The sequence below is a fragment of the Solibacillus sp. FSL R7-0682 genome (assembly GCF_038005985.1).
Classification (GTDB): Bacteria; Bacillota; Bacilli; order Bacillales_A; family Planococcaceae; genus Solibacillus.
This window is the reverse complement of the sequence record NZ_JBBOUI010000001.1, coordinates 3,812,501-3,868,990: the sequence shown is the minus strand read 5'-3', so window position 1 is coordinate 3,868,990 and position 56,490 is coordinate 3,812,501. Positions and strand designations below refer to the sequence as shown.

At 37.9% G+C, this 56,490-nt stretch carries 71 protein-coding genes and 1 rRNA gene (2 of these 72 only partly in view); 60 read left to right on the top strand and 12 right to left on the bottom strand.

Annotation, left to right across the window (positions count from 1 at the left end):
• From rpoC to tuf, 6 genes are all read left to right on the top strand, one after another.
• On the top strand, positions 1 to 3,672 hold the 3' portion of the coding sequence (gene rpoC / locus MKZ17_RS19485; protein WP_340725348.1) for a DNA-directed RNA polymerase subunit beta'. It extends 9 nt beyond the left edge of the window; 3,672 of the gene's 3,681 nt are visible here — the last part of the coding sequence; its start codon lies off the left edge, out of view; the stop codon is at positions 3,670 to 3,672.
• Between the two features lie 193 nt (positions 3,673 to 3,865).
• On the top strand, positions 3,866 to 4,117 hold the full coding sequence (locus MKZ17_RS19480; protein WP_340725347.1) for a ribosomal L7Ae/L30e/S12e/Gadd45 family protein: 252 nt from the start codon (positions 3,866 to 3,868) through the stop codon (positions 4,115 to 4,117).
• Between the two features lie 101 nt (positions 4,118 to 4,218).
• The gene (gene rpsL / locus MKZ17_RS19475) at positions 4,219 to 4,638 is read left to right on the top strand and encodes a 30S ribosomal protein S12 (protein WP_340725346.1); all 420 of its coding nucleotides are present in this window, start codon (positions 4,219 to 4,221) and stop codon (positions 4,636 to 4,638) included.
• Between the two features lie 41 nt (positions 4,639 to 4,679).
• A complete protein-coding gene (gene rpsG / locus MKZ17_RS19470) occupies positions 4,680 to 5,150 on the top strand; it encodes a 30S ribosomal protein S7 (protein ID WP_340725345.1) in 471 nt (156 codons plus the stop codon).
• Between the two features lie 81 nt (positions 5,151 to 5,231).
• Complete coding sequence (fusA, locus tag MKZ17_RS19465; protein WP_340725344.1) at positions 5,232 to 7,310, top strand: elongation factor G; 2,079 nt, start codon at positions 5,232 to 5,234, stop codon at positions 7,308 to 7,310.
• A gap of 133 nt (positions 7,311 to 7,443) precedes the next feature.
• Positions 7,444 to 8,631 carry an elongation factor Tu gene (tuf, locus tag MKZ17_RS19460; protein ID WP_340725343.1) on the top strand — a complete coding sequence of 396 codons (1,188 nt, stop codon included), beginning with the start codon at positions 7,444 to 7,446 and terminating at the stop codon, positions 8,629 to 8,631.
• A 110-nt stretch (positions 8,632 to 8,741) separates the two neighbouring features.
• Here the strand turns inward: tuf and MKZ17_RS19455 are convergent, their stop codons facing one another.
• Positions 8,742 to 9,047: a hypothetical protein gene (locus MKZ17_RS19455; protein ID WP_340725342.1), complete on the bottom strand. Its 306-nt coding sequence runs from the start codon at positions 9,045 to 9,047 to the stop codon at positions 8,742 to 8,744.
• 215 nt (positions 9,048 to 9,262) lie between these two features.
• Between MKZ17_RS19455 and MKZ17_RS19450 the strand changes: the two genes are divergently transcribed.
• Positions 9,263 to 11,440, top strand: coding sequence for a malate synthase G (locus MKZ17_RS19450; RefSeq protein ID WP_340725341.1), 2,178 nt, complete (start codon positions 9,263 to 9,265; stop codon positions 11,438 to 11,440).
• Positions 11,441 to 11,490: 50 nt separating this feature from the next.
• Here the strand turns inward: MKZ17_RS19450 and MKZ17_RS19445 are convergent, their stop codons facing one another.
• Positions 11,491 to 12,375, bottom strand: coding sequence for a LysR family transcriptional regulator (locus tag MKZ17_RS19445; protein ID WP_340725340.1), 885 nt, complete (start codon positions 12,373 to 12,375; stop codon positions 11,491 to 11,493).
• A gap of 178 nt (positions 12,376 to 12,553) precedes the next feature.
• Between MKZ17_RS19445 and MKZ17_RS19440 the strand changes: the two genes are divergently transcribed.
• From MKZ17_RS19440 to rpsI, 40 genes are all read left to right on the top strand, one after another.
• Entirely contained in the window at positions 12,554 to 13,231 is a 678-nt protein-coding gene (locus MKZ17_RS19440) for a response regulator transcription factor (protein ID WP_340725339.1), read from the top strand.
• A complete protein-coding gene (locus MKZ17_RS19435) occupies positions 13,228 to 14,205 on the top strand; it encodes a sensor histidine kinase (protein WP_340725338.1) in 978 nt (325 codons plus the stop codon). The genes MKZ17_RS19440 and MKZ17_RS19435 overlap by 4 nt, the downstream gene beginning before the upstream one ends.
• A 93-nt stretch (positions 14,206 to 14,298) precedes the next feature.
• Positions 14,299 to 15,060 (top strand): ABC transporter ATP-binding protein, encoded by a 762-nt coding sequence (locus MKZ17_RS19430; protein ID WP_340725337.1) that lies wholly within the window; start codon positions 14,299 to 14,301, stop codon positions 15,058 to 15,060.
• Complete coding sequence (locus MKZ17_RS19425; protein ID WP_340725336.1) at positions 15,050 to 17,032, top strand: ABC transporter permease; 1,983 nt, start codon at positions 15,050 to 15,052, stop codon at positions 17,030 to 17,032. The genes MKZ17_RS19430 and MKZ17_RS19425 overlap by 11 nt, the downstream gene beginning before the upstream one ends.
• Before the next feature lie 126 nt (positions 17,033 to 17,158).
• Complete coding sequence (locus tag MKZ17_RS19420; RefSeq protein WP_340725335.1) at positions 17,159 to 18,478, top strand: Na+/H+ antiporter family protein; 1,320 nt, start codon at positions 17,159 to 17,161, stop codon at positions 18,476 to 18,478.
• Positions 18,479 to 18,848: 370 nt separating this feature from the next.
• Entirely contained in the window at positions 18,849 to 19,157 is a 309-nt protein-coding gene (gene rpsJ, locus MKZ17_RS19415) for a 30S ribosomal protein S10 (protein WP_008406970.1), read from the top strand.
• 50 nt (positions 19,158 to 19,207) lie between these two features.
• The gene (gene rplC / locus MKZ17_RS19410) at positions 19,208 to 19,837 is read left to right on the top strand and encodes a 50S ribosomal protein L3 (protein WP_340725334.1); all 630 of its coding nucleotides are present in this window, start codon (positions 19,208 to 19,210) and stop codon (positions 19,835 to 19,837) included.
• A gap of 27 nt (positions 19,838 to 19,864) precedes the next feature.
• Positions 19,865 to 20,488, top strand: coding sequence for a 50S ribosomal protein L4 (gene rplD, locus MKZ17_RS19405; RefSeq protein WP_340725333.1), 624 nt, complete (start codon positions 19,865 to 19,867; stop codon positions 20,486 to 20,488).
• Complete coding sequence (gene rplW / locus MKZ17_RS19400; RefSeq protein ID WP_340725332.1) at positions 20,488 to 20,772, top strand: 50S ribosomal protein L23; 285 nt, start codon at positions 20,488 to 20,490, stop codon at positions 20,770 to 20,772. Before rplD ends, rplW begins: the two co-directional genes overlap by 1 nt.
• 40 nt (positions 20,773 to 20,812) lie before the next feature.
• Positions 20,813 to 21,643 (top strand): 50S ribosomal protein L2, encoded by an 831-nt coding sequence (rplB, locus tag MKZ17_RS19395; protein ID WP_274308572.1) that lies wholly within the window; start codon positions 20,813 to 20,815, stop codon positions 21,641 to 21,643.
• 60 nt (positions 21,644 to 21,703) lie between these two features.
• Entirely contained in the window at positions 21,704 to 21,982 is a 279-nt protein-coding gene (rpsS, locus tag MKZ17_RS19390) for a 30S ribosomal protein S19 (protein WP_004233637.1), read from the top strand.
• A 22-nt stretch (positions 21,983 to 22,004) separates the two neighbouring features.
• Positions 22,005 to 22,349: a 50S ribosomal protein L22 gene (gene rplV, locus MKZ17_RS19385; protein ID WP_008406963.1), complete on the top strand. Its 345-nt coding sequence runs from the start codon at positions 22,005 to 22,007 to the stop codon at positions 22,347 to 22,349.
• Between the two features lie 3 nt (positions 22,350 to 22,352).
• Entirely contained in the window at positions 22,353 to 23,009 is a 657-nt protein-coding gene (gene rpsC / locus MKZ17_RS19380) for a 30S ribosomal protein S3 (RefSeq protein ID WP_340725331.1), read from the top strand.
• A 1-nt stretch (position 23,010) separates the two neighbouring features.
• A complete protein-coding gene (gene rplP / locus MKZ17_RS19375) occupies positions 23,011 to 23,445 on the top strand; it encodes a 50S ribosomal protein L16 (RefSeq protein WP_066542810.1) in 435 nt (144 codons plus the stop codon).
• Positions 23,435 to 23,635, top strand: a complete 201-nt coding sequence (rpmC, locus tag MKZ17_RS19370) for a 50S ribosomal protein L29 (protein WP_004233646.1) — start codon at positions 23,435 to 23,437, stop codon at positions 23,633 to 23,635. The genes rplP and rpmC overlap by 11 nt, the downstream gene beginning before the upstream one ends.
• Before the next feature lie 18 nt (positions 23,636 to 23,653).
• Complete coding sequence (gene rpsQ, locus MKZ17_RS19365; protein ID WP_340725330.1) at positions 23,654 to 23,917, top strand: 30S ribosomal protein S17; 264 nt, start codon at positions 23,654 to 23,656, stop codon at positions 23,915 to 23,917.
• Positions 23,918 to 23,964: 47 nt separating this feature from the next.
• Entirely contained in the window at positions 23,965 to 24,333 is a 369-nt protein-coding gene (rplN, locus tag MKZ17_RS19360) for a 50S ribosomal protein L14 (RefSeq protein WP_340725329.1), read from the top strand.
• Positions 24,334 to 24,370: 37 nt separating this feature from the next.
• On the top strand, positions 24,371 to 24,679 hold the full coding sequence (gene rplX, locus MKZ17_RS19355) for a 50S ribosomal protein L24 (RefSeq protein WP_340725328.1): 309 nt from the start codon (positions 24,371 to 24,373) through the stop codon (positions 24,677 to 24,679).
• Between the two features lie 28 nt (positions 24,680 to 24,707).
• Positions 24,708 to 25,247, top strand: a complete 540-nt coding sequence (gene rplE / locus MKZ17_RS19350) for a 50S ribosomal protein L5 (protein ID WP_340725327.1) — start codon at positions 24,708 to 24,710, stop codon at positions 25,245 to 25,247.
• A gap of 22 nt (positions 25,248 to 25,269) precedes the next feature.
• The gene (locus tag MKZ17_RS19345; protein WP_108714275.1) at positions 25,270 to 25,455 is read left to right on the top strand and encodes a type Z 30S ribosomal protein S14; all 186 of its coding nucleotides are present in this window, start codon (positions 25,270 to 25,272) and stop codon (positions 25,453 to 25,455) included.
• 29 nt (positions 25,456 to 25,484) lie between these two features.
• Positions 25,485 to 25,883, top strand: a complete 399-nt coding sequence (gene rpsH / locus MKZ17_RS19340) for a 30S ribosomal protein S8 (protein WP_079523480.1) — start codon at positions 25,485 to 25,487, stop codon at positions 25,881 to 25,883.
• A 31-nt stretch (positions 25,884 to 25,914) separates the two neighbouring features.
• Positions 25,915 to 26,454 (top strand): 50S ribosomal protein L6, encoded by a 540-nt coding sequence (rplF, locus tag MKZ17_RS19335; RefSeq protein ID WP_340725326.1) that lies wholly within the window; start codon positions 25,915 to 25,917, stop codon positions 26,452 to 26,454.
• 41 nt (positions 26,455 to 26,495) lie between these two features.
• Positions 26,496 to 26,855, top strand: a complete 360-nt coding sequence (rplR, locus tag MKZ17_RS19330; protein WP_340725325.1) for a 50S ribosomal protein L18 — start codon at positions 26,496 to 26,498, stop codon at positions 26,853 to 26,855.
• A gap of 21 nt (positions 26,856 to 26,876) precedes the next feature.
• Positions 26,877 to 27,377 (top strand): 30S ribosomal protein S5, encoded by a 501-nt coding sequence (rpsE, locus tag MKZ17_RS19325; RefSeq protein ID WP_099425582.1) that lies wholly within the window; start codon positions 26,877 to 26,879, stop codon positions 27,375 to 27,377.
• Positions 27,378 to 27,387: 10 nt separating this feature from the next.
• A complete protein-coding gene (gene rpmD, locus MKZ17_RS19320; RefSeq protein WP_241370785.1) occupies positions 27,388 to 27,570 on the top strand; it encodes a 50S ribosomal protein L30 in 183 nt (60 codons plus the stop codon).
• Between the two features lie 34 nt (positions 27,571 to 27,604).
• Complete coding sequence (gene rplO, locus MKZ17_RS19315) at positions 27,605 to 28,045, top strand: 50S ribosomal protein L15 (protein WP_340725324.1); 441 nt, start codon at positions 27,605 to 27,607, stop codon at positions 28,043 to 28,045.
• Positions 28,045 to 29,340 (top strand): preprotein translocase subunit SecY, encoded by a 1,296-nt coding sequence (gene secY / locus MKZ17_RS19310; RefSeq protein WP_340725323.1) that lies wholly within the window; start codon positions 28,045 to 28,047, stop codon positions 29,338 to 29,340. Before rplO ends, secY begins: the two co-directional genes overlap by 1 nt.
• A gap of 61 nt (positions 29,341 to 29,401) precedes the next feature.
• Complete coding sequence (locus tag MKZ17_RS19305; protein WP_340725322.1) at positions 29,402 to 30,055, top strand: adenylate kinase; 654 nt, start codon at positions 29,402 to 29,404, stop codon at positions 30,053 to 30,055.
• Positions 30,056 to 30,475: 420 nt separating this feature from the next.
• Positions 30,476 to 30,694: a translation initiation factor IF-1 gene (gene infA, locus MKZ17_RS19300; RefSeq protein ID WP_016839390.1), complete on the top strand. Its 219-nt coding sequence runs from the start codon at positions 30,476 to 30,478 to the stop codon at positions 30,692 to 30,694.
• 37 nt (positions 30,695 to 30,731) lie between these two features.
• Positions 30,732 to 30,845: a 50S ribosomal protein L36 gene (rpmJ, locus tag MKZ17_RS19295; protein WP_000868344.1), complete on the top strand. Its 114-nt coding sequence runs from the start codon at positions 30,732 to 30,734 to the stop codon at positions 30,843 to 30,845.
• Positions 30,846 to 30,870: 25 nt separating this feature from the next.
• A complete protein-coding gene (gene rpsM, locus MKZ17_RS19290; RefSeq protein WP_340725321.1) occupies positions 30,871 to 31,236 on the top strand; it encodes a 30S ribosomal protein S13 in 366 nt (121 codons plus the stop codon).
• Positions 31,237 to 31,262: 26 nt separating this feature from the next.
• Positions 31,263 to 31,652, top strand: coding sequence for a 30S ribosomal protein S11 (gene rpsK / locus MKZ17_RS19285; RefSeq protein ID WP_340725320.1), 390 nt, complete (start codon positions 31,263 to 31,265; stop codon positions 31,650 to 31,652).
• 144 nt (positions 31,653 to 31,796) lie between these two features.
• Positions 31,797 to 32,741, top strand: coding sequence for a DNA-directed RNA polymerase subunit alpha (locus tag MKZ17_RS19280; RefSeq protein WP_008406717.1), 945 nt, complete (start codon positions 31,797 to 31,799; stop codon positions 32,739 to 32,741).
• Between the two features lie 55 nt (positions 32,742 to 32,796).
• Positions 32,797 to 33,174, top strand: a complete 378-nt coding sequence (gene rplQ / locus MKZ17_RS19275; protein WP_008406715.1) for a 50S ribosomal protein L17 — start codon at positions 32,797 to 32,799, stop codon at positions 33,172 to 33,174.
• Positions 33,175 to 33,652: 478 nt separating this feature from the next.
• A complete protein-coding gene (locus MKZ17_RS19270; protein ID WP_340725319.1) occupies positions 33,653 to 34,498 on the top strand; it encodes an energy-coupling factor ABC transporter ATP-binding protein in 846 nt (281 codons plus the stop codon).
• On the top strand, positions 34,474 to 35,346 hold the full coding sequence (locus MKZ17_RS19265; RefSeq protein WP_340725318.1) for an energy-coupling factor ABC transporter ATP-binding protein: 873 nt from the start codon (positions 34,474 to 34,476) through the stop codon (positions 35,344 to 35,346). The genes MKZ17_RS19270 and MKZ17_RS19265 overlap by 25 nt, the downstream gene beginning before the upstream one ends.
• Entirely contained in the window at positions 35,343 to 36,140 is a 798-nt protein-coding gene (locus MKZ17_RS19260) for an energy-coupling factor transporter transmembrane component T family protein (RefSeq protein WP_340725317.1), read from the top strand. Before MKZ17_RS19265 ends, MKZ17_RS19260 begins: the two co-directional genes overlap by 4 nt.
• A gap of 12 nt (positions 36,141 to 36,152) precedes the next feature.
• On the top strand, positions 36,153 to 36,902 hold the full coding sequence (gene truA, locus MKZ17_RS19255) for a tRNA pseudouridine(38-40) synthase TruA (protein ID WP_340725316.1): 750 nt from the start codon (positions 36,153 to 36,155) through the stop codon (positions 36,900 to 36,902).
• Positions 36,903 to 37,178: 276 nt separating this feature from the next.
• Complete coding sequence (rplM, locus tag MKZ17_RS19250; RefSeq protein ID WP_340725315.1) at positions 37,179 to 37,616, top strand: 50S ribosomal protein L13; 438 nt, start codon at positions 37,179 to 37,181, stop codon at positions 37,614 to 37,616.
• A gap of 29 nt (positions 37,617 to 37,645) precedes the next feature.
• Positions 37,646 to 38,038, top strand: coding sequence for a 30S ribosomal protein S9 (gene rpsI, locus MKZ17_RS19245; protein WP_340725314.1), 393 nt, complete (start codon positions 37,646 to 37,648; stop codon positions 38,036 to 38,038).
• Between the two features lie 165 nt (positions 38,039 to 38,203).
• Here rpsI and MKZ17_RS19240 read toward each other — a convergent pair whose 3' ends face one another.
• From MKZ17_RS19240 to MKZ17_RS19225, 4 genes are all read right to left on the bottom strand, one after another.
• A complete protein-coding gene (locus tag MKZ17_RS19240; RefSeq protein ID WP_340725313.1) occupies positions 38,204 to 39,235 on the bottom strand; it encodes a tyrosine-type recombinase/integrase in 1,032 nt (343 codons plus the stop codon).
• Between the two features lie 38 nt (positions 39,236 to 39,273).
• Entirely contained in the window at positions 39,274 to 39,768 is a 495-nt protein-coding gene (locus MKZ17_RS19235) for an ImmA/IrrE family metallo-endopeptidase (protein WP_340725312.1), read from the bottom strand.
• 79 nt (positions 39,769 to 39,847) lie between these two features.
• Positions 39,848 to 40,477, bottom strand: coding sequence for a hypothetical protein (locus MKZ17_RS19230; RefSeq protein WP_340725311.1), 630 nt, complete (start codon positions 40,475 to 40,477; stop codon positions 39,848 to 39,850).
• Positions 40,478 to 40,524: 47 nt separating this feature from the next.
• The gene (locus MKZ17_RS19225; protein ID WP_340725310.1) at positions 40,525 to 41,268 is read right to left on the bottom strand and encodes a Kiwa anti-phage protein KwaB-like domain-containing protein; all 744 of its coding nucleotides are present in this window, start codon (positions 41,266 to 41,268) and stop codon (positions 40,525 to 40,527) included.
• On the opposite strand from MKZ17_RS19225, the gene MKZ17_RS19220 reads away from it, so the two are divergent.
• From MKZ17_RS19220 to MKZ17_RS19200, 5 genes are all read left to right on the top strand, one after another.
• Entirely contained in the window at positions 41,231 to 42,049 is an 819-nt protein-coding gene (locus MKZ17_RS19220; protein WP_340725309.1) for a hypothetical protein, read from the top strand. The two genes, MKZ17_RS19225 and MKZ17_RS19220, sit on opposite strands and share 38 nt — an antisense overlap.
• Positions 42,050 to 42,065: 16 nt before the next feature.
• Complete coding sequence (locus tag MKZ17_RS19215) at positions 42,066 to 42,248, top strand: hypothetical protein (RefSeq protein ID WP_340725308.1); 183 nt, start codon at positions 42,066 to 42,068, stop codon at positions 42,246 to 42,248.
• Positions 42,249 to 42,326: 78 nt separating this feature from the next.
• Positions 42,327 to 42,653 carry a hypothetical protein gene (locus MKZ17_RS19210; protein ID WP_340725307.1) on the top strand — a complete coding sequence of 109 codons (327 nt, stop codon included), beginning with the start codon at positions 42,327 to 42,329 and terminating at the stop codon, positions 42,651 to 42,653.
• Positions 42,643 to 42,900, top strand: coding sequence for a phage holin (locus MKZ17_RS19205; protein WP_340725306.1), 258 nt, complete (start codon positions 42,643 to 42,645; stop codon positions 42,898 to 42,900). Before MKZ17_RS19210 ends, MKZ17_RS19205 begins: the two co-directional genes overlap by 11 nt.
• Positions 42,900 to 43,610, top strand: coding sequence for an N-acetylmuramoyl-L-alanine amidase (locus MKZ17_RS19200; protein ID WP_340725305.1), 711 nt, complete (start codon positions 42,900 to 42,902; stop codon positions 43,608 to 43,610). Before MKZ17_RS19205 ends, MKZ17_RS19200 begins: the two co-directional genes overlap by 1 nt.
• A 75-nt stretch (positions 43,611 to 43,685) precedes the next feature.
• On the opposite strand, the gene MKZ17_RS19195 is transcribed toward MKZ17_RS19200, so the two are convergent.
• Positions 43,686 to 44,198 (bottom strand): lipoprotein, encoded by a 513-nt coding sequence (locus MKZ17_RS19195; RefSeq protein ID WP_340725304.1) that lies wholly within the window; start codon positions 44,196 to 44,198, stop codon positions 43,686 to 43,688.
• A 127-nt stretch (positions 44,199 to 44,325) separates the two neighbouring features.
• On the opposite strand from MKZ17_RS19195, the gene MKZ17_RS19190 reads away from it, so the two are divergent.
• Positions 44,326 to 45,000: a hypothetical protein gene (locus MKZ17_RS19190; RefSeq protein WP_340725303.1), complete on the top strand. Its 675-nt coding sequence runs from the start codon at positions 44,326 to 44,328 to the stop codon at positions 44,998 to 45,000.
• Between the two features lie 45 nt (positions 45,001 to 45,045).
• Here MKZ17_RS19190 and MKZ17_RS19185 read toward each other — a convergent pair whose 3' ends face one another.
• The 3 genes from MKZ17_RS19185 to MKZ17_RS19175 form a co-directional block, all read right to left on the bottom strand.
• Positions 45,046 to 45,753 carry a hypothetical protein gene (locus MKZ17_RS19185; RefSeq protein WP_340725302.1) on the bottom strand — a complete coding sequence of 236 codons (708 nt, stop codon included), beginning with the start codon at positions 45,751 to 45,753 and terminating at the stop codon, positions 45,046 to 45,048.
• A 449-nt stretch (positions 45,754 to 46,202) separates the two neighbouring features.
• A complete protein-coding gene (locus MKZ17_RS19180; protein ID WP_340725301.1) occupies positions 46,203 to 46,754 on the bottom strand; it encodes a GNAT family N-acetyltransferase in 552 nt (183 codons plus the stop codon).
• A 105-nt stretch (positions 46,755 to 46,859) separates the two neighbouring features.
• Entirely contained in the window at positions 46,860 to 47,909 is a 1,050-nt protein-coding gene (locus MKZ17_RS19175) for a C45 family peptidase (protein WP_340725300.1), read from the bottom strand.
• A gap of 177 nt (positions 47,910 to 48,086) precedes the next feature.
• Here MKZ17_RS19175 and MKZ17_RS19170 point away from each other — a divergent pair, with 177 nt between their 5' ends.
• From MKZ17_RS19170 to MKZ17_RS19150, 5 genes are all read left to right on the top strand, one after another.
• On the top strand, positions 48,087 to 48,368 hold the full coding sequence (locus MKZ17_RS19170) for a 2-keto-3-deoxygluconate kinase (RefSeq protein WP_340725299.1): 282 nt from the start codon (positions 48,087 to 48,089) through the stop codon (positions 48,366 to 48,368).
• Between the two features lie 35 nt (positions 48,369 to 48,403).
• Positions 48,404 to 50,143 (top strand): ABC transporter ATP-binding protein, encoded by a 1,740-nt coding sequence (locus MKZ17_RS19165; protein ID WP_340725298.1) that lies wholly within the window; start codon positions 48,404 to 48,406, stop codon positions 50,141 to 50,143.
• Complete coding sequence (locus MKZ17_RS19160) at positions 50,136 to 51,941, top strand: ABC transporter ATP-binding protein (RefSeq protein WP_445326932.1); 1,806 nt, start codon at positions 50,136 to 50,138, stop codon at positions 51,939 to 51,941. Before MKZ17_RS19165 ends, MKZ17_RS19160 begins: the two co-directional genes overlap by 8 nt.
• A gap of 57 nt (positions 51,942 to 51,998) precedes the next feature.
• Complete coding sequence (locus MKZ17_RS19155) at positions 51,999 to 52,712, top strand: N-acetylmuramoyl-L-alanine amidase (RefSeq protein WP_340725297.1); 714 nt, start codon at positions 51,999 to 52,001, stop codon at positions 52,710 to 52,712.
• A gap of 72 nt (positions 52,713 to 52,784) precedes the next feature.
• Positions 52,785 to 53,840, top strand: coding sequence for a P-loop NTPase (locus MKZ17_RS19150; RefSeq protein ID WP_340725296.1), 1,056 nt, complete (start codon positions 52,785 to 52,787; stop codon positions 53,838 to 53,840).
• A 44-nt stretch (positions 53,841 to 53,884) separates the two neighbouring features.
• Here MKZ17_RS19150 and gerD read toward each other — a convergent pair whose 3' ends face one another.
• Positions 53,885 to 54,490 (bottom strand): spore germination lipoprotein GerD, encoded by a 606-nt coding sequence (gene gerD / locus MKZ17_RS19145; RefSeq protein WP_340725295.1) that lies wholly within the window; start codon positions 54,488 to 54,490, stop codon positions 53,885 to 53,887.
• 145 nt (positions 54,491 to 54,635) lie between these two features.
• On the opposite strand from gerD, the gene MKZ17_RS19140 reads away from it, so the two are divergent.
• On the top strand, positions 54,636 to 55,316 hold the full coding sequence (locus tag MKZ17_RS19140; protein ID WP_340725294.1) for a KinB-signaling pathway activation protein: 681 nt from the start codon (positions 54,636 to 54,638) through the stop codon (positions 55,314 to 55,316).
• A gap of 188 nt (positions 55,317 to 55,504) precedes the next feature.
• On the opposite strand, the gene MKZ17_RS19135 is transcribed toward MKZ17_RS19140, so the two are convergent.
• Positions 55,505 to 56,149: a hypothetical protein gene (locus tag MKZ17_RS19135; protein WP_340725293.1), complete on the bottom strand. Its 645-nt coding sequence runs from the start codon at positions 56,147 to 56,149 to the stop codon at positions 55,505 to 55,507.
• Between the two features lie 258 nt (positions 56,150 to 56,407).
• On the opposite strand from MKZ17_RS19135, the gene MKZ17_RS19130 reads away from it, so the two are divergent.
• Positions 56,408 to 56,490 (top strand): 16S ribosomal RNA (locus MKZ17_RS19130); it runs 1,469 nt beyond the window's last position.

Sequence of the window (56,490 nt, the reverse complement as noted above, 5' to 3'; positions counted from 1 at the left end):
GTTAATGAATTTGAATATATGAAAATTGGTTTAGCTTCTCCTGACAAGATCCGTTCTTGGTCTTATGGCGAAGTAAAGAAGCCAGAAACAATTAACTACCGTACATTAAAACCAGAAAAAGATGGTCTTTTCTGCGAACGAATCTTCGGACCAACTAAAGACTGGGAATGTCACTGTGGTAAATATAAGCGTGTACGTTACAAAGGTGTCGTTTGTGATCGCTGTGGCGTAGAAGTAACACGTGCAAAAGTACGTCGTGAGCGTCAAGGTCACATCGAGCTTGCAGCACCTGTATCACATATTTGGTACTTCAAAGGTATTCCAAGCCGTATGGGTCTTATTTTAGACATGTCTCCACGTGCATTAGAAGAAGTAATTTACTTCGCTTCTTATGTTGTGATTGAGCCAGGTCAAACTTCTTTAGGTTTCAAAGACCTTCTTTCTGAAAAAGAATATCGTGCATACCGTGAAAAATATGGCAACGAATTCGAAGCAGCAATGGGTGCAGAAGCAATCAAACGCCTGCTTGAAAAAATTGATTTAGAAGAAGAGACTTTAGTTTTAAAAGAAGAATTAAAATCTGCACAAGGTCAACGCCGTACACGTGCAATTAAACGTTTAGAAGTTGTAGAGTCTTTCCGTAACTCAGGCAACAAGCCAGAGTGGATGATTTTAGATGTACTTCCTGTAATTCCACCAGAGCTTCGTCCAATGGTGCAATTAGATGGTGGCCGTTTTGCTACTTCTGACTTAAATGACCTTTACCGTCGTGTGATTAACCGTAACAACCGTTTAAAACGATTACTTGACCTTGGTGCACCAAGCATCATCGTACAAAACGAAAAACGTATGTTACAAGAAGCAGTAGATGCTTTAATCGATAACGGTCGTCGTGGTCGTCCTGTAACAGGTCCTGGTAACCGTCCTTTAAAATCACTTTCACACATGCTGAAAGGTAAACAAGGTCGTTTCCGTCAAAACTTACTTGGTAAACGTGTAGACTACTCTGGTCGTTCGGTTATCGTAGTAGGTCCAAACTTAAAAATGTACCAATGTGGTCTTCCAAAAGAAATGGCAATCGAGCTATTCAAGCCTTTCGTAATGAAAGAATTAGTAGAACGTGGCCTAGCGCATAACATTAAGAGTGCAAAACGTAAAATTGAGCGATTACACAATGAAGTTTGGGACGTTTTAGAAGATGTAATTCGTGAGCATCCGGTCTTACTTAACCGTGCACCGACGCTTCACCGTCTTGGTATCCAAGCATTCGAACCAACATTAGTAGAAGGTCGTGCAATTCGTCTTCACCCATTAGTATGTACAGCGTATAACGCTGACTTCGACGGTGACCAAATGGCCGTGCACGTACCGTTATCAGCTGAAGCACAAGCGGAAGCTCGTTTACTTATGTTAGCAGCTCAAAACATCCTGAACCCGAAAGATGGTAAACCAGTAGTAACACCATCTCAAGATATGGTATTAGGTAACTACTACTTAACGCTTGAGCGCGCAGGTGCTCGTGGTGAAGGTTCGATCTTCCATGATTCAAACGAAGTGTTAATCGCATACCAAAATGGTCATGTTCATTTACACACTCGTATTGCGATCAAGGCAAGTTCATTAAAAAATCCAACGTTTACAGAACAACAAAACAAAATGTTCTTGTTAACGACTGTTGGTAAGGTAATTTTCAATGAAATTTTACCAAGCTCATTCCCTTATATTAATGAGCCAACATCAACAAACTTAGAGCAAAAAACACCTGAGAAATACTTCGTTGATTTAACGATTAGCGAGGAATTATTAAAAGAGATCGAAGCAACAGAAGGCTACGCTGAATTATCAGAAGCTGAGAAAATTGAAGCACAACGTCGTGCAATGTTAGAGAAGCACTTCACGAATGTTGAAGTAGTAGATCCTTTCCGTAAGAAGTTCTTAGGAAACGTTATTGCTGAAGTATTTAAAGAGTTCCACATTACAGAAACGTCTAAAATGCTTGACCGCATGAAGGACTTAGGTTTCAAATATTCTACTCGTGCAGGTATTACTGTAGGTGTATCTGATATCGTGGTATTACCAGATAAAGGTGTCATCTTAGAAGAAGCACAAGAAAAAGTAGATAAAGTAATGATGCAATTCCGCCGTGGTTTAATTACAGAAGAAGAGCGTTATGACCGCGTAATTTCTAGCTGGTCAAATGCCAAAGATATTATCCAAGGTAAACTAATGAACTCGTTACAAAAAACTAACCCAATCTTCATGATGTCTGACTCTGGTGCCCGTGGTAACGCATCTAACTTTACGCAGCTTGCAGGTATGCGTGGTCTGATGGCCAACCCAGCTGGTCGTATCATCGAGTTACCAATCAAGTCTTCATTCCGTGAAGGTTTAACAGTATTAGAGTACTTCATCTCTACACATGGTGCCCGTAAAGGTCTAGCCGATACAGCACTTAAAACTGCCGATTCTGGTTACTTAACTCGTCGTTTAGTAGACGTAGCACAAGATGTTATCGTACGTGAAGACGACTGTGGTACAGATCGTGGTTTAACAATCGGTGCCTTAATGGAAGGTAACGAATTAATTGAAGCATTAGACGAACGTATTGTTGGTCGATATGTGAAGAAAACAGTTCGTCATCCAGAAACTGGTGCAGTAATCGTTGAGCGTGATGGTTTAGTAACTCAAGATGTTGCTCGTGCAATTGACGAAGCAAATATTGAACAAATTACTATCCGTTCTGCGTTTACATGTAATACAAAACACGGCGTATGTAAAAAATGTTACGGTATGAACTTAGCCACTGGTGAAGAGGTAGAAGTAGGGGAAGCGGTAGGTATTATCGCAGCTCAATCTATCGGTGAGCCAGGTACACAGTTAACGATGCGTACATTCCACACAGGTGGGGTAGCCGGAAACGATATTACACAAGGTCTTCCACGTATCCAAGAGATTTTTGAAGCGCGTAACCCGAAAGGTCAAGCGGTGATTTCAGAAATTACAGGTACTGTTATTGAAATCGAGGAAATTCGTGAAGGTCTTAAAGAAATTACGATCCAAGGTGACGTGGAAACACGTAAATACCAAGCACCATATAATGCACGCTTAAAAGTACATGAAGGCGATGCAATTGTTGCGGGTCAAACATTATCTGAAGGTTCGATCGATCCGAAACAATTATTAAAAGTTAAAGACGTATCGACAGTACAAGAGTATCTGTTAAAAGAAGTACAAAAAGTATACCGTATGCAAGGGGTAGAAATCGGTGACAAACACATCGAGGTAATGGTTCGCCAAATGCTTCGTAAAGTGCGTGTAATCGAAGCGGGTGATACAGAGTTATTACCAGGTTCATTACTAGACATTCACCAATTCGCTGAGGCAAACGCAGATGCTGTCCTTAACGGTAAAAACCCAGCAACTTGTCGCCCGGTAATCCTAGGTATTACGAAAGCTTCTCTTGAAACAGAATCATTCTTATCTGCTGCATCATTCCAAGAAACAACTCGTGTGTTAACGGATGCTGCAATTAAAGGTAAGCGTGATGAGCTTCTAGGTCTGAAGGAAAACGTAATTATCGGTAAACTTGTTCCTGCAGGTACTGGTATGCAACGTTACCGTCAAATCCGTATGGAGCAAGAATTAACAGAAGAAGTAACTACAGCTGAATAACAGTCTTACAATATAAGAATTCCGGTAGAGTAGAATAACTCTGCCGGGGTTTTTCTAATAAAGCTATAAACAAAATAATAGTGTTTTTCAATTAACCGACATTCTTCATAAGATATTGGTTGACAGTGTAAGTTTGGAATGATAATATATTGAAGGTTGATAGTTAACTGTCTGTGCTTAGGAGGATATGCAAATGTCTTACGATCAAGTAAAACAGGCCAGTCAAACAATCATAGGTATAAAGCAAGCAGTGAAAGCAATGCGTGCTGGACAAGTAACAGCTCTTTTTGTCGCAATTGATGCTGACAATTGGGTAACCGATCCGGCCATTCTTCTCGCGAAAGAAATCGGTGTACCAGTTTATCACGTCGATTCAAAGAAAGAACTTGGTAAAGCTTGCGGCATTCATGTTGGAGCTGCGGTTGTTGCGATTACTGCGATGTAGTTTTTGTGTAAAAATACACAAAGACTTTGTTTTTACCCAAAAAATGAACCACCTGGATGTGTGGTATTGAAACAAGGAAAAAATGAAGGGAGGACAAATCGATGCCTACAATTAACCAATTAGTACGTAAGCCTCGTCAATCTAAAATCACGAAATCAAAATCTCCAGCGTTAAACAAAGGTTATAACTCATTTAAAAAATCTTTAACTGACGTTAAATCACCACAAAAACGCGGAGTTTGTACTCGTGTTGGTACAATGACACCACGTAAACCGAACTCGGCTTTACGTAAATATGCGCGTGTACGCTTAACTAACCAACTTGAGGTTACTGCGTACATCCCAGGTGAAGGTCACAACTTACAAGAGCACAGTGTAGTTCTTATCCGTGGCGGACGCGTAAAAGACTTAGCTGGAGTTCGTTACCACATCGTACGTGGTGCGTTAGATACAGCTGGTGTTAACGGTCGTTTACAATCTCGTTCTAAATACGGTACTAAACGTCCTAAAGAAAAAAAATAATTTAAATTTAAATAGACCACTATTTGAAAGGAGGAAAACACATGCCTCGTAAAGGTCCTGTTTCCAAACGTGACGTGTTACCAGATCCACTTTATAATTCAAAACTAGTAACTCGTTTAATCAACAAAATGATGATTGATGGTAAAAGAGGTACTTCTCAAAAGATTTTATACGGAGCTTTCGAATTAGTTCAAGAGCGTTCAGGTCAAAATCCTTTAGAAGTATTTGAAGCTGCGTTAAATAACGTAATGCCAGTATTAGAAGTACGCGCTCGTCGTGTTGGTGGTTCTAACTACCAAGTACCAGTTGAAGTTCGTCCAGAACGTCGTACTACTTTAGGTCTTCGTTACTTAGTTAACTACGCTCGTCTTCGTGGTGAAAAAACTATGGAAGAGCGTTTAGCTAACGAAATCTTAGATGCATCTAACAATACAGGTGCTTCAGTTAAGAAACGTGAAGATATGCACAAAATGGCAGAAGCGAACAAAGCATTCGCTCACTACCGTTGGTAATTTGATCTTTGCTCTAGCTTGCTAGAGCTTAGATTTTTACTCAATTATACAGCTAACCCAATATGGAAGGAGAAATTTCCTATGAAACGCGAATTCTCTCTAGAGAATACACGTAATATTGGGATCATGGCTCACATTGATGCTGGTAAAACAACAACAACTGAGCGTATCCTTTATTACACTGGTAAGATTCACAAAATCGGTGAAACTCACGATGGCGGTTCTCAAATGGACTGGATGGAGCAAGAGCAAGAGCGTGGTATTACAATCACGTCTGCTGCAACAACAGCTCAATGGAATGGTCACCGTATTAACATCATCGATACTCCTGGACACGTAGACTTCACTGTAGAAGTAGAACGTTCATTACGTGTACTAGATGGTGCAGTTACAGTATTAGATGCTCAATCAGGTGTTGAGCCTCAAACTGAAACAGTATGGCGTCAAGCTACTACGTACGGGGTTCCTCGTATCGTATTCATCAATAAAATGGATAAAATGGGTGCAGACTTCCTATATTCTGTAGGAACTTTACACGAGCGCTTACAAGCAAATGCTCACCCAATCCAATTACCAATCGGTGCTGAAGACGAGTTCTCAGCTATCATCGACTTAGTAGAAATGAACGCTACTTTCTACGGTAACGAAGATGGTACTGCAGTAACTGTTGGTGAGATTCCAGAATCTCATAAAGCACAAGCTGAAGAGTACCGTGAGAAATTAATCGACGCTGTTGCAAGTGTTGATGAAGAACTTATGGAGAAATACTTAGAAGGCGAAGAAATTACTAAAGAAGAATTAAAAGCAGCAATCCGTAAAGCTACTATCGCGGTAGAATTCTACCCAGTACTTTGTGGTACAGCATTCAAACACAAAGGTGTTCGTAAAATGCTAGATGCAGCTGTTGATTACTTACCAGCTCCAACTGATGTTCCTGACATTAAAGGTACTGACATTGATGGCGACGGTGAAATCATCCGTAAATCTTCTGATGACGAGCCATTCTCAGCGCTTGCATTCAAAGTAATGACTGACCCATTCGTAGGTAAGTTAACATTCTTCCGTGTATACTCTGGAACATTAGATTCAGGTTCATACGTACAAAACTCTACAAAAGGTAAACGTGAACGTGTAGGTCGTATCCTTCAAATGCACGCGAACAGCCGTGAAGAAATTTCTAAAGTATTCGCTGGTGACATCGCTGCAGCTGTAGGTCTTAAAGATACTACTACTGGTGATACTCTATGTGACGAGAAAAACCTTGTTATCTTAGAATCAATGGAATTCCCAGAGCCAGTAATCTCTTTATCTGTAGAACCAAAATCTAAAGCTGACCAAGATAAAATGGGTCAAGCTTTACAAAAATTACAAGAAGAAGATCCAACTTTCCGTGCTCACACTGACACAGAAACTGGTCAAACAATCATCTCAGGTATGGGTGAGTTACACTTAGACATCCTAGTTGACCGTATGAAACGCGAATTTAAAGTTGAAGCTAACGTTGGTGCTCCAATGGTATCTTACCGTGAGACATTCCGTTCTGAAGCTAAAGTTCAAGGTAAATTCACACGTCAATCAGGTGGTCGCGGTCAATACGGTGACGTAACGATCGAGTTCTCTCCAAACGAAGAAGGTAAAGGCTTCGAATTCGAAAACGCTATCGTTGGTGGTGTTGTACCTCGTGAATACATTCCTGCTGTAGAGCAAGGTTTACGTGATTCTTTAGATCGCGGTGTAGTTGCTGGTTACCCATTAATCGACATTAAAGCGAAATTAGTATTCGGTTCTTACCACGACGTTGACTCGAATGAGATGGCGTTCAAAATTGCTGCATCTATGGCACTTAAAGAAGCTGCTAAAAAATGTAACCCAGTAATTTTAGAACCAATGATGAAAGTTGAAGTTGTAATTCCAGAAGAGTACCTTGGTGATATCATGGGTAACATTACTGCTCGTCGCGGTCGCGTAGAGGGTATGGAAGCTCGCGGTAATTCTCAAGTAGTACGTGCTATGGTTCCACTATCTGAAATGTTCGGATATGCTACAACTTTACGTTCTGCAACACAAGGTCGCGGTGTATTCTCAATGACATTTGATCACTATGAAGAAGTACCAAAATCAATTGCAGAAGACATTATCAAAAAAAATAAAGGTGAATAATTGAAATTTCACCTTGCATCAAGTATAAATAATTTGTAAGCTATGATTGCAGGACTACAGATGGGCCCATTTGTAGTCAGCAATTTTAGTATAAATTTAAAAATAAAACATAACTCTGAGGAGGCATTTTCTAATGGCTAAAGAAAAATTTGACCGTTCTAAAACGCATGCTAACATTGGTACAATCGGACACGTTGACCATGGTAAAACAACTTTAACTGCTGCTATCGCAACAGTATTATCAAAAGCAATGGGTGGAGAAGCTAAATCATACGCTGACATCGACAACGCTCCAGAAGAAAAAGAGCGTGGTATCACAATCAACACTTCTCACGTTGAATATGAAACTGCAACTCGTCACTACGCACACGTAGACTGCCCAGGACACGCTGACTATGTTAAAAACATGATCACTGGTGCTGCACAAATGGACGGCGGTATCTTAGTAGTATCTGCTGCTGATGGTCCAATGCCACAAACTCGTGAGCACATCTTATTATCACGTCAAGTAGGTGTACCTTACTTAGTAGTATTCATGAACAAATGTGATATGGTTGACGATGAAGAATTATTAGAGTTAGTAGAAATGGAAATCCGTGACTTACTATCTGAATATGACTTCCCAGGTGATGATCTTCCAGTAATCAAAGGTTCTGCTCTTAAAGCATTAGAAGGCGAGCCTGAGTGGGAAGAAAAAATCATTGAATTAATGAACGCTGTTGACGAGTACATCCCAACTCCAGAGCGTCAAACTGACAAACCATTCATGATGCCAGTAGAGGACGTATTCTCTATCACTGGTCGTGGTACAGTAGCAACTGGCCGTGTTGAACGTGGTCAAGTTAAAGTTGGTGACGTAGTAGAAATCATCGGTATCGATGAAGAAGCTAAATCAACTACTGTAACTGGTGTTGAAATGTTCCGTAAATTATTAGATTACGCTGAAGCTGGCGATAACATCGGTGCTTTATTACGTGGTGTTGCTCGTGAAGATATCCAACGTGGTCAAGTATTAGCTAAACCAGGTTCAATCACTCCACACACAAACTTCAAAGCTGAAGTTTACGTTTTATCTAAAGAAGAGGGTGGCCGTCATACTCCATTCTTCTCTAACTACCGTCCTCAGTTCTACTTCCGTACAACTGACGTAACAGGTATCTGTAACTTACCAGAAGGCGTAGAAATGGTTATGCCTGGCGACAACATCGAAATGACTGTTGAATTAATCGCTCCAATCGCTTTAGAAGAAGGTACTAAATTCTCTATCCGTGAGGGTGGCCGTACTGTAGGCGCTGGTGTAGTAGCATCTATCCAAAAATAATTTTAGCTTCTAGCTAATTTTTTAAACACCCTGCAGGGACGCTTGCAGGGTGTTTTTTATATGAAACTAAAATAAACGGCACTTTGAATTAATTCAAAGTGCCGTTTATTTTATTTAAATACATCTTTTAAATGAGCAGGAATAATTTTATTTAATATTTGTCCAATAACGATGATTGTAAAAATTAATAATAAAATAGAAAGGGTATACTTAAACGCCACATTCAAATCTAGTGAGACAACCCAGTCGAACATTTGCGCGATTAAGCCTAAACCGACCGCGTAGACGCCTACATACGAAATAATACTAAAAATGACCTCATTTTTAGTAGCTGCTTTAACTATTTCACGTTTACTAATTACTTTAATAACAGCTAAAATCGAAAAGATAACGACTAATAATATAGGTAATTGCAAGATGTTACACCTCATGTAAGTTATTCTTGCTTCATTATAAAAGAAATCGATATTTAGTTCATCTATTAGGACTTGTGATGTAATTATAGTTAAAATGCATAATGATTATTCAAAATATGTATTTTATTTATATAACGCTAGCAACTTATAATAAGAAAGAAGAGGGGATGTAATTTTCTTTTTTAAAGTAGTACTCATTGAAAGGGGATTATTTGATGACAACGTATATTCAAATTGGAAATTTACAAGTAGCGTCAATTTTATATGATTTTATTAATGAGCAAGTGCTTCCTGGTAGTGAAGTGGAGAAAGATTCATTTTGGGGGGGCCTTGATCAATTAATTCATAACTTGGCTCCAAAAAATAAAGCATTATTGGCACGTCGTGATGAGTTACAAAATGCCATTCATCATTGGCATAAAGAACATAAAAATAATTTTGATTTTACTACGTATAAAGCTTTTTTAGAGGAAATTGGCTATTTGGAGCCAAAGGTAGAGGACTTTAAAATAGAGACAGAAAATGTAGATGAAGAAATTGCATTCCAAGCTGGGCCACAATTAGTAGTGCCAGTCAGTAATGCTCGTTATGCCATTAATGCAGCTAATGCCCGTTGGGGTAGTCTTTACGATGCATTATATGGTACAGATGTAATTAGTGATGATGATGGTGCTAGTGCTGGCAAGGGCTATAACCCTGTACGAGGGGAAAAAGTAATCCATTATTCAAAAGTTTTCTTAGATCAGGCAGTTGCATTACTAGGTGCATCACATAAAGAAGTAACTAGTTACTCAGTTATCGAAGGGGATTTACGTGTTAAGCTTGCGAATGGTAATGTGACAAAGCTTGAGGATACGTCTAAGTTTGTTGGTTATCAAGGAGAGGCAGAAAATCCAACTGCTGTACTATTAAAAAATAATGATTTACACATTGAAATTCAAATTGATCGCAATCATCCAATTGGAAAAGACGATGCTGCTGGTGTAAAGGATGTTTATTTAGAATCAGCCATCACAACAATTATGGATTGTGAGGATTCTGTTGCAGCTGTTGATGCAGAGGATAAGGTAGAAGTGTATTCAAATTGGCTAGGTCTTATGAAGGGAGACTTAACTGCAACATTTGAAAAGGGATCAAAGACGATGACGCGTACATTAAACCCAGATCGTGTTTATACAGGGGCTAATGGAGAATCAATTACGCTAAATGGTCGTTCATTAATGTTTATACGTAATGTTGGTCACTTAATGACGAATCCTGCAATTTTAGATAAGGACGGACAAGAAGTTCCTGAAGGCATTATGGATGGTGTTATTACAAGCTTAATCGCAAAGCATGAAATTTTAGGAAATGGACAATATAAAAACTCCCAAAAAGGCTCTGTCTATATCGTAAAGCCAAAAATGCACGGCTCTGAAGAAGTAGCATTTGCTAATACGTTATTCGAGCATGTGGAAGATTTAGTTGGCTTAGAACGATATACATTAAAAATTGGTGTAATGGATGAAGAGCGCCGTACATCATTAAACTTAAAGGCATGTATTCAAGAAGTAAAAAATCGTGTTGTCTTCATTAATACAGGCTTCTTAGATCGTACGGGTGATGAAATTCATACGTCGATGGAAGCTGGTCCAATGATTCGAAAAGGTGAAATGAAAACTTCAACTTGGTTAACCGCTTATGAAAAATCAAATGTTGTCGTTGGCCTAGAAGCAGGGTTACAAGGTCGTGCCCAAATCGGAAAAGGCATGTGGGCAATGCCTGATTTAATGGCTGAGATGATTAAGCAAAAAATTGCGCATCCAAAGGCAGGAGCAAACACGGCGTGGGTACCTTCTCCAACAGCTGCGACGCTACATGCTATGCATTACCATGAAGTAAATGTAAAAGATATTCAAAAAGGTATTACGAACTCAGAAAATTTAATTGATGCAATTTTACAAGTACCGGTCGATCCAGTAGCAAATTGGTCCACTGAAGAGGTTCAACAAGAGCTTGATAATAATGCACAAGGGATTTTAGGATATGTAGTACGCTGGGTAGAGCATGGTGTAGGCTGTTCGAAAGTACCGGATATTAACAATATTGGTTTAATGGAAGACCGTGCGACATTACGTATTTCAAGTCAACATGTTGCGAACTGGTTACACCATGGTATTTGCACAAAAGAGCAAGTTCAAGAAACTCTAGAGCGTATGGCAAAAGTGGTTGATGCACAAAATGCAGACGATCTAACGTACGCCCCAATGGCAGCAAATTATGAGGAGTCTGTAGCATTCCAAGCAGCATGCGATTTAGTATTTAAAGGTTATGAGCAACCAAGTGGTTATACAGAGCCGATTTTACACAAAAAGCGCTTAGAGGCAAAAGCAAAACAAAAGGTAAAGGCGTAGTTTAATGAGAACCTGTCACAAGAAAGCTGATGTGACAGGTTTTTTATCGTTTATGGTACAAAGCTATGGGCTAGTTGAATAAACTCTCGCACAGCGAATGGTAAGTATTTATTTTTTTTCCATGTAATCCCGAGCTCTAAATGGATTGTTTCCTCTTTGAAAGAAATCCGTTTAATGGAATCATAGGGAACTTTTGCGGCAATTTTCTTTGGAAGCAATGCAATTCCGAGCTTCGCCTGGACCATTTCGATAAATAAATCCTTTTGGGTTGTCTCACAAGCGATAGTAGGAAAAAATCCGTTTTTTGAACATTCTTCTATGATCCGGTCATATAAAATAAAGTCTTTTCGGTAAATAATGAACGCTTCCCCTATTAAATCAGCCATTTCAATGGTTTCGTAAGCTGCTAATGGATGATCTTGATGAACGATGAGCTGAAGTGGGTCTACTAAAAAACCAATCGTCTCTAAATTTTCATTCGTTGAGCAAACACTACAAACTAGTCCTATATCAAGTTCTCCTGCCTCAATATCTTGACGAATCCGTTTTGTTCCTGCTTCTGTTAAGGCAATTTCAATATAAGGATGCTGTTCCTTATAATGGCTTATTAATTTGGAAAAAAACTCGGCACCAACAATTGGAGGAATCCCAATTCGAATTTGTCCTTTTTTTAGTTCCATTAAATCTGTTAGCTCCGAGCGTAAATTTTGAAAAGACTCAATTACTTGAAGGGCATTTACTAACACGGCTTGACCTGCATCGGTTAATTCTAATTGTTTAGAAGAACGATAAAATAACGGAACACCTAGTTCTGCTTCAAAATTTTGAATTGATTTACTGATGGAAGGCTGAGATACATGCAACGTTGAGGCCGCCTTCGTAAAGCTTAAATGCTTTGCAACCTCTACAAAATATTCAAGTTGGCGAATATCCATTGGCGCTCGCTCCTTCTATGTATTGTTTTGATTATATCAGAGAATCAAAATACGGACTTCACAATATTTCCCGTATAACGATCTGTAATTTATCTATACTGAATACGACTGCTTAAACAATCCCTTCACAAAATGAGTTTCAATTTATCGTATAATGGAAGTAAAGGAGTGATTCGTTGTGAAGGTGATGCTTATTGAAGATGATCAATCGATATACAAATTAATAACAGAGCGCTTTGGGCAATGGATGATTGAAGTCATTGGTCCAAATGATTTTCGAACAGTGATGGAAACATTTACAAGCGAGCAACCACAGCTTGTACTCATCGATATTCAATTACCTGTTTATGACGGGTTCCATTGGTGCCGAGAAATACGAATGGTCTCGAATGTACCGATTTTGTTTTTATCCTCCCGTGATCACCCAATGGATATGGTGATGGCGATGCAAATGGGGGCGGATGACTTTGTACAAAAGCCGTTTCATATGGAAGTACTTGTCGCAAAAGTACAGGCATTGTTACGAAGAGCATATGATTATAAGGAAAGTGAAGTAAATATTGAAGCGTGGTGTGGCGCACAAATCCACTATGATCGAGCAGTTGTAAATTATGAAGGAAGCCAAATTGAATTAACTAAAAATGAACTGTTTATTTTAAAAGTTTTAGTAAAATCCAAAGGACAAATTGTTTCGCGGGATGAGTTAATGCGCAAACTTTGGGATGATGAGCGCTTTGTAAATGATAATACGCTGACGGTGAATGTAAATCGATTGCGTCAGCGCTTAGAGGAGATTGGACTAGCAGATGTAATTGTAACGAAAAAAGGTCTTGGTTATATGGCGGTGAGTCAATGATTCGTATTTTTTTTCGTCAATATGCCTCGTGGATCGTTTTTTTGTTCTTGTTGCAACTCCTAATTAACGCATTATTATTTATTGATAATGGTATTCCGAATGTCTCATTTTTTTATTTCAACGTGATTTGGTTAATGCTAGAGATTTCCTTTTTACTTTTTCGGTACATACGTGATTGTCAGGTGATGAAGCGTTACCCACGCAGTGAGTATAATTATAACTATTTAACGATAATACATGCGTATTTTGAAGAACAGCTGCAGCAAATACAAATGGAGTTACAAGAAAAAAACGCCATCGTTTTGGAACAGCAAGATGAGTTACTTGCATGGGTACATGAAATGAAATCCCCTTTAACAGCGATGCAGCTCCTTATTGATCAAGTAGAAGCGACACAATTAAAGGACAATCTAGAGAATGAATGGCTAAGGCTATTCTTATTATTAGACCAGCAGTTACATGCAACTCGCCTTATGACGATTGAACAGGACAACCGTTTAGAAAAGGTAAATGTAAAGTCAGTTGTAGTAGAAGAAATTAAAGCGCTACGTAGTTGGTGCTTTGAGAAGAAAATAAGTGTTGAGTTAGGTGATCTAGATGTAGAAGTCATAACGGATAAAAAGTGGCTAGGCTTTATCGTGCGGCAAATTTTATCGAATGCAGTGAAGTATAGTCATGTTGGCGGACAAATTCAGCTGTTTACAAAGATGCATGAGGGAAATACGATCCTTTCTATTCAAGATGGAGGAATTGGAATCGAACCGGAAGATTTACCTCGTGTGTTTCGTAAATCCTATACAGGGACAGTCGGACGAGAGACGAGTGCAGCTACTGGAATGGGGCTTTATTTAGCAAAGCAAGCAGCAGAATCTTTGAACATTCGATTGAAAATAGATTCTACTGTCAACAAAGGGACGACGGTTTCACTTGTCTTCTCGCAGCTAAATGATTATGTAAGGACGCTTGGAATGTGACGAACTTGTCACTTACCAAGCGTTTTTGTCATATGAAACGAACGATTAGCTTTTCTATAGGAGGTAAAATATAGACAAGGGAGGATGAAGAAAATGAGTATATTAATCGCAAGAAAAGTGCGAAAAACATATGGTAAGCGCTCTTTAGCACAAGAAGTGTTAAAAGGTATTGACTTAGAGGTAGAAAAAGGTGAGTTTGTTGGGATTATGGGACCTTCAGGCTCAGGGAAAACAACATTATTAAATGTACTATGTTCAATTGACCATGTAACAGACGGTTTAGTACAAATTAACGGTCAAAAGCTACAAGGTATGAAAGAAAGTGCCTTGGCAAAGTTTCGCCGTGAAGAACTAGGCTTCGTGTTCCAAGACTATAACTTATTAGATACATTAACGGTAAAAGAAAATATTTTATTACCATTATCATTAAGTTCTATTCCAAAGGCAGCAGCAGAAAAACGTTTGCAAGAGCTTGTAACCATTTTAGGAATTGGGGACATTTTATCGAAATACCCTAATGAAATTTCGGGTGGACAAAAGCAACGTACTTCTGCAGCAAGGGCGTTAATTTCGAATCCATCATTAGTTTTTGCGGATGAGCCAACGGGAGCACTTGATTCAAAATCTGCGTCAGCATTACTTGATAACTTAGCACAAATTAATGAAGTAAAAGAAACAACAATTATGATGGTAACCCACGATGCGGTCGCTGCAAGCTTCTGTTCTCGTGTATTATTTTTAAAGGATGGACAAATTTATACGGAGCTTTATAAAGGCAATAAGTCTCGAACGGACTTCTTCCAGCAAATATTAAATACGCAAAGTGTTTTAGGCGGTGAGCAGCGTGAAGCTTAGTCAGCTTGTTTTTAAAAGTATGCTAAAAAACATGAAGCACTATTATTTATACTTTTTTGCACTGATATTTAGCGTAACGTTATTTTTCTCATTTGTCACACTACAATATAATGAATCAATCATTGAGGCAACAAAAGCAAGCGGTACAGCCTCCGCGGGCTTCGAAGCAGCTTCTTATATGTTGTATTTTATTGTGCTGTTCTTCGTCTTGTATGCGAACCATTTATTTATTAAAAGACGTAGCAAAGAAATCGGACTGTATCAACTGATTGGGATGACGAAGGGGCTTGTCTTTCGTCTAATTGCGTTTGAGAATATTGTATTATTCGTAGGGGCAGTTAGTATTGGTATGGTGATGGGGTTATTAAGCTCTCGTTTGTTTGCGATGATTTTACTAAAAATATTGCAATTTGAAGCTATTGTCACAATGACCTTTAGTAAAGTGGCCCTTGTAAATACATTACTAGTGTTTGGCATTCTATTAGTCATTATTTTAGTGCAAATGGCATTTATGGTGCGCAAATCGTCATTATTATCACTATTTAATGCATCGAAACAAGCGGATGAGCGTGTAAAGCGTTTCAGTGCATTTCCAATGATTATGGGAGCAATTGGCTTAGCCTTAATCATCTATGGTTATTATAAGAGCTCTGTCCTGTTTTCAGGCGAAACAACGAATTTATTTTTAAGTATGGTCATTATTTTGGTGACGACGATTGGTGGTACGTTTTTTGTATTCCGCTACTCGGTAGCTTTCGTGATGAATTTATACCGTTTAAGTAAAAAAGGACATTTAAGTCTAGGGGATGTACTTGCATTAACACCAATTATGCATCGAATGAAAAGCAACTCAAAATCATTAACATTAATTACTGTACTTACAGCCGTGTCACTCGCAATCACAACGTTATCGTATATTAGCTATTATTCTGCATCGGACTCAGCTGAAAGTCAGGTGCCAGCGGATTTTATAGTAGTAGATGGGCGTGAAGAGGTCTTTGTAACTGCATTAAAACAGCAAGGTATTGCCTATACAGAAAAGCGTTTTGACTTAACGAGCGCACAAATTGATCTAACTGAACTTTTTAGTGACGATGCGTTAAAAATGATGCAAGGCAATACAATTAGCGATGTCATTGCAATTCCCTTATCACAATATCAGCAAATTGATCCTGATTTACAGCTAACAGCAGGGGAAGCAGTTATTACTTCATACAATGGGTTTATGTCCAATCTATTGCCAATACAAGCGCCATTTGACATGACACTAATGCATGAGGATAATCAAATCCCAGTGCATATTAAACACGTAGATGAGACATCAGTATTATTATGGCGTATTACATCTGGTGGTGTTGTAGTGGTGGTAGAGGACGTATTATTTAAGGATTTACAACGTTTAAATGATATAACGCCAATCGGCTATTCGACGAAATCACAAACATCGATTGATTTAGTGGACGCATCTGAAGAAGCGTATGCGCATGCGGAACAACTTTATAAGGAAACGGGTGCAAACATATTTTTTGAATCTGAAATGGACGACACTGTGAATTTAATAAGCTCACAACAATCAACAATAACGTATAATTTAAACTCATTTGGTGTGACGATTTTTACAACTGCCTTTTTAGGAATTGCTTTTTTACTTGCAACAGGTAGCATTTTGTACTTTAAGCAAATGTCTGAAGCGGATGAAGAGGTAGAATCGTATAAAACTTTACGGAAAATTGGCTTTACACAAAAGGAACTACTGCGTGGCATTATTTTAAAACAATTATTTAACTACGGTGTGCCGTTACTCATTGGTCTATTGCATAGTTACTTTGCTGTCAAATCCGGTTGGTTTTTATTCGGTACAGAATTAACGACACCACTCATTGTAACAATGGGGCTATATATAAGTATGTATATTGTATTTGCAATGTTAACAATCAATTATTACAAAAAAATTATTAAACAAGTAATATAGTTCTTCAAAACCGTCAATTTTTACTCAATTGACGGTTTTCTTTTAGTAGAATCCGTTGACGCGTTGGCATTTTTCTTGTAACTTTAACACATTAGTAATTTAGCATACGAAAGCGAAGTGGGAGAAATGAATGCAGTTTTAATAGCGGTTGGCGTAATGCTTGTTTTAAGTTTATTGCGTATTAACGTCGTATTATCACTAACAGTAGGAGCCATTATTGGTGGACTTGCTGGCGGTTTAAATATAATGGATACAATTGATGCGTTTGTCGGTGGTTTAGGTGGTGGTGCAACAATTGCCTTAAGTTATGGATTATTAGGTGGATTTGCTTTAGCGATCTCCCGTACAGGCGTACCTGAAGTCTTAGTCAAGGCAATCTTAAGTTTGGTACAGCATGAAGGGGATTCGCAAAAGAAAGGTGCAGCAAAAGCGTTAATCTTCCTAGTGTTACTTTCACTTGCAATCATGTCGCAAAACTTAATTCCGGTTCACATCGCGTTTATTCCGTTAATTGTACCACCCATGTTAAAGTTGATGAATATGCTAGAAATCGATCGTCGATTAATTGCAAGTATATTAACATTCGGATTAGTTATGCCATACATGTTTATGCCATATGGATTTGGTTTGATTTATCAAGACATTATCGTCACGCAAATGGGGCTAGCTGGCCTTGACGTAGCGTTAAGTGAAGTACCTAAGGCAATGGCTATTGTAGCGTTAGGAATGGCTGTAGGGCTTGTAGGAGCGTTTATTACGTATCGTAAACCACGTCAATATAAAACAGTCGAAGTGGAAGTTACGAATGCTCCTGTGCAGGAAGTAAAGACGCGCAATTTAGTCTTTGCTGCCATTGCGCTTATTGCATCCCTAGCAGTACAAATTCCAACGGAGTCAATGATTATTGGTTCGTTAGTTGGTATAACGATTTTATATATTACGGGTGCACTAAAACTAAAAGAAGCAGATGAAGTACTTTCAGATGGAATGCGTATGATGGCCTTTGTTGGTTTTGTTATGATTTCAGCAAACGGATTTTCTGCAGTAATTAACGCAACAGGGGATGTTGAGCCGCTTGTTGCAAATGCAATGAAAATATTTGATGGCAATGTAAGTGTTGCTGTATTCATAATGTTAGTTGTAGGATTAATTGTAACAATGGGTATTGGTTCTTCCTTTGCAACAATCCCAATTATCGCCGCCATTTTTGTACCCCTTGCAGTAGAGCTTGGATTAAGTGAATTAGCAATAATCTGTTTAATTGGTACAGCAGGGGTATTAGGGGACGCAGGCTCACCAGCTTCAGACTCAACACTAGGACCTACTGCCGGATTAAATGTGGATGGACAGCACAACCATATTTGGGATACATGCGTACCAACTTTTATCTTCTATAACATTCCACAAATTATTTTTGGCTGGCTTGCAGTCGTTTTCTTCCTATAATATACATGCCATTCTCGAGTAACTGAGAGTGGCTTTTTTATCGAGGCATTCTCGTAGCGTGCATTTTATCTGAATATTTTATTTAAATGAGTTTACTCTCTTTTAGGTTGCTTTCGAGGCAATACTCTTATATACTAATAAACGGCTCAAAAAGAGCGAACGTAGTAAAAATAAGAATAATACATTATAAAAAAAGAATTTTGCTAAAACACTTGCGAACTTCTTTTTTATTGTATATAATGTTGAATGTTGGTCTTTGACTGCGATGAAGCGAGAGGTTGCCGACACACCCGGCCGCTTTGCCATGGCGGTGTGTAGGAGAAATTTTCGTGGAGAATGTCTAGAAAATAGGCGAGAAGGAGGGAAAGTAATGGCAAAACAAAAAATTCGTATTCGTTTAAAAGCGTATGATCACCGTATCCTTGATCAATCTGCTGAGAAAATTGTTGAAACTGCGAAACGTTCAGGTGCTGGTGTATCGGGTCCGATCCCACTACCTACTGAAAGATCTGTGTACACAATCTTACGTGCGGTTCATAAGTACAAAGATTCTCGTGAGCAATTTGAAATGCGCACGCATAAACGTCTTATCGACATCGTTAACCCGACACCACAAACTGTTGATGCGTTAATGAAGCTTGATTTACCATCTGGCGTTGATATCGAAATCAAACTTTAATGGTAAAAACAAATATAAAACTTTTTCTAAATTTACAGGAGGTGTGACAAATGACTAAAGGAATCTTAGGTAGAAAAATTGGTATGACTCAAGTTTTCGCTGAAAACGGAGATCTTATCCCAGTAACAGTAATCGAAGCTACTCCAAACGTAGTTTTACAAAAGAAAACTGTTGAAACTGATGGCTACGAAGCAATCCAAGTTGGTTTTGAAGACAAGCGCGTTAAGCTTTCTAACAAACCAGAACAAGGACACGTAGCAAAAGCTAACACGGCTCCTAAGCGCTTCATCCGTGAGTTCCGTAACTTAGATGTTACTTCTTACGAAGTTGGTCAAGAAGTCAAAGTAGAAATTTTCGCAGAAGGCGATGTAATTGATGTAACTGGTGTTACAAAAGGTAAAGGTTTCCAAGGTGTAATTAAACGCCATGGTCAATCTCGTGGTCCTATGGCCCACGGTTCTCGTTACCACCGTCGTCCTGGTTCAATGGGTCCAGTTGCTCCGAACCGCGTATTCAAACAAAAGAATTTACCTGGTCAAATGGGTGGAAACGTTGTAACAATCCAAAACCTTGAAATCGTTAAGGTTGATGTTGAACGTAACCTACTATTAGTAAAAGGTAATGTTCCTGGTTCTAAAAAAGCATTAGTAACAGTTAAAACTGCTATTAAATCAAAATAATTCTCTTAAAGAAAGGAGGAAACAGGAATGACAAAAGTAACTTTACTTAGTCAAACAGGTGCTTCAGTAGGCGAAATCGAATTAAACGATGCGATCTTCGGAATCGAGCCAAACGAAGCTGTATTATTCGACGCAGTTGTTGCTCAACGCGCATCTTTACGTCAAGGTAATCACAAAGTTAAAAACCGTTCAGAAGTTGCCGGTGGTGGTCGTAAACCATGGCGTCAAAAAGGAACTGGTCGTGCTCGTCAAGGTTCGATCCGCTCTCCACAATGGCGTGGTGGTGGTGTTGTATTCGGTCCTACTCAACGTAGCTACGCTTACAAACTACCAAAGAAAGTTCGCCGCTTAGCTCTTAAATCAGCTTTATCAGCTAAAGTGTTAGAACAAAACTTCTTAGTTTTAGATGCATTAACTTTAGATGCACCAAAAACTAAAGATTTCAAAGCAGTTCTTGCTGCATTAGAAATCAACAAAAAAGCTTTATTCGTAACTGCTGAAGTTAACGAAAACGTAGCTTTATCTGCTCGTAACATTCCTGGTGTTACAGTATTAACAGCTGAAGGAATCAACGTATTAGATCTATTAGGTCATGATAAAGTTGTATTCACACAAGATGCTGTGAAAAAAGTTGAGGAGGTGCTTGGATAATGGAAGCTCGTGATATTTTAAAACGTCCAGTCATTACTGAGCGTTCTTCAGAAATTATGGCAGAGAAAAAGTATACTTTTGAAGTAGACACTCGCGCTAACAAAACTCAAGTTAAAGACGCAGTAGAAGAAATCTTCGGCGTTAAAGTTGAGAAAGTAAACATCATGAACTACAAAGGTAAGTTCAAGCGTGTTGGTAAATTTGGTGGTTACACTAACAAACGCCGTAAAGCGATCGTTAAATTAACTGCTGATTCAAAAGAAATCGAATTATTCGAAATCTAATTTTTAATATAGTTCAACCTTAAAGAAGGAGGGAAAACAAATGGCGATTAAAAAGTATAAGCCAACCTCAAATGGTCGTCGTAACATGACATCATCTGACTTTGCTGAAATCACAACTAATAAACCTGAAAAGTCTTTATTAGAACCAACTAAACGCAAAGCTGGTCGTAACAACCAGGGTAAAATTACTGTTCGTCATCACGGTGGCGGTCACAAGAAACAATACCGTGTTATCGACTTTAAACGTCTTAAAGATGGCATTCCAGGACGCGTTGCTACAATCGAGTACGATCCAAACCGTTCTGCGAACATCGCATTAATTAACTATGCTGACGGTGAAAAACGTTATATCCTAGCTCCGAAAGGTCTTGAAGTAGGTCAAACGATCGTTTCAGGTCCAGAAGCGGACATCAAGGTAGGTAACGCTTTACCATTAGCAAACATTCCAATGGGTACTACAATCCATAACATCGAAATGAAACCTGGTAAAGGTGGACAATTAGTACGTTCAGCTGGTACTTCTGCGCAAGTATTAGGTCGTGAAGGTAAGTACGTAATCGTTCGTTTACAATCTGGTGAAGTTCGCTTAATCTTAGCTACTTGCCGTGCTACAATCGGTCAAGTTGGTAACGAACAACACGAACTTATCAACATCGGTAAAGCAGGTCGTTCTCGTTGGTTAGGTAAACGCCCAACTGTACGTGGTTCTGTAATGAACCCTAACGATCACCCACACGGTGGTGGTGAAGGACGTTCTCCAATCGGACGTAAATCTCCAATGACACCATGGGGCAAACCAGCTCTTGGTTACAAAACTCGTAACAAGAAAAATAAATCATCTAAATTTATTATTCGCGGACGTAAAAAATAATGTGGTAAAACTACGGTTCATATCGAGAGCCGTGGTCGTATCACGGAGGGAGGTTCCTAAATGGGTCGCAGCTTAAAGAAAGGACCTTTTGTTGATGACCACCTAATGAAAAAGGTGGAAGCACAAGAGGCTTCTGAGAAAAAACAGGTTATTAAAACTTGGTCTCGCCGTTCTACTATCTTCCCGAACTTCATCGGTTTAACAATCGCTGTATATGATGGACGTAAACACGTTCCTGTATACGTGACAGAAGATATGGTAGGTCACAAATTAGGTGAGTTCGCACCAACTCGTACTTACAAAGGTCACGGTGCAGATGATAAGAAAACACGACGCTAATTTTGAGAGGAGGTAAATCCTAATGACACAAGCTAAAGCTATCGCTCGTACAGTTCGTATCGCTCCTCGTAAAGTACGTCTAGTAGTAGACTTAATCCGAGGCAAGCAAATCGGTGAAGCAGTTGCAATTTTACGTCATACTCCAAAAGCGGCGTCTCCAGTCGTTGAGAAAGTATTAAAATCTGCAGTTGCTAATGCTGAACACAACTATGAGTTAGATGTAAATAATTTAGTTGTATCTGAAATCTTTGTTGATGAAGGTCCAACATTAAAACGTTTCCGTCCACGTGCACAAGGTCGTGCATCGGCAATTAATAAACGTACAAGCCACATTACAATCGTGGTATCTGAGAAGAAGGAGGTTTAATCCGTGGGTCAAAAAGTACATCCAATAGGACTACGTGTTGGTGTTATTCGTGACTGGGAGTCAAAGTGGTTCGCTGAGAAAGACTACGCTAACTTATTACACGAAGACATCAAAGTACGTAAATATATCGAAACTCAACTTAAAGATGCATCTGTATCTAAAGTAGAAATCGAACGCGCTGCAAACCGCGTGAACATTACAATTCACACTGCGAAACCAGGTATGGTAATCGGTAAAGGTGGTACGGAAGTAGAAAACTTACGTAAATACTTAACTGATGTAACTGGTAAACGCGTTCACATCAACATTATTGAAATCAAACGTGCAGATCTTGATGCTAAATTAGTAGCTGAAAACATCGCTCGTCAACTTGAGAACCGCGTATCATTCCGCCGTGCTCAAAAACAATCTATCCAACGCACAATGCGCGCTGGTGCAAAAGGTATTAAAACACAAGTATCTGGTCGTTTAGGTGGCGCTGATATCGCGCGTGCTGAACACTATAGTGAAGGAACTGTTCCGCTTCATACATTACGTGCTGACATTGATTATGCACATGCTGAAGCAGACACAACTTACGGTAAATTAGGCGTTAAAGTTTGGATCTACCGTGGTGAAGTCCTTCCTACTAAAAAGAACTCTGTGGAAGGAGGCAAATAATATGTTATTACCTAAACGCGTAAAATATCGTCGTGAACACCGTGGTAACATGCGTGGAGAAGCGAAAGGCGGTAAAGAAGTAACTTTTGGTGAGTGGGGCTTACAAGCAACAACTGCATCTTGGATTACTAACCGTCAAATCGAATCTGCTCGTATCGCAATGACTCGTTACATGAAACGTGGCGGTAAAGTTTGGATCAAAATCTTCCCACATAAGCCTTACACGAAAAAGCCTCTAGAAGTCCGCATGGGTTCTGGTAAAGGTTCTCCAGAAGGCTGGGTAGCAGTAGTTAAACCAGGAAAAGTAATGTTCGAAATTGCTGGTGTATCTGAAGAGATCGCACGTGAAGCACTTCGTTTAGCATCACACAAACTTCCTGTTAAATGTAAGATCGTAAAACGTCAAGAAACTGGTGGTGAATCTAATGAAAGCTAATGAAATCCGTGACCTTGCCACTTCTGAAATCGAATTAAAAGTGAAATCACTGAAAGAAGAGCTTTTCAACCTTCGCTTCCAATTGGCGACTGGTCAATTAGAAAACACAGCTCGCATCCGTGAAGTTCGCAAAGCGATTGCACGTATGAAAACTGTGATTCGTGAAAGAGAAATCAGTGCAAATAACTGATAAAGGAGGGTTCTAAGTATGACTGAGCGTAACCAACGCAAAGTTTACACGGGCCGTGTTGTTTCAGACAAAATGGATAAAACAATTACTGTTTTAGTTGAAACACACAAAAAGCACAAGCTTTACGGTAAACGTGTAAAATACTCTAAAAAGTATAAAGCTCATGACGAGCTAAACACTGCGAAAATCGGTGATATCGTACGTATCATGGAAACTCGCCCGCTATCAGCTACTAAGCGCTTCCGTTTAGTTGAAGTTGTAGAAAAAGCGGTTATTATTTAATAACACATTTCGGAATACAATTAAATTTCCGAAGGGAGGTAACCTAAGTGATCCAACAAGAAAGTCGTATGAAAGTTGCTGACAACTCAGGTGCACGTGAAGTTTTAACTATTAAAGTACTTGGTGGTTCTGGACGTAAAACTGCTAACATTGGCGATATCGTCGTATGTACAGTTAAGAAAGCAACACCAGGTGGCGTTGTCAAGAAAGGTGACGTTGTTAAGGCTGTTATCGTTCGCACTAAAACAGGTGCACGTCGTAAAGACGGTACTTATATCAAATTTGACGAGAACGCTTGCGTAATCATCAAAGATGATAAATCACCACGCGGAACTCGTATTTTCGGTCCAGTTGCACGTGAATTACGTGATGGCAACTTCATGAAAATCGTTTCTCTAGCTCCAGAAGTTCTTTAATTTCATGACAGTACCAATCAAGGAGGTGCGACACATAATGCATGTTAAAAAGGGCGATAAAGTAAAAGTAATTACTGGTAAAGATAAAGGTAAAGAAGGCGTTATCTTAGCTGCTTACCCAAAACAAGAACGCGTTCTTGTTGAAGGTGTAAACATCGTTAAGAAACACGTTAAACCTAACCAACTTAACCCACAAGGTGGTATTGTATCTCAAGAAGCTGCAATCCACGTTTCGAACGTAATGCTAATCGATCCTAAATCTGGCGAGCCGACTCGTGTAGGTTTTGAGATCAAAGATGGCAAAAAAGTTCGTGTTGCAAAAAAATCAGGTGTAGTAATCGACTAATAAGTAAACTAAGAAGGGAGGTACACACATGAGCCGCCTAAAAGACAAATATTTAAACGAAGTATCACCTGCTCTAATGAGCAAGTTCGAATATAAATCAGTTATGCAACTTCCTAAAGTGGAGAAAATCGTAATCAACATGGGTGTTGGTGACGCTGTTCAAAACTCTAAAGCTCTAGATGTAGCAGTGGAAGAATTAACAATCATTACTGGTCAAAAACCAGTTGTAACTAAAGCGAAAAAATCAATCGCTGGTTTCCGTTTACGTGAAGGCCAAGCAATCGGTGCTAAAGTTACATTACGCGGTGAGCGTATGTACGAATTCCTGGATAAATTAATCTCAATCGCACTTCCACGTGTACGTGACTTCCGTGGTGTTTCTAAAAAAGCATTCGACGGTCGCGGTAACTACACATTAGGTGTTAAAGAACAATTAATTTTCCCGGAAATCGATTACGATAAAGTTTCAAAAGTACGCGGTATGGACATCGTGATCGTAACTACTGCGAATTCTGACGAAGAAGCTCGCGAGTTATTAACACAGTTCGGTATGCCGTTCCAAAAGTAATTTAATCAAGGAGGGCGAAAACGTGGCTAAAAAATCAATGGTTGTTAAACAACAACGCACGCAAAAGTTCAAAGTACAAGAATACACACGTTGTGAACGCTGTGGCCGTCCACACTCTGTATACCGCAAATTTAAACTTTGCCGTATTTGTTTCCGTGAACTTGCATATAAGGGACAAATTCCTGGCGTTAAAAAAGCCAGCTGGTAATCCCCTAATTTGGGAAGGAGGTAAATTTCATGACAATGACAGATCCAATTGCAGATATGCTTACTCGCATTCGTAATGCGAACATGGTTCGTCACGAGAAGTTAGAAGTTCCTGCTTCTAACGTAAAAAAAGAGATCGCTGAAATTTTAAAGCGTGAAGGTTTTGTACGTGACGTAGAGTATGTAGAAGACAACAAGCAAGGTATCATCCGTATCTTCTTAAAGTACGGTAAAGATAATGAGCGTGTTATTACAGGTCTTAAACGTATTTCTAAACCAGGTTTACGTGTATATGCTAAAACAAATGAAGTACCAAAAGTATTAAACGGTCTTGGTATCGCTTTAGTATCAACTTCAAATGGTTTATTAACTGATAAAGAAGCTCGCGCTAAACAAGTTGGCGGAGAAATCTTAGCATACATTTGGTAATTAGTAAGAAAAGAACGGAGGTGCAACATAAATGTCTCGCGTAGGTAAAAAGATTATCGAGGTTCCTGCTAACGTTACAGTTGAAGTCACTGCTGACAACACTGTTACAGTTAAAGGTCCAAAAGGCGAATTAACTCGTCAATTCAATCAAGATATGAAAATCGAGCAAGAAGGCAACATCATCACTGTTGTTCGTCCTTCTGATTCTAAAGAACACCGTACTAACCACGGTACAACTCGTGCGTTATTAGCTAACATGGTAACTGGTGTTTCTGAAGGTTTCTCTCGCGCTCTAGAACTTATCGGTGTAGGTTACCGTGCACAATTACAAGGCAACAAGCTTGTATTAAACGTTGGTTACTCTCACCCAGTTGAGTTTACACCTGAGCAAGGTTTAGAGATCGAAGTTCCTTCGAACACGAAAATCATCGTTAAAGGTATTTCTAAAGAGCGTGTTGGTGCTTTAGCATCTAACATCCGCGACGTACGTCCACCAGAGCCATACAAAGGTAAAGGTATTCGTTACGAAGGTGAATTCGTTCGCCGTAAAGAAGGTAAAACAGGTAAATAATGCAGCCTAATTTGCATTAATTTTTGAAAGGAGTGACCTCTGTGATTACGAAACAAGACAAAAATCAAGTTCGTAAAAAACGTCATGGGCGTGTTCGTTCTAAAATTTCGGGTACTGCACAACGTCCTCGTTTAAACGTATTCCGTTCTAACAAGAACATTTATGCACAACTAATCGACGATGTAGCTGGCGTAACTTTAGTTTCTGCTAATACTCAAGAAAAAGCTTTCGAAGGTATGGGCTCAAACGTAGAAGCTGCTGCTAAAATCGGTGAATCAATCGCTAAACGCGCTGCTGAAAAAAATATTACTACTGTGGTATTTGACCGTAGCGGTTACTTATATCATGGACGTGTGAAAGCTTTAGCTGAAGCTGCACGTGAAAACGGCTTAGAATTTTAATAAGAAGGAGGGACATACTTCATGAGTCGCATTGACGCAAACAAATTAGAACTTGAAGAACGCGTAGTTACTATTAACCGTGTTGCTAAAGTTGTTAAAGGTGGTCGTCGCTTCCGCTTCACTGCATTAGTTGTAGTTGGAGATAAAAATGGTCATGTAGGTTTCGGTACTGGTAAAGCTCAAGAGGTTCCAGACGCAATCCGCAAAGCTGTTGAAGACGCGAAGAAAAACTTAATCGAAGTACCACGCGTGGGTGGAACTACTCCACACTTAGTGCAAGGTCGCTTCGGTGCAGGTTCAATCTTAATCAAACCTGCAGCTCCTGGTACAGGAGTTATCGCTGGTGGTCCAGTACGTGCCGTACTAGAACTAGCTGGTATTACTGATATTCTTTCAAAATCTCTTGGTTCAAACACACCAATCAACATGGTGCGTGCAACTGTAGCAGGTTTAACTGAATTAAAACGCGCAGAGGATGTAGCAAAACTACGCGGTAAATCAGTGGAAGAGTTATTAGGATAAGGGGGGAATTATAATGGCTAAATTACAAATCACCCTTACAAAATCTGTAATCGGTACTAAACCAAACCAACGTAAAGTTGTAGAGGCTTTAGGATTACGTAAATTAAACCAAACTGTGGAACAAGCAGATAACGCTGCTATCCGCGGAATGATTACAAAAGTAGCTCACTTAGTTACTGTTAAAGAAATCTAATTTCAATTATTCGAACAAGGAGGTGCCACCCATTATGAAACTTCATGAGTTAAAACCAGCAGAAGGTTCACGTCAAGTTCGTAACCGCGTTGGTCGTGGTATCGGTTCTGGTAACGGTAAAACTGCAGGTAAAGGTCATAAAGGTCAAAACGCTCGTTCAGGCGGCGGCGTTCGCCCAGGATTTGAGGGGGGTCAAAACCCACTATTCCGTCGTTTACCTAAACGCGGCTTTACGAACATCAACCGTAAAGAATACGCTATCGTTAACCTTGACACTTTAAACCGTTTCGAAGCTGGTGCAGAAGTAACACCTGCATTACTGTTAGAAACTGGTATCGTGAGCAACGAAAAAGCTGGAATTAAAATTCTAGGTCATGGTACTGTAAACGTTAAGCTTACAGTAAAAGCTCACAAGTTCTCTGCTTCAGCTAAAGAAGCGATCGAGAACGCTGGCGGAACAACTGAGGTGATTTAATGTTTCAGACAATCTCTAACTTTATGCGCGTTCGAGATATACGAAATAAAATCATCTTTACACTATTAATGTTAATCGTTTTTCGTATCGGGACATTTATCCCGGTACCTAACGTTAACGCAGATGTATTAAAGGCAACTGATGAGTTTAACTTAGTTGGTTTCCTTAATACGTTTGGCGGTGGTGCTTTAGCAAACTTCTCTATCTTCGCGATGGGTATTATGCCATACATCACAGCCTCAATTATTGTTCAGTTATTACAAATGGACGTTGTGCCTAAGTTTGCAGAATGGGCGAAACAAGGTGATGTGGGTCGACGTAAGTTAGCTCAGTTCACACGTTATTTCACAATTGTATTAGCTTTCATTCAATCTTTCGCGATGTCGTTCGGGTTTAACCAGTTCTACGGTGGATCATTGATCATGGATACTAGTATTCAATCGTATTTAACGATTTCAATCGTGTTAACAGCGGGTACTGCTTTCCTATTGTGGTTATCTGAACAAGTTACTGCATATGGTGTTGGTAATGGTATTTCAATCATTATCTTCGCTGGTATCGTCGCTGCGATTCCTAACGCAGTAAACCAAGTGTATGCACAACAAATTGAAGGAGCAGGAGATCAACTTTTCATTAAGGTTGCTATCCTTATTTTATTAATTTTAGTGCTACTAGCTGTTGTAGTTGGTGTTATTTATATTCAACAAGCGTTGCGTAAAATTCCAATTCAATATGCAAAACGAGTTGCAGGTAATTCGCCAAAAGTTGGTGCTCAACAAACACACTTACCATTAAAAGTGAATGCTGCAGGGGTTATTCCGGTAATCTTCGCAGTAGCGTTTATTGTAACACCACAAACTTTAGCGTCATTCTTCGGTGACAATAATGTAACAGCATTCATCTCGAACACATTTGACTATTCAAAACCAGTAGGGATGATTATATATGTTGCTTTAATCGTTGCCTTCACATATTTCTACGCATTCATCCAAGTGAATCCGGAAAATGTGGCCGACAACTTGAAAAAGCAAGGTGCTTATATCCCGGGTATTCGCCCAGGTAATGACACACAAGCTTATTTAACAAAAGTTCTTTATCGTCTAACATTTGTTGGGGCACTATTCTTAGTAGTTATTTCAATCATGCCAATTATCTTCATTAACTTTATGAACCTACCAGCTTCGGCTCAAATCGGGGGAACAAGTATGATAATCGTAGTTGGTGTTGCTCTTGAAACAATGAAACAATTAGAGTCTCAATTAGTGAAACGTCATTATAAAGGCTTTATGAAATAATGCAGGTTTAGGAAACAATTGTGTTTCCTGAGCCAGCGTAGTTTAAAGGGGGAGCATTCGTATGAATATCGTTTTAATGGGTCTTCCAGGTGCTGGTAAAGGTACTCAGGCTGACAAAATTGTTGAGAAGTACGCTATCCCTCATATTTCTACAGGTGACATGTTCCGTGCCGCTATTAAAGATGGTACAGAGCTAGGTTTACAAGCGAAATCGTTTATGGATCAAGGGGCATTAGTTCCTGATGAAGTAACGATTGGTATCGTTCGTGAGCGTCTATCACAACCAGACTGTGAAAAAGGATTCTTATTAGATGGATTTCCACGTACAGTTCCTCAAGCAGAAGCTTTAGATAGCATCCTTGAAGAATTAGGTCGTCCAGTTGAGCATACAATTAATGTTCAAGTTGAAAAAGATGAATTAATTGCACGTTTAAGTGGCCGCCGTATTTGTAAAACTTGTGGTACGTCCTATCATTTAGTTTTCAATCCACCAAAAGTGGAAGGAAAATGTGATAAAGATGGAGGCGAGTTATACACACGTGCGGATGACAATCCTGAAACTGTTGCAAACCGCCTGGAAGTAAATATGAACCAAGCACAACCTTTACTTGATTTCTATGAAGCAAAGGGTGTACTTAAAAATATTAATGGACAGCAAGAAATTTCTAAAGTATTTGCTGATCTTGATGCTCTATTACAGGGCAGCCGCAGCTGATATCCGTCCGGGCGCTAGACAGCTTCCGCGGTAGTCATGCGGAGGCAACAACGAAACATAATTTCTTGAGAGTTGCAAAAGCATATTGTGCCCGGTATATACTGGGAAAGGTTGAGCACTTTTATCGTGTGATGACATCTTTTCAAGGTATAATGGGTTTCGTGGAAGCATCTGTGTAACGGGTATGAATCTCTCATCCAAGACATTCCGGCTATCGTGTTAACATAAGGGATACAGTTCCTTTACCGGATACTGTACATCCATGGATTGTGTGAAGCGAAACCAGACGAGCGTCTTATTGAACATCTCTCATGCAATCCAAAACATATGTTGAAACGAGTTGCTTCTTATTTAGGAGAAAACAGTTGCAAGAGCTCAAACGAGTTTTTTGATAATAGCATATAGAAGGGAGACGAGAAGATGGCGAAAGACGATGTAATTGAAGTCGAAGGGACAGTTGTTGAGACTTTGCCAAACGCGATGTTTAAGGTAGAATTAGAAAATGGGCACACTGTGCTTGCACACGTATCTGGAAAGATTCGTATGCACTTTATCCGTATCCTACCTGGAGATAAGGTTACTATTGAGTTATCTCCTTATGATTTAACTCGCGGTCGTATCACATACCGTTTTAAATAATCTTTTGCACTCCGGACTATTAAGGAGGTTAGGTTAGATGAAAGTGAGACCATCTGTGAAACCGATCTGCGAAAAATGTAAAGTAATTCGCCGACGCGGTAAAGTAATGGTAATCTGTGAAAATCCTAAACACAAACAAAAACAAGGGTAATTAAACAAGGAGGTGCACAACGTATATGGCACGTATTGCTGGTGTTGACATTCCTCGCGACAAACGCGTGGTAATTTCATTAACTTACATTTACGGTATTGGTAAAACGACTTCTCAAAAAGTATTAGCAGCTGCTGGTATTGACGAAAATACTCGTGTTAAAGACTTAACAGAAGATCAATTAAACCAAATTCGTGAACAATTAGACTCTTACAAAACAGAAGGTGATTTACGCCGTGAAATTTCATTAAACATCAAACGTTTAATGGAAATCGCTTCATTCCGTGGTATCCGTCACCGTCGTGGTTTACCTGTTCGTGGTCAAAATACGAAGAACAACGCTCGTACGCGTAAAGGTCCTCGTAAAACTGTAGCGAACAAGAAAAAATAATTAAGTAAAGGAGGTTCCTTCTTAACATGGCTCGTAAACAACAAACTCGTAAACGTCGTGTGAAAAAGAATATCGAATCTGGTATTGCACACATCCGTTCTACATTTAACAATACAATCGTAACGATCACAGATGTGCAAGGTAACGCATTATCTTGGTCTTCAGCTGGTGCTTTAGGTTTCCGTGGTTCACGTAAATCTACTCCATTCGCAGCTCAAATGGCTGCTGAAACAGCTGCAAAATCTTCAATGGAACATGGTTTAAAAACTATTGAAGTTACAGTTAAAGGTCCTGGTTCTGGTCGTGAAGCTGCAGTTCGTGCACTTCAAGCTGCTGGTTTAGAAGTAACTGCTATTAAAGACGTTACTCCAGTTCCTCATAACGGTTGCCGTCCGCCAAAACGTCGTCGCGTGTAATGGGTGCAACTTAGAGGTATAATCTTCTAGGTACATCATGTTTCTTTGTGCAAAAGTCTTGTGCATATATAAAGTCTATCTTAGATTGACAACTATGATGGTTTGAACCTATACATTAGATGTTTTGAAGGAGGGTAAATTGGAATGATCGAAATTGAAAAACCAAAGATTGAAACAGTGGAGATTAGCGAAGATGCCAAGTATGGCAAGTTTGTTGTAGAACCGCTTGAACGTGGATATGGGAACACTTTGGGTAATTCTCTACGTCGTATCCTTTTGTCTTCATTACCTGGAGCTGCTGTAACGTCAATTCAAATTGACGGCGTACTACACGAATTCTCAACTGTAGAAGGTGTTGTAGAAGATGTTGCATCAATTATCTTAAACGTGAAAAAGCTTGCTTTAAAAATCTACTCTGACGAAGAAAAAGTCATTGAGATTGATGTAAAGGGTGACGGAACGGTTACGGCTGCTGACATTACACATGACAGTGATGTAGAAATTTTAAATCCAGATCTATATATCGCAACAATCGCTAAAAACGGTCACTTACGTATGCGTATGTACGCACAACGCGGCCGTGGTTATACTCCTGCTGATCAAAACAAACGTGAGGATCTTCCTATCGGCGTGATCCCGATCGACTCTATTTACACTCCAGTTTCACGCGTCAACTTCCAAGTTGAAAACACTCGTGTTGGACAAAATTCTGACTACGACAAGTTATCACTTGATGTGTGGACAGATGGCAGCATCGGTCCAAAAGAGGCGATTTCGCTAGGAGCGAAAATTTTAACTGAGCATTTAAATATCTTCGTAGGCATGACGAACGAAGCACAAACTGCTGAAATCATGGTCGAAAAAGAAGAAGATCAAAAAGAAAAAGTATTAGAGATGACTATCGAAGAGCTTGATCTTTCTGTTCGTTCTTATAACTGCTTAAAGCGCGCTGGTATCAATACGGTATTAGAGTTAGCTAATAAGTCAGAAGACGATATGATGAAAGTACGTAACTTAGGTCGTAAGTCTTTAGAAGAAGTTAAGCATAAGTTAGAAGAGCTTGGTTTAGGATTACGTAAAGAAGACTAAGCGAAAAATTATAAAATTTAGCTAGATCAGATACAAATAAAGGAGGGAAACGTCCATGGGTTACAGAAAACTTGGTCGTACAAGTTCTCAACGTAAAGCATTATTACGTGACTTAGCTACTGATTTAATCATCAACGAGCGCATCGAAACTACTGAAGCGCGTGCTAAAGAAACTCGTAAAGCTGTTGAGAAAATGATTACTTTAGGTAAACGCGGTGATTTACATGCTCGTCGTCAAGCGGCTGCATTCATCCGTCGTGAGCTAGTAACAGTTGGAGAAGGCGAAGAAGAAAAAACTGTTTTCGCACTTCAAAAATTATTTGACGATATCGCACCACGTTATGCAGAGCGTCAAGGTGGTTACACTCGTATTCTTAAAGTAGGTCCTCGTCGTGGAGACGGCGCACCTGTAGTAGTTATCGAATTAGTTTAATTCTAACGAAATGGTGAAGAGGGGTGTCCGGTTCACCGGTTGAACCCGCACCCCTCTTTTTTCTTAAGCATATACGTGTGCTTTTATTAAAATGATTTATACGACAATAATTAAGCTGAGCGTTATGATGAGCGGAGCATGTTATGCTGGCGTCTCGTTTAGCTCTCCGCACCTCATTCATCAGGTGGCTAGGCTTGAGCACCTCGTCACCTTGTAAATGTAACGACAAGCGCATTTCTCTGAATGAGGTGCGCGCTTTTTTATTTTAATTGGAATGGAGGTTTGAGCACCTCACTTCCATTTATACATATGCAAACATAAAGTACGTTTAAATAGGTGGCCTATGAGTCCGACTTGTTTGAAAACGTGCTTTATTTTTATATATGTCTGTTATTATTTCCTGGGGAAAGGTAGCGGCACATAGAAAAATTGTGTAAGTTATTTGTAGAGCAGAGAATAGAGAGGGGAAAAGACACGCGTGACAGAGATTTTATCATTCAATGACGTAACATTTTCATATACGCCAGATCAGCCAGAAGCACGTAAAGCTGTTCAAAATGTATCCTTTTCGATTCACAAGGGTGAATGGATTGCGATTGTAGGACATAACGGTTCTGGTAAATCAACAATGGCAAAATTAATGAGCGGTTTACTATTTCCAGAGCAAGGAGAAGTACGTATTAAGCATGACGTGCTAACAGAAGAGAATCTATGGGATATTCGTTCTCAAATCGGAATGGTATTTCAAAATCCAGATAATCAATTTGTAGGTGCAACTGTACAGGATGATGTCGCATTTTCACTTGAAAACAACGGCGTACCTTATGAAGAAATGGTACAACGTGTGCATGAATCTTTAAAGCAAGTAAAGATGGATGGCTTTATTAATCATGAGCCGCATTATTTATCAGGTGGTCAAAAGCAACGCGTTGCCATTGCTGGAGCACTAGCAATGCACCCACAACTTTTAATATTAGATGAAGCGACTTCGATGCTCGATCCACAAGGAAGGGACGAAGTGTTAAAAACAGTGCAAGTACTACGTGAGCACATTGGTTTAACAGTAATATCAATCACGCATGACTTGGAAGAGGCGTTGTTAGCTGACCGTGTGATTTTTATGAATGATGGTAAAAAGTATGCGGAAGGTACACCCTCGGAGATTTTTGCATTAGGTAATGAGTTAATTGAGTTTGGTCTTGATTTACCATTTGCAATGCGCATGACAAAACTTTTACAAGCTCAAGGTGTACAGCTTGTAGGACAACATATGACAGAAGAAGAGCTGGTGAATGATTTATGGACATCCAACTTCAACAAGTAGAATACGCATATTCAAAGGGGACACCATTTGAAAAATACGCCCTTCACCATGTAGATTTAATGATTCCTAGTGGTACGTACCAGGCGATAATTGGGCATACAGGTTCGGGTAAATCAACAATACTACAGCATTTCAATGGTTTATTAAAGCCTTCAAGTGGAACTGTAATAATTGGTGACCGGACGATTGAAGCTGGGAAAAAGCAAAAAGAATTAAAACCTATTCGTCAAAAAGTAGGTATTGTGTTCCAGTTTCCAGAACATCAGTTGTTTGAAGAGACTGTTTTAAAGGATATTATGTTTGGCCCGATGAATTTTGGTGTTTCGGAAAAGGATGCAGAAAAGCGCGCGCGTAATTTAATTAAGCTTGTTGGCTTACCGGAGAGTGTATTAGAAAAGTCTCCGTTTGACCTGTCAGGTGGGCAAATGCGCCGTGTTGCAATTGCAGGCGTGCTTGCAATGGAACCGGAAGTGATTGTATTAGATGAGCCGACTGCAGGCCTAGATCCTCGCGGGCAAAAGGAAATAATGGATTTATTTTATGACTTGCATAAAAGTCGAGGATTAACAACGATTTTAGTTACACATAGTATGGAAGACGCAGCACGCTATGCAGACCGAATTGCAATTATGCATGAAGGACGCTGTGTATTAACAGGTGAACCACGTGACATTTTTGCAGATAGCGAAGCGTTAGCTAAGTACCGTTTAGAGCCACCTCGTATTGTGCGCTTCCAGCAAAAGATTGAGCAAATGATGCATAAAAAATTAGCGAAAGTGTGCTTGACGGAAGAAGAGCTTGCGCACGAATTAGGACAAGCTATAAGAAAAGAGCGTGATGACCAATGATGGAGAAAATGATTTTTGGTCGTTACATTCCAGGTAATTCTTTTGTACATCAATTAGATCCACGCTCAAAATTGTCGTTTGTATTTGCCTTTATTATTATTGTGTTTTTAGCTAATAACGTTGTAACCTATGCACTACTGCTAGCGTTTACGTTATTTGTCATACTACTATCACGTATCCGTCTGTACTTTTTAATAAATGGATTAAAGCCAGTCATCTTTCTAATGGCATTCACCCTTATTTTACATTTAATTATGACAAAAGAAGGTGCTGTACTATTAGATTTAGGATTTATGAAAATTTATGAAGAAGGCTTACGGCAAGGTATATTTATTTCAGTACGCTTTTTAGTTTTAGTGTTTATTACATCCATTTTAACGTTAACGACATCACCTATTTCGATTACGGATGGTTTGGAGACATTATTACATCCATTGAAGAAAATAAAGCTACCGGTACATGAGTTAGCGCTTATGATGTCAATTTCATTGCGCTTCATTCCAACGTTAATGGATGAGACGGATAAAATTATGAAGGCACAAATGGCTCGAGGATCGGATTTAAGTGCGGGCCCTATAAAAGATCGTTTAAAGGCCGTTGTACCACTTTTAGTTCCGCTGTTTGTAAGTGCCTTTAAGCGAGCAGAAGATTTAGCTACAGCGATGGAAGTGCGAGGCTACCGCGGTGGTGAAGGTCGTACAAGATATCGTCAGCTAAAATGGGATATGAAGGATTCATTAAGCCTAGTTGTACTTCTTGTTGTTGCTGTTTGCTTATGGATGTTACGAAGCTAAAGGAGTAGAAAGATGACAAGATTAAAGGCAACGATTAGTTATGACGGTACTCAATTTGCCGGCTATCAAGTACAGCCGGGAAAACGTACGGTACAGTCTGAAATTGAAAAGGTGCTCGCCGTGATGCATAAAGGAACTACGGTGAAGATTACGGCAAGTGGGCGTACCGATGCACGTGTTCATGCAACGGGACAAGTCATTCATTTTGACACATCTTTATCGATTCCTACTGAGAAATATATGAAGGCACTTAACGTTCAGCTACCTCGAGATATTCGAGTTTTACAAATTGAACAAGTAGCCGATGATTTCCATGCTCGCTATGATGTGTCGGGCAAGCGCTACCGTTATATTTGGGATTGTAATGCTGTACAGAGTCCCTTTAGACGTTTGTATACGGTTGAAACGAATGGGATTAAACCAAATGTAGAAGCGATGCAAAAGGCGGCAGAGGCAATTTTAGGGGAGCATGATTTTAGCTGCTTTTGCGCGGCCAATACGAGTGTAGTTGATAAAGTACGAACAGTTCATTCATTAAAGCTCGAGTGGCATGGTGAGGAGCTACATATGACGATTGCAGGAAACGGCTTTTTATATAATATGGTACGTATTATTGCAGGTACGCTATGGGAAGTCGGAACAGGAAGACGACAAGTCCATTCTATTGCTGCAACAATTGCCTCAAAAGAACGAGGGCAAGCAGGAAAAACAGCACCGGCGCACGGACTCTATTTAGAAGAAGTATTTTATGATAGAGCTTAAGAAAAACAAGGGCTATAAAAACCTAATTAGTGAAATTCATGTGAATAAAAAATATGAAATAAATTTAAAACGAGGTAAGTTAAGAGGTTAAAATAGCTCGATAAATAGGGTTAACAACATCTCCAGGTGTTCAATTAAATATCTTGACTTCTAACTCAATACATTATATGATGATGTATGGTATTTTCATTACCACCACAAAATAAGCCCCGAAAACTTATAAGTGTATATAATGAAAAATAACGGTAATTTTATATCGATTAGGAGGATACAAACATGCGCACAACTTTCATGGCTAAAGGCCAAGAAGTAGAACGTAAATGGTTAGTAGTTGACGCAGAAGGCCAAACATTAGGTCGTTTAGCTTCTGAAGTAGCTGCTATTTTACGTGGTAAACATAAACCAACTTTCACACCAAACGTTGACACAGGAGATCACGTGATCATCATCAACGCTGAAAAAATTGAGTTAACAGGTAAAAAATTACAAGATAAAATTTACTACCGTCACACTCAATTCGCTGGTGGTTTAAAACAACGTACAGCGGGTGAAATGAAAGAAAAATACCCAACTCAAATGCTTGAATTAGCAATCAAAGGTATGCTTCCAAAGAACTCTTTAGGTCGTCAAATGTTCTCTAAACTGAACGTTTACGCTGGTTCTGAGCATCCACATGCTGCACAAAAACCAGAAGCTTACGAGCTACGTGGTTAATTAATAAATCATAATAGGAGGAAATAACTTTGGCACAAGTACAATACATCGGCACAGGTCGCCGTAAAAGCTCAACTGCCCGCGTACGTTTAGTACCAGGCGAAGGCAAAATCGTAATCAACAACCGTGACGTTGCTGATTACCTACCATACGAAACTTTATTATTAATCATCAACCAACCATTAGAAGCAACTGAAACTAAAGGTTCTTATGACGTACACGTAAACGTAAACGGTGGTGGTTTCACTGGTCAAGCTGGTGCAATCCGTCACGGTATCGCTCGTGCATTATTACAAGTTGATCCAGATTTCCGTCCAGCTTTAAAAGCTGCGGGTCTATTAACTCGTGATTCTCGTATGAAAGAACGTAAAAAACCAGGTTTACGCGGCGCTCGTCGTGCACCTCAGTTCTCAAAACGTTAATTTTTTCAAACTATTCGTTTCAACAAAAACCCTGCAACCATTGCGTTTGCAGGGTTTTTATCTATTTTCATAGCTTACAAAAGTTGTGTAAAAACCTGTGGATAAGTACACGTAATATACACATAATACACAAGTAATACACAAACTTTTTTAAATGAATAGCTGCTAAATTAAATCGATAGCAGCTAATAATTGTGTAATATCTTTATGTGTATATACCTTATCAGTGATGTCTTTTGATGCATGGCCCATAATGCGCTTAATCGATAATTTATTTGCATCTGCATTATCCATTAATGTTGCAAACGTATGGCGGCAATCATGTGGCTTATGCTCCAATTTAAGCTGCTCCATTATTTTCTTAAAATGATCGTAGTGGAAGTTATGATAGGACATTTGCTGACCTTTAGAATTTACGACTAAATATTGTTGGGCGTTCATTCGTTTTTCAAGAAATGGCAGTATTTTTTTATTTAGTGGAATTAAACGATTCGTTCCAGCTTCCGTTTTAAATCCACCACGTAAATATCTTTCTTTAATATTTATATCCTCTAATTTAACTTCTAAAAGCTCTCCTGGACGCAACCCTGTATAAATTAACACTAATATTAGCTCAATAAATTCTAAACGTTCTACGTTGTCCCAAAGTGCTTTAATTTCAACATCATTAAATGGCTTGCGATAAGTACCAGAGTCATTTTTACCGACATCAACAAAAACCGAATAATCCTTTGTTACAAGATCTTGTTCCATTGCATATTTAAACATTTGATTGAACAAAACTTTTATTTTCCGTTTTGTGCCGTGTGATTTAGTTGAAGCCGTGATAATTTCTTGTAAATCATTCTTTCTAATATCTATAAACTTCAAATGGTGTAGCCTTTCCGCACTTTTGTAGGAAGCGTTGTAACCATTCCAATTTGAACGCTCCTTTTCATTTGGCCCATCAGGATATTTTTCTTTCATCATTGAATCATAAACTTCTGCAAAAGTTGTTTTTGCCTTTGTAATGTCAAACGGGCTTTTATTGTATTCAGCTAGTGCCATCATAGCTTGATCTCGTTTTTCATAGTAACCTAAGTATTCGTATTTTTGTTTCCCCGTATCTGTATACCCAGCTGTTACGCGTACAGCAAAAGGTTTTCGTCGTTTACCGCTTAATTTAAAAACAGAGCCATATCCATTTGGATTTTTCATTATTAAAACCTCCTCTGAATATATTTGACAAGATATTATTAAAAACTGACAATTCCATATTGGTATGACAATTTTTTATTTATGTATTGTTCTAAACGCTTTACCGCAAACTCGCGAGTAACATTGAACAGCTTCTCTACCTCATATACCGTTTCAATATCTAAGTGATAGATATGTAATTGATCTAACATGAAGGTAGGGATAGCTGCGTGGTACATGAAAATGTTAGCTTTGGCTTCTTGGTATTCGATAAACCTCGTAGGAATCTTACTTTGATTACCAACGTGGAATAAAACATGGCTAAGTTCGTGGCAAAATTCCTCCCATTGTTGCTGTGGTGTTAGCTTTTCATTTAGTAAAATGAACGCTTTACTTCCTGTAAAAAGCGCCTGGCTTGCGTCTGGCCAGTAAAAAACGTGTATTCCTAGCTGTTCGGCGATTGATTGAAATTTAAGTTCCTGTGGCTTTTTAATGTCTAATTTTAAATAAAGTGTTTTTATGTAATCTTCTGTGTGCGTGTAATGTGTAGCCATTTAATCATCTCCAGTAATACAAATAAGAACATTTGTTCGTTTTTAGTATATAATAAAACCCCACTATTTGGTAGTGGAGCTAAATGTAATAAAATAGAAGTGAAAAACTAATTAAATATAATATAGAAATAGTAAGTAATATAATTCTAAATTTATTATATTCGTCACCAATATATATATAATATTTTCTGCTAATTTTTATAATTTTTTTAGTTGAATCAAATGAATCAAAGCTGGTAGGTACGAAAGTAAATAAAGTGAAATGGTTTCCTTTTGATTTAACATCATAAATATTGAAAAGTAAAAAAATCAATATATTTGCTGTTAAATTATTTGTTCTAAATAAATAAATTGTTAATAATATGAATAAAATTAGCATTTCTAATAAAAATTTGTTAGGGTCTGCACTGCTATTGATTGAGAATGTAAAAAAAGGCAATAAGAAGAAACTAAAAAAATCACTTATACTATTTCGTCCAATTTTATTATTTGTAACTGTTATGGTTTCATTAAATTTTGGTTTAGGTTTATGTAGTAATATTATTAATAATATTAAAATGTTTAAAGCAATTGAAATCAATAATAATATTTTTAAATATATGTATAAGTCTGTTGTTGGGTCAGCTCTTATTAAAAATATAATAAATAAGGGGAGTTCTGCAGCAATCAAGTACAGGAAATATAAAAAGAAATTAAATAACATTTTCATTTGTTCTCTCCCCCTTATATTATAATACCATTAAGCGAACATATATTCTATATTTGTGTTATGCTCATTTCCCTTTTTTCTACTTTTTCTTTAATTGGGAAGGTAATAAATTCATCTCCAAAATCAAAGCCTGCTCTATCAGATATAATTCTAATGATGATTTTGATACCTTCTTCATCTTCCACTTCAAAGTTTTCGTCAACAGGGTTGAAGGTAAATTTAACTTTATGTTTTTGCGAAATATCCTGAATCTTTTTCTTGTATTTAGAAATATATGATTTGATTTCCGTAGGATTTTTACTTACCTTCGTTAAAGCGTTGAAATGTCTATAATGTTTTATTTCTTCACGAAATGGTTCCATATTCATTATTATGCTTTCTTGCTCTAAAACATTAATCACTTCATCAACATGAGATTTCAAATGCTGTTTATAGTTAAATATCTCAATAAAATTTCTGAAATCAGCAACATAAACATCATTATTAATAAAAATGCAAATTATAAAAGGATTAAAAAGATAGAAGTCTTCGTCATTCACTAATCTGAAATCATTATCAGAATTTATTTGGTAAATGCGTTTCTTTTTATTAAGTGAAATGCGATTTTGTCTACTAAATAGCAGTATATTATTATCATCTACTTTTAAATGATGAATAATAAAATTTAATTCTTTAGCAGAAGGTAATTCTTCCGATATTTCTATAGCTAATTCGGAGTCGAAAGTAGTTGTTGTCCCCTCACTATAGAAGTAATTGCATATCTCTAGCGTCACTTTTGGGAATACACTCATTAAATCATCCATTGATTTACTGGTAGAACAACAAGATCAAATTCATGAAACAAATGAGAATGTCGATGAAGCAAAACAAGAATATCGAAGTAAGTTTGACCAAACAGATAGCCGTATTACTTTGGAAGTTGACCAGTTAGACAAATCCATTGCAGCTATCGATATTAAAGCCGACAATATCAATTTAAGCGTGAACAATCGAATAACAAATGAAGTAGCAGCCATAGATATACGTGCTAATCAGATTGCATTGAGTGTAAGTAATTTAGAGTACAATTCGAGCGCATCTATCAACATATTACAAAATAGTATTTCGCTAAAAGTAGACGCAAATAACCTTATTTCATCAATCAATATGTCCCCTGAATCCATAAGTATAAGTGCAAGTAAGATTAATTTGAACGGTGCTGTCATGGCAAATGGTAGCATTACAGGTTCGTCCACAATTAACGTCGGCACAGACTTATACGTTGGCAATAACGTGTATCTAGCAAACGGTTCAGGTGGTACAAAGAGCATTCAATTTGGGGGTATATCGCGTATCACTGGTGACTGGAGTAACATCGGTATATCGGCTTCAAATGTAAAGATTGATTCCAATGTAACTTTAGGGGCTAGCGGATCAACTGTTGCGTTTAACGGAAATGTAAACTTTCAATATGCAGACAGTATCATAGGTGTTGCAAGAGCTAACTCTAGTGGCATTGGTATTTCAACATCAGGCGGTAATTTATATGTGCAAGTAAACGGTAGCACAATAGGGTCAGTAAAATTAACCTAAAAAAGGAGAGACACACATGAATGTATTAATCTATTTACACAATCAACAAGCACCAATTAAGGCAAATATTCCAGATTTCGATGCATCGGATTTCACGTCGAAATTAAACGGTAATATGTTATTCATTAACTTAGGTGGCAATGTGGTAAGTCGAAATTTAATTCAGATGATTACGCTAGATAACGAGGTAACGGAGTAAAACGCAGCATAAGCTAGCGTTATTTTTTATGGAAAAAACTAAAATCCCAAACGTTTGGGAATTTAAAAGGATGCGCTATTGCGTGTCCTTTTTATTATGGATGAGGATGGTGTGGGTATGGCAGTAGATATTCCGATTATAGTCGGTATTGGGGGATTATTGTTTGCGGTTTTCGGTTACGTTCTTAACCGTGATCGTGACAAGAAGAATAATGCAACGAGTGAGGCAGAGATGAAAGTAACACTCGCTCATATCAGTAGAGGGGTAGATGACATCAAACTGGATGTTAAAACGAATAAAGAACAAATGAATGCCTTTGCTCGCGATTTGGTACGAGTAGATGAAGTGGCAAAATCGGCACATAAACGAATTGATAAATTGGAGGGTTCACACAATGAAAATTAATTGGAAAGTAAGATTACAACACAAACCATTTCTTGTAGCGCTTTTCGCGTTACTAATGTTACTAGTACAACAAGTAGCAACGTTTTTTGGAATTGATACAACCATTTACAATGAGCAAGTTACCGACTTGTTTAACACGGTACTTGCTATTTTAGTGCTAATAGGCGTTGTGGTAGATCCAACGACAACAGGTACAGGTGATAGCACACAAGCCTTGCGATATGATAAGCCAAAGGGTGATGAATAATGATTAGTATTTCTCCAGGACATTATGGACCAAAAACAGGTGCATATGGATTTATAGATGAGGTTACAGAAGCAATCAAAGTAGCAAAGCGAGTAACATCCATTTTACGTGCAGCTGGCATTACAACTAATTACATCGAGGATAATGTAAGTGAAAAGCAATCAGATAACATTCGATGGTTGATTGCTCAACATAATAAGTCTAATCGTCAAATTGACGTATCAATTCACTTTAATTCAACAGCTGGTACTCATTCTAGAGGTATCGGTACAGAAACCTTAATTCACAACGGGAAAAATATTGATACGGCAACAGCGATTACAGATGCAATTAGCAGAGGGAGTGGACTTAAAAACCGCGGCGTTAAAATTCGTCCAGACTTAGGATTATTAAAAGGCACTAATAAACCATGCTATTTAATCGAAGTCTGCTTTGTTAATGATTCAGTGGATGTAGCTATTTACCGTAGGGACTTCGAAAAGATATGCTATGCAAACGCTGAACAATTAGCGAAGACTGTTGGTAAAACGTTAAAGCCTTCCACAACTTCTTCTGTGGAGGACAAACAGCGCCAACGTGCCATCGCATTAATCAAAAATGCAGTAGCTACCAATGTATTCACATCTCCACATGATGATGTTGATAAGTATAGTAATGATGAGTTATTTGATTATGTACTAACATATGCTGAACGTTTAACTAAAAAATAAAAATTGAAGCCCATTACCTTGTTTATGAGTAGTGGGCTTTTGACTTTTAAAGTTATATAGTAATACACATTAAAATTAATCAAGATTATCTAAATAATTAAAAAGACGAACTAACATATCTACATCAGTATCATTTTCGTCAAATTTATAAAATTTCATACCCTCTCTTTCATCATCTATATTTCTGAATCCCTCAATAAAACTGTCATTATTATCTTTAGAGTTTTCAATTGACATATTTTCATTTGTAAAGGCAAACATTCTAAAGTCTTTTTCTCCAAAAAAGATTACTGGATAAGTAACTTTATCGAAAAATTGTACATATTTTGGATTATCAGCTTCTTCAAATTCGTCTGATGTAATAATCAAAGCATCAAAGTTAATATTATTATTTTTAAAAATTTCGTTTAATTTTACGTATCTATAATTAACGTTACTTATATCAGGTAATTCATTACCTACTACTCCAATATCTAAGTTTTTCCCCTTATAATTATCATTATTCCCTTTAAAACCATCATTATTTTCATTAGCATAACACCCAGATAATAAAATAGTTAAACTTAAAAGTAAAAAAATTTTTTTCAATTTATTTCCTCCTAACTAATTAATTTATTAATAATTATATCATTGAATATTCAAAAAACGAATATTTACAAATTTTTATATATAATGTATTATATTTACAATAATAGGAAGGGGATGAAATTATTTCATGAAAAGAAGCGTCATTACATTTGTTAGCTTTTTTATGGTTTTAAGTTTATTTTTAGTTAGTCCATCAAAACCTGAGGCAACGTCATTAGAGCCAATTTCAGGTAGTTTTAACTTGGACGATTTGGAGTTAATGGAAGAAAAGGGTGAAGTGATAGTAGAGGAACTCACTTACGAAGAGTTTATTCAAGAGAGAGCAGCAGACAAAGGAATCAGTATAACAGAAGCTCGAAAAATGTATAAAAATCCTTACGTTGATAGCAAAGGAACACAATTATTAGCGGCTAATAGTTACTTTATGCTTAAAATCAACATTATACAAGATGTAGGGTTTTTTTATAAACCAGCAATTACAGTTTATGCATGGACTTATACTTCTAATTCATTTAGGGAAATGAAGTATATAGAAGAAGTAGTTTTAGACAGAGATGGAGTTAATGATTCATATACTGCTAAAGGATTTGAAGGGAAAATCAGAGCGAAGTTAACTACCTCTACTTCAGTTTGGTGGTTAATTAATGGTGATTTTTATCACCAAGGCGAAATGACATTTACGGGCGGTATAGGTGGTACTTTCGCTACTATAGGTAAAGAGGTACAGTTAAACGGTTCTGTAACGAGAAAGATAGATCATTACACTTATTTTGATGATGATGGAACCCACTATATTTATTAAGATATATGAGAACAAATGAAAAATAAGTAATGTACTACTTTGTTTTTATTCAGTTGTTTCAATCAACCCAAGGTTACTTTCAATAGAAACCCTATTTACAATAGCGCTTAACATTTCATTATCTGACATCGAAACAATATTTTTAATTGATTCAAACTCAGACGGTTTAAAATCCCCATTATCAAACATTTTCGCAGCTTCACTAGCGGCAAAAGACCGGTAGTCTGATGCTTTTTTCAACTTCGAAGTATATTCTTCTAAAAGTTTATTATTTTCCTTCGAAAGATTATTGCTTTCAATTTTTTTGATATTCTTAGACAACGCAGTATAGTTAGTCTCAATGAATGTCATAGTTTTATATGCATCATATACATTGACCGAACCATCAGAAATTCCGTTGAAAGTAGTAATCCATTGTTCATTCCAGATACGATCGTATTCTTTTTGTATTGCATCTAGTTCTGGTCCTAACTCATTTTTATAGTATCCGACCTCATCAGCTGACGGTTTAGAACTATCGGTTGTATCTTTTTCCTTTGATTCTTGCTTGTTAACTGACGATTTAGCAGAAGTATCAGCTGGTTCATTAGTTGAATTTACATCTTCAGTTGGTGTTTCATCACCAAAGCATGCGCTAATTAGGGCACCGAAAATAATAAATATAATGATAAATGTTAAGCATCCTTTGAAACAACCAGGTTTCTTTTTTTCATTTTCGTTTGGTGCAAGCAAAACTTTTTTTTCTTCACTCATTTTTATAGCCCCCTTAATATATTACAATATTTTACGATAGTGGAAATTAAATGATAGTTTATTATTTGTTATTATTAGATGAAATAGATATAATGAAGGTCTTTTATAAACAGTAAAAGATGTTGGAAGTACACAAAATGATCCTATTTTGATGCTGTTAAAGAGTAAAAGTATATAATTTGATAGAAGTTTGATTAATTTAAAAACCCTAAAAAGTATGGAGTTTCTACTATTATATTGTGCCCATTTTAAATATCCTTTATAGTTTATGTATCTATGGCAAAGTTTGTATAATATACGGGTAATATACAAAGTAACCCGCAAGTGCTTGGGGTATATACTTTCTAAGTTCTCAAAACGTTAATCTTACGGATTCAACTATTTTGCGAAACTACAAAACCCTTTCTCGAATTTTCGAGAAAGGGTTTTTTTATAAAGAAATATACTAGCTATTCTTCTTTCCCTAACCACTCATCTACTAATAAACCATAAACAGCGTGATCGACATAATGATCATAAAGCCATTCCGCCTGACGAATTGTCCCTTCATAGGTAAAACCTAATCGTTCCGGAATATTGCGGCTTTTCGTATTTCCGATAGCAGCGTGAATTTCTATTTTTTCTAATTTGTATTCATTAAATGCAATATCTATAATTCCTTTTGCTGCACGAGTCATAATGCCGTCACCTTGGAATGACTCATCTAAAAAATAACCGATTTCAGCTTTCTTTGTCGCCCAATTAATGGAGTTAATCGATATTTTACCAACAAATTTCCCTTTATAAATAATGGCGGTATCCAATGCTTCTTGATTCGCAAACTTTTTTAAATTGAGTGCCGCAAATTGGCGCGTGTCTTCAACCGTTTGTGTATTATCTACCCAGCCAAGCCATTCACGTAAATATTGGCGTGAGCGATCTACAAAAGAGAAGATTTCTTCTGCATCATTTGGTGTAATTAATTTTAATTGAATTTCTGCATCTACTTCATAAAAAAACATATTCATTTCTCCCCTAGTTGTCTACGTCTTTAAATTTTTATGTTTTAACTATCATAGTCAGTCATCTAAAAATAAGCAAGTATCTTCTAAATTACATAAAGAGCATTATCTTTCTATTGCTTCATTGACAAAGCCAGCCGTTGCATCGAGCTGTCCTTTTATTTTAGAGATTGCAATATTTTTATCATTGATCCAGCTAGCAAAATCAAAAGCGATTGGTAAAGCATTGCCGCCAAGTGCATACATTACTTTTCGCTCGGTTGGAATATAGCCTGCGGTATGAATTGTCCCATCCCAAGCATTATATTTTTTAGCAAATACGCCATTTTCAACCCCATTCATCAATTGGAATGCTTCGTAAAATGAAAGGTTGTGTTGTTGCGCGGACGTAATAATCTTCTCACGTGCCATTGAGTCTTCCATACGATAACGATTTTCATCTGTTAAAATATGAAAATGATTTGTACATGCTAAAGTCTCCCTTATTGCAATCCTACGAGGAGAGGCTTCTACGACAACTGCGTCATTTGATGCATCTAGTAAAACGTAATTAAAAGAATGCTTGTGTGGAAGCTCGTTTAATAAATCGATCGCTTCACGAGTGGTTGCGCACCTTTCTAACAAAATACGACCAATCATATTGCAAACAAAACCGTCTATACGATTTTTTGTATTAACAAAATTGTAACCAACAACGAGTCCTTTTTCATTCATGCCGTCCATTCTCCCCGTCACTAGCATTGTCGGCCCGATAGTAGCAAAACCACTATCCGTTGGTTTGTACAATACGAAGCGACCATCATAACTAAAAGGATCATTATCGTAATTGCGAATAAGGAAGTTCGAGCCAGTCACAATCGAGCAACCGCTTGTAGGATAGGCTGTGTAGTAGCCACCGAAATATAAAAATGCTTGTTCTTCTGTAATGTTAAGAGCATCCTGTAATCCTTGGATTTCTTCTTGAATTCCTGGTGCAAAATTTTTTAATAAAGAATTTACACGAGGCAAATCGACGATAAATTTATGCTTTAATTTTTCGTACAGTATTTTACGGTTTTGCATTAAGGATGAATGGAGAAGTAGATCTCCTTGCATTAGTCCAAAATCATAATGGGAGCCCCGAAATTGGATGACATCACTTATAACTTTTTTCATTTAAAGCTCCTTTTACTTTCGCTGTTTTTTTTATAGTATCGACTTTTTATAGAAAAGCACAAGGAAAAGCGTCTTTACAATTGAAGGATTTTATTTACATTTTACTAATTTCTTCTCGCATTTTTGTATACAAAAGTATACAATTGTATTCAAATGTGTGGAGGAGTAAACAATATTATGAGACGTGAAGGACGAGGAAGACCTCTCAATAGAGAGGAAAAGGGGCATAATGAAAGAGGGAGAAGAGGGGCGCAAACATTTCGTCGTGGTCGTGCTCTCGATTTTTATCGTCAGCTTGTTACAAAGCGTGAAACGTTAAAAAGTCAGTTAGAGGCGACCGAGCTACAGTCGATTCATCCCGTCATTGCAGGGGAATTAAAGGCTACGGAAGCAATAATGAATGAATTTGTCGAATTATTTCAGTTAGATGAATTATTAGAAGAAACAGAGGAAGCCTAATTAGCTCCAGTAGAGTGAGGAAGTGAATTTTCAAGATGCATGCCGTTTGGAAATTATCTAAGTATATTAAACCGTATCTTTTATTTGCTATTATTGCACCGGTCATGATGGTCATTGAAGTGAGTATGGATTTATTGCAACCGACGATTTTACAGCACATTATTGATGATGGGATTGCGAAAAGTGATACGACATATATCGTGCAAATGTTTGGGCTAATGCTGGTGACATCGCTTATTGGGTTAATAGGTGGTATTGGCTGTTCGATTTATGCATCACGTACAGCGGTCAATTTTGCGACTGATTTGCGCCAAGATTTATATGCGACGATTACGTATTTTTCGAATAGTAGTAAAGATAAATTTACGTTAGGAAAATTAGTAACTAACTTAACGAGTGATATGGAAATGCTACAGCGTGCCTTAACGATGCTACTGAAGATTTTCGTGCGTGGACCGATGATGTTTATTGGCGCGGTAGTCATTGTATTTATTACAGCTCGTGAACTATTTCCGATTTTATTAGTAGTTGTACCGATATTGGCATTTTGTATGTATTACTTCACTGCATTATCTGGTAAGTTATTTCATAAAGTACAGCGCGTTGTAGATCAAGTAAATACAAAGGTACAGGAGAACTTAGCCGGTATTCGGGTCATTAAAGCATATAATCGTAAAAACCATCAAATTGATCAATTTGCAGATGTGAATACGCAATTAATGAAGCGTAGTATGACAGCAGATCAAATTATTGGCGTATTAGCACCGCTTACGATGTTCGTTGTAAATTTGGGCATTGTAGCGGCATTATGGTTAGGTGCGATTAAAGTGGAAAATAACACGCTTCAAGTCGGGGTTATTTTAGCTTTTATAAACTATTTAATGATGGTTATGCAAGGGCTTATGAGTTCGTCTATGGTACTTGTCCAGCTTGCGCGGGCGGTTCCAAGTGCTGGACGGATTGTCGAGGTGTTAGAGGAAACAACGGACGTAAAAAATCCAGAAGGACCCGTGCAGAATGCTATTCTGGGCAGTGTTACCTTTGAAAATGTGAGCTTTTCTTATATAAAAGGCACAGAACCAGTTTTAAAAAATATTAGCTTCCATGTAAATGCAGGAGAAACGATTGGCATTATTGGGATGACTGGTAGTGGGAAGTCAACATTAGTAAAAATGCTTCCAAGATTATTTGAAGTAGATGAGGGCATAGTGAAAATTGATGGTAATCCTGTTCAACAATATGATTTAGAGCAATTACGACAGGCAATTGGTTTTGCCCCACAAAAGGCGACACTTTTTTCAAAAACGATTGCAGAAAATATTCGTTACGGACAAGATGAAGCATCTAAAGTACAGTTACTAGAAGCATTACAAGCAGCAAGTGCATCGGAGTTTGTCGAAAAGTTACCTAGTGGTGTTGAGCATGAGCTAACACAGGGCGCAACGAATTTATCAGGTGGTCAAAAGCAGCGACTTGCAATGGCGCGTGCCTTTGTTCGTAAACCAAGTATATTAGTTTTAGATGATGTAACGAGCGCGGTTGATAGTATATCTGAAAAAAATATTCAAGAAGCTATTCAAACTCAGTTTGGGCATGTGACAAAATTCATCGTTTCCTCCAAAATTTCTTCTATTCGCCATGCAGATCAAATATTCGTCATGGATGATGGAGAAATTGTTGCGAAGGGGACGCATAAGCAATTATTGAAAATAAGCCCTTTATATGAAGAGATGGCAAAGACACAGGCGGAAAAAGGGGTGACCCTAAGTGAATAAGCAACAAGGAGGGCCTCGTCCACCAATGGGTCATCCAGGTGGGAGATTTTCAGGGCCAATCGTGAAGCCAAAAAACCAAAAAGAAACACTATTGCGTATATGGAGTTATTTACGTGTTCAGCGAATAGAACTAATAAGTGTTGTCATTTTTGTTATCATTAGCACAATTCTTAGTTTAGTGGGTCCATTTTTAATCGGGAAAACAATTGATGATTACATTGTGAAGTTCGATGTTTCTGGTGCAATTCGTATGTCACTTCTTTTAGCTGGTGTATATAGCGTTTCATCCATCTTAACGTGGGTCCAAACATTTATCATGATTCGTGTTTCACAAAAGACGATTCGTCGTTTACGCCAGCAGTTATTTGAGCAGTATCAGTCATTACCGCTAGCCTTTTTTGATAAAAAGCAGCAAGGCGATTTAATGAGCCGCATGACGAATGATATAGAAAACTTAAATGCAGCGCTGTCACAAAGTGTCATTCAGATTGTTTCGTCATCATTAACAATAGTAGGAACAGCGTTTGCACTATTTTATTTAGATTGGCGCTTAGCCCTTGTGACACTAATTATCATTCCGTTAATTGTTTGGGCGACAAAACAAATTATTAAACGAAGCAGTGTGAACTATAAAGCACGTCAACGTGATTTAGGCAATTTAAATGGCTATATTGAAGAAACAATTTCCAATGCAGATATTATTACGTTGTTTGGGAAAGAGAAAAAGACATTGTCGGAATTTAAGGTAGCAAATGAAAAACTACGAAGTTCTGCGATGCGCGCGGATATTATTTCAGGCTTTATGGGCCCAATCAATAACTTTATGAATAACTTAGGCTTAAGTTTAGTCATTGGGGTTGGTGCCATAATGGCCGTTACGAGTGGGTTATCCATTGGGGTTATTGCGTCGTTTGTAACATATACGCGTCAGTTTTTCAGACCAATAAATCAATTATCGAACTTGCTAAATACATTTCAATCAGCAGTCGCAGGTTCAGAACGTGTTTTTGAAATATTAGATGAGGCGCAGGAAGTGGCTGATGTCGCAAATGCAAAAACAAAGGAGAAGTTTGTCGGGGATGTAGTATTTGAACAGGTTGAATTTTCTTATGAAGCAGGAAAACCTATTTTACGTGGCATTGATTTCCATGCAAAAGCTGGGGAAACGATTGCGATTGTTGGCCCAACAGGCTCTGGCAAGACGACGATCATTCAGCTATTGACCCGTTTCTATGATACAACTGGGGGACGCATTTTGCTTGATGGCGAACCAATAGAGCAGTATAAAATGGCTAGCGTTCGTGATCATGTCGGGGTTGTGCTTCAGGATACGTATCTCTTTTCAGGAACGGTTCGTGAAAATATTCGGTTTGGTAAACTAAGTGCGACAGATGAGGAAGTAGAACAGGCGGCAAAAATTGCCTATGCTCATAACTTCATAAAATATTTACCTGAACAATACGATACGGTGCTAAAAAGTGGTGGCTTGAACTTAAGTCAAGGTCAGCGTCAGTTAATCGCGATTGCTCGCGCTATTTTGGAGGATCCGGATATTTTAATCTTAGATGAAGCAACATCAAGTGTAGATACAATGACAGAGGTACACATTCAAAAAGGTTTAAACAATCTTATGAAGGGACGTACAAGTTTCGTCATTGCTCATCGTTTAAAGACGATCGAAAATGCTGACCAAATTCTCGTTATAAAAGATGGTCAAATTTTAGAACAAGGAAATCATGAGAGTTTAATGAGAGAAGATGGGTTTTATGCGACATTACAACGTCAGCTAATGTCCTAGTTTGTGAATAAACCATCGACCATTTGCGTATAGTAGGCAAAAAGGGCGGTGGTATTTTTGAGGCGTTGGCTTGCATTAGCATTTGTAATCTTATGTTCAATGTTAGTTGTTGTTTATGAAACGAGCGCATCAGATAAACGATTCTTTTTACCAGAGCCATTAGGTGGGGTAAAAATCGTTTTGGATGCAGGGCATGGAGGGTTAGATGGTGGTGCCTCTAACGGGGATATCATTGAAAAGGAAATCACACTTGCTATAACAAAAAAAGTAGAACGTCAGCTGACGCGCTTAGGTGCGGAAGTCATTTTAACGCGTTCAACGGATGGGGATGTAATAAGTGAACATGCCCCAAGTGAACAGTTCCCAACCAATCGTGAACGCAAAAAGCAAGATATTTTCTTGCGCGAATCACTTGTAGTTAAGCATGAGCCCGATTTATTTGTGACAATTCATGCGAACGCTATACCAAATAGTAAGTGGCGGGGAGCTCAAGTGTTTTACCATAAAGACGGTCACCCGAATGGGGAGGTTTTAGCAAGAGCTGTCCAAAACTCCATCCGAGAAACATTAGAAAACACAGATCGTGAGGCATTATCGATTAAGCAAGTGTACTTACTAAAGAAGGTAGATATGCCAGCAGTATTAGTAGAGACAGGCTTTATTAGTAATGAAGAAGAGCGACAATTACTCGCAACAGAGAGCTATCAAGATAAAATGGCGTTTGCTATAGCACGTGGCATTGAAAATTATATTAATGTGAAAATTGATTAGGCAACATTCATAGTAATACGATGCGATTATGATATACTAACATTGGAAATTTCATTTAGGGGAGTGTTTGATGTGATAAATGAACAACAAGTCCGAGAACTAGTAGGTCAATTACAGGATCCGTTTTTACATAAACCATTGGCAGAAACAAACGGAATAACTAATGTTTCAATTAAAGAAGAAAAAGGGCATGTCAGTGTACGCATAGCAATAGCAAAAACAAATACACCAGAGCAAATGACACTTCAAATGAAAATTGTTGAAGTGCTTAAAGAAAACGGCGCGGCTTCAGTCGGAATTCGCTTTGAAGAATTATCTCAAGAGGCATTACAAGCTTTCCGTGGACAAGCAACAGAAGCGGAAGCTCAAGATATTTTATCACCATTATCAAGCGTGCAATTTATTTCTATTGCATCAGGTAAAGGTGGCGTTGGTAAATCAACGGTTTCAGTTAACATGGCAGTAGCATTAGCTCGTCTAGGGAAAAAAGTTGGATTAATTGATGCAGATATTTACGGCTTTAGTGTACCAGATATGATGGGTGTAACAGAAATGCCAGTCGTAAAAGAAGACCGCATTTATCCAGTAGATCGTTTAGGCGTAAAAGTGATTTCAATGGGCTTCTTCGTTGAAAACAATGCGCCAATTGTATGGCGTGGTCCAATGCTTGGGAAAGTATTAGATCAATTCTTCCGTGATGTAGAGTGGGGCGAATTAGATTACTTATTATTAGACTTACCACCAGGCACAGGGGACGTGGCACTTGATATTCACCAAATGCTTCCGTCATCAAAAGAAATCGTCGTAACAACACCGCACCCAACGGCAGCATTTGTTGCAGCACGTGCAGGTGCGATGGCATTACAAACAAATCATGACATTCTAGGTGTTATTGAAAATATGGCGTGGTACGAAAATAAAACTGGTGAAAAAGAGTATGTGTTCGGCCAAGGTGGCGGTCCAAAATTAGCTGAGGAATTACGTACAAAATTATTAGGACAAATTCCACTAGGTCAGCCAGACTGGACAGAAGAAGATTTCGCACCATCTATTTATGCAGCTGATCACCCAACAGGTAAAATATATTTACAAATTGCTGAAGAAATTATTGCACAGCTAAATAAATAATAAAAATAACCAGTTGCTTTAAAAATAAGCAGCTGGTTATTTTTTTATTCTGAGCTACTGTTTCCTCCTTTTGAACCTCCGCTTTCTCCACCACTACCTCCAGATCCTTTATCAGAAGAAGCGGCTTCTCCACTCTTTTTAATTAATTCTTGCCATTTTGTTTGAAGTAGTGGATTATCAATTGTCTCCATTACCACTTTTTCGATTTCTTTCCGCATAGTTGTTCCTTTTAAAATCGTTTCAAGCTGCTTTTGCATATCCGGCTGGCTGAAGAAGGATATTAAATCTTCTTGATAAGATGCATCAGCCATTAAATCTTTCATTAAATCTTGCTGTTGCTTCTTCATGCTTTTCGCGAAGGACTCCTTGAATTTAGGATCTTCGAATGTTTTAATCCAAAATTCATTCGCTTCTTTTGAAAGCAATGTTTCTTCAGTCGCCTTTTTTACTTCTTCTGTATCTAACACGAGTAACTCACGAAAACTTTTTTCTTCAAACAACTGACGGATTGCTTTTTTTCCCTCTTCAGTCTGAACCGCATCGACCATAATCTTTTTTACTTCTTCATAAGAAAGGGTAGTTGATTTTGCATCGCCACAGCCAGCAAGTAATAAGAGGAAAAAGGGTAGCAATAAAAAACGTCGTGCCATTGTATCACTCCTTTCTATCTTCAGTCTTTCAATTATTGTTCACAATTCTACAAATTCTATGTAACCAGTCACTTCCTCTGTCGCTTTTTTTGCTTTCACTTGTTAAAATATACAAGTATATTAAAAAAGTGGAGGAAGTAATGTCGTGACGATACGAAACTGGGTTAAATTTGCTTTTTGGGCTTTATTAATTGGCGGTATAGTAAATGCAGTTGCATCGTTAATTATACGTTGGGACTTCTACCAACCGTATTTAGTGAATGGTGAATTTGTAGAATTTCTAGCTGCGGTTGTATGGAATATAGTATTAGGGATTACAATGAGTGTAATGGCTCAAGCCGGCTTTTTTGCTTACTTAACATTGCATCAAGTAGGTGTGAATGTATTTAGATCGTTAACGCTGTGGAACTGGGTGCAAATTTTATTAATAATAATTGTTTTGGTTGATATTATTATTTTCCGATTTGCTCCAGGCGCAAATACAGCAAGTGATTGGTTTATTTATGGATTTCTATTAATTGTATTAATTGGTGCTGCCTTTGCAACAGCATTAAAAAAAGTGAAAATGACGCAAAAACCTCATGTTTTAATTTCAACAGTGTTCTTTATGATTGTAGTCACATCATTAGAATGGATTATTGCGTTAATGGGACGTCAAGAAAATATCGATGTGTATGTCGCATTATTATTATTCCCACTTGTAGCAGTCAATGCATATCAAATATTAATGTTGCCAAAGTACAACTCACAATCAGAAATTGATCGAAAAAACTTAGAAGAGCGTCGCAAAGCACGTAAAGAAACGACAAAAACGGCGAAAGCATAAAAAAAAGTATTTATTCTCTTTTAAATTTCTTAAGCAATCAAAAAGCATGTGGAAATCAATTTCCCCATGCTTTTTTAAAATACTATTCATTAATTTTTATATGAATCTAACCTTAATTGAATCCTTTTTATTTCCACAACTATTTTTTGGTCTACAGCAATCGATAAAAACTATTAATAGTTTTAGTTTTAAGGTAGGCGTTTTGTATTGATTTTATAGCCAAATATATTTTCCTCAATAGAAATAAACTTATGTTGATTCATATACTGTGTAATTTGTTCGAAAGATATGTTTTGCTCTCGATGAATTGGGATACTAACAAATTCACCATCTGTTAAGTCACCATCAAGTGTAGTAAACGAAGTTGAAGGGGCGATTATATTAATCCCTCTTGCGTGTAAAACCTTTTGTATTTTAGAATCTACTATATAATCAGCAGTAGCAAACCAGAGTGGCAATTCGTTGAATGTTTTTTCATATACTTTAAGTTGCTTCTCTAAAAGAGTATCATCTTCGTAAAGTACATTGGGCGATCCGAGTAGACCCACTTGAATATTTTTTTCTTTTAATTGTTTTACAAGGTCAGGACTTCTTTCTAACCATTCACTATCAATTAGAAATAACGGATATGGTTCACGTAGGTTGGTGATCCACTCAGATAGACCTTTGTGTGAATAACTAAGTTCAATGATTAGACTGTGACCATAAGTCCCTTTTGTTATAACTGTAGGGGTTTCAGTCATTTGAAATGTTGGTAAAGTGAAATTTTTCTCCTCAAAATAGAATAAAACTAAAAATAGACATAAAGCCAGTGATACCAAGATTCTCAGCATATTTGCATACCCGCCTTCTAATGGATTTAAACAGAAAAAACAATATCTATAAAAAAACTTATGAAAAAGTGTTGACGGATATAACAAAACGATGTTACTATAAGTGAGTCGCCAAGAGGTGATGCAATAAACGAAACAACATGAACCTTGAAAACTGAACAAGCAACGTTAATGATAACAAGCTTCTTAAATGAAGCAAAAATAGATTTCAACTTAATTGTTGAATCGCTAGCAAAGCAAATGAGCTTTCAAACTACTTTTATGGAGAGTTTGATCCTGGCTCAGGACGAACGCTGGCGGCGTGCCTAATACATGCAAGTCGAGCGAATTGATTTGGAGCT

Coding starts and splice junctions, on each gene's coding strand:
- MKZ17_RS19480 (WP_340725347.1), top strand. CDS start 3,866: ATGTCTTACGATCAAGTAAAACAGGCCAGTCAAACAATCATAGGTATA.
- rpsL (WP_340725346.1), top strand. CDS start 4,219: ATGCCTACAATTAACCAATTAGTACGTAAGCCTCGTCAATCTAAAATC.
- rpsG (WP_340725345.1), top strand. CDS start 4,680: ATGCCTCGTAAAGGTCCTGTTTCCAAACGTGACGTGTTACCAGATCCA.
- fusA (WP_340725344.1), top strand. CDS start 5,232: ATGAAACGCGAATTCTCTCTAGAGAATACACGTAATATTGGGATCATG.
- tuf (WP_340725343.1), top strand. CDS start 7,444: ATGGCTAAAGAAAAATTTGACCGTTCTAAAACGCATGCTAACATTGGT.
- MKZ17_RS19450 (WP_340725341.1), top strand. CDS start 9,263: ATGACAACGTATATTCAAATTGGAAATTTACAAGTAGCGTCAATTTTA.
- MKZ17_RS19445 (WP_340725340.1), bottom strand. CDS start 12,375: ATGGATATTCGCCAACTTGAATATTTTGTAGAGGTTGCAAAGCATTTA.
- MKZ17_RS19435 (WP_340725338.1), top strand. CDS start 13,228: ATGATTCGTATTTTTTTTCGTCAATATGCCTCGTGGATCGTTTTTTTG.
- MKZ17_RS19430 (WP_340725337.1), top strand. CDS start 14,299: ATGAGTATATTAATCGCAAGAAAAGTGCGAAAAACATATGGTAAGCGC.
- MKZ17_RS19420 (WP_340725335.1), top strand. CDS start 17,159: ATGAATGCAGTTTTAATAGCGGTTGGCGTAATGCTTGTTTTAAGTTTA.
- rpsJ (WP_008406970.1), top strand. CDS start 18,849: ATGGCAAAACAAAAAATTCGTATTCGTTTAAAAGCGTATGATCACCGT.
- rplC (WP_340725334.1), top strand. CDS start 19,208: ATGACTAAAGGAATCTTAGGTAGAAAAATTGGTATGACTCAAGTTTTC.
- rplD (WP_340725333.1), top strand. CDS start 19,865: ATGACAAAAGTAACTTTACTTAGTCAAACAGGTGCTTCAGTAGGCGAA.
- rplW (WP_340725332.1), top strand. CDS start 20,488: ATGGAAGCTCGTGATATTTTAAAACGTCCAGTCATTACTGAGCGTTCT.
- rplB (WP_274308572.1), top strand. CDS start 20,813: ATGGCGATTAAAAAGTATAAGCCAACCTCAAATGGTCGTCGTAACATG.
- rpsS (WP_004233637.1), top strand. CDS start 21,704: ATGGGTCGCAGCTTAAAGAAAGGACCTTTTGTTGATGACCACCTAATG.
- rplV (WP_008406963.1), top strand. CDS start 22,005: ATGACACAAGCTAAAGCTATCGCTCGTACAGTTCGTATCGCTCCTCGT.
- rplP (WP_066542810.1), top strand. CDS start 23,011: ATGTTATTACCTAAACGCGTAAAATATCGTCGTGAACACCGTGGTAAC.
- rpmC (WP_004233646.1), top strand. CDS start 23,435: ATGAAAGCTAATGAAATCCGTGACCTTGCCACTTCTGAAATCGAATTA.
- rpsQ (WP_340725330.1), top strand. CDS start 23,654: ATGACTGAGCGTAACCAACGCAAAGTTTACACGGGCCGTGTTGTTTCA.
- rplX (WP_340725328.1), top strand. CDS start 24,371: ATGCATGTTAAAAAGGGCGATAAAGTAAAAGTAATTACTGGTAAAGAT.
- rplE (WP_340725327.1), top strand. CDS start 24,708: ATGAGCCGCCTAAAAGACAAATATTTAAACGAAGTATCACCTGCTCTA.
- rpsH (WP_079523480.1), top strand. CDS start 25,485: ATGACAATGACAGATCCAATTGCAGATATGCTTACTCGCATTCGTAAT.
- rplF (WP_340725326.1), top strand. CDS start 25,915: ATGTCTCGCGTAGGTAAAAAGATTATCGAGGTTCCTGCTAACGTTACA.
- rpsE (WP_099425582.1), top strand. CDS start 26,877: ATGAGTCGCATTGACGCAAACAAATTAGAACTTGAAGAACGCGTAGTT.
- rplO (WP_340725324.1), top strand. CDS start 27,605: ATGAAACTTCATGAGTTAAAACCAGCAGAAGGTTCACGTCAAGTTCGT.
- secY (WP_340725323.1), top strand. CDS start 28,045: ATGTTTCAGACAATCTCTAACTTTATGCGCGTTCGAGATATACGAAAT.
- MKZ17_RS19305 (WP_340725322.1), top strand. CDS start 29,402: ATGAATATCGTTTTAATGGGTCTTCCAGGTGCTGGTAAAGGTACTCAG.
- infA (WP_016839390.1), top strand. CDS start 30,476: ATGGCGAAAGACGATGTAATTGAAGTCGAAGGGACAGTTGTTGAGACT.
- rpmJ (WP_000868344.1), top strand. CDS start 30,732: ATGAAAGTGAGACCATCTGTGAAACCGATCTGCGAAAAATGTAAAGTA.
- rpsM (WP_340725321.1), top strand. CDS start 30,871: ATGGCACGTATTGCTGGTGTTGACATTCCTCGCGACAAACGCGTGGTA.
- rpsK (WP_340725320.1), top strand. CDS start 31,263: ATGGCTCGTAAACAACAAACTCGTAAACGTCGTGTGAAAAAGAATATC.
- MKZ17_RS19280 (WP_008406717.1), top strand. CDS start 31,797: ATGATCGAAATTGAAAAACCAAAGATTGAAACAGTGGAGATTAGCGAA.
- rplQ (WP_008406715.1), top strand. CDS start 32,797: ATGGGTTACAGAAAACTTGGTCGTACAAGTTCTCAACGTAAAGCATTA.
- MKZ17_RS19265 (WP_340725318.1), top strand. CDS start 34,474: ATGGACATCCAACTTCAACAAGTAGAATACGCATATTCAAAGGGGACA.
- MKZ17_RS19260 (WP_340725317.1), top strand. CDS start 35,343: ATGATGGAGAAAATGATTTTTGGTCGTTACATTCCAGGTAATTCTTTT.
- truA (WP_340725316.1), top strand. CDS start 36,153: ATGACAAGATTAAAGGCAACGATTAGTTATGACGGTACTCAATTTGCC.
- rplM (WP_340725315.1), top strand. CDS start 37,179: ATGCGCACAACTTTCATGGCTAAAGGCCAAGAAGTAGAACGTAAATGG.
- MKZ17_RS19240 (WP_340725313.1), bottom strand. CDS start 39,235: ATGAAAAATCCAAATGGATATGGCTCTGTTTTTAAATTAAGCGGTAAA.
- MKZ17_RS19235 (WP_340725312.1), bottom strand. CDS start 39,768: ATGGCTACACATTACACGCACACAGAAGATTACATAAAAACACTTTAT.
- MKZ17_RS19230 (WP_340725311.1), bottom strand. CDS start 40,477: ATGAAAATGTTATTTAATTTCTTTTTATATTTCCTGTACTTGATTGCT.
- MKZ17_RS19225 (WP_340725310.1), bottom strand. CDS start 41,268: ATGAGTGTATTCCCAAAAGTGACGCTAGAGATATGCAATTACTTCTAT.
- MKZ17_RS19215 (WP_340725308.1), top strand. CDS start 42,066: ATGAATGTATTAATCTATTTACACAATCAACAAGCACCAATTAAGGCA.
- MKZ17_RS19205 (WP_340725306.1), top strand. CDS start 42,643: ATGAAAATTAATTGGAAAGTAAGATTACAACACAAACCATTTCTTGTA.
- MKZ17_RS19200 (WP_340725305.1), top strand. CDS start 42,900: ATGATTAGTATTTCTCCAGGACATTATGGACCAAAAACAGGTGCATAT.
- MKZ17_RS19190 (WP_340725303.1), top strand. CDS start 44,326: ATGAAAAGAAGCGTCATTACATTTGTTAGCTTTTTTATGGTTTTAAGT.
- MKZ17_RS19185 (WP_340725302.1), bottom strand. CDS start 45,753: ATGAGTGAAGAAAAAAAAGTTTTGCTTGCACCAAACGAAAATGAAAAA.
- MKZ17_RS19180 (WP_340725301.1), bottom strand. CDS start 46,754: ATGTTTTTTTATGAAGTAGATGCAGAAATTCAATTAAAATTAATTACA.
- MKZ17_RS19175 (WP_340725300.1), bottom strand. CDS start 47,909: ATGAAAAAAGTTATAAGTGATGTCATCCAATTTCGGGGCTCCCATTAT.
- MKZ17_RS19170 (WP_340725299.1), top strand. CDS start 48,087: ATGAGACGTGAAGGACGAGGAAGACCTCTCAATAGAGAGGAAAAGGGG.
- MKZ17_RS19165 (WP_340725298.1), top strand. CDS start 48,404: ATGCATGCCGTTTGGAAATTATCTAAGTATATTAAACCGTATCTTTTA.
- gerD (WP_340725295.1), bottom strand. CDS start 54,490: ATGGCACGACGTTTTTTATTGCTACCCTTTTTCCTCTTATTACTTGCT.
- MKZ17_RS19135 (WP_340725293.1), bottom strand. CDS start 56,149: ATGCTGAGAATCTTGGTATCACTGGCTTTATGTCTATTTTTAGTTTTA.